General features: G+C 38.1%; 49 protein-coding genes, 2 tRNA genes, 1 pseudogene and 1 riboswitch (2 of these 53 running past the window's edge). Of the genes and pseudogenes, 20 read left to right on the forward strand and 32 right to left on the reverse strand.

Annotation, left to right across the window (positions count from 1 at the left end):
• The 5 genes from qoxA to rihC all read left to right on the forward strand — a co-directional run.
• Positions 1 to 484, forward strand: partial view of a cytochrome aa3 quinol oxidase subunit II gene (gene qoxA, locus HMPREF2802_RS05090; RefSeq protein WP_049409201.1) — the 3' portion only. Its footprint begins 641 nt before the window's first position; only the last 484 of its 1,125 coding nucleotides appear in the window; the start codon falls outside the window, past its left edge; it ends in the stop codon at positions 482 to 484.
• A complete protein-coding gene (qoxB, locus tag HMPREF2802_RS05095; RefSeq protein ID WP_070502977.1) occupies positions 484 to 2,472 on the forward strand; it encodes a cytochrome aa3 quinol oxidase subunit I in 1,989 nt (662 codons plus the stop codon). The genes qoxA and qoxB overlap by 1 nt, the downstream gene beginning before the upstream one ends.
• Positions 2,462 to 3,067, forward strand: coding sequence for a cytochrome aa3 quinol oxidase subunit III (qoxC, locus tag HMPREF2802_RS05100; protein ID WP_070502978.1), 606 nt, complete (start codon positions 2,462 to 2,464; stop codon positions 3,065 to 3,067). The genes qoxB and qoxC overlap by 11 nt, the downstream gene beginning before the upstream one ends.
• Entirely contained in the window at positions 3,064 to 3,354 is a 291-nt protein-coding gene (qoxD, locus tag HMPREF2802_RS05105) for a cytochrome aa3 quinol oxidase subunit IV (RefSeq protein WP_040806519.1), read from the forward strand. Before qoxC ends, qoxD begins: the two co-directional genes overlap by 4 nt.
• A 145-nt stretch (positions 3,355 to 3,499) precedes the next feature.
• The gene (gene rihC / locus HMPREF2802_RS05110; RefSeq protein ID WP_070503413.1) at positions 3,500 to 4,408 is read left to right on the forward strand and encodes a ribonucleoside hydrolase RihC; all 909 of its coding nucleotides are present in this window, start codon (positions 3,500 to 3,502) and stop codon (positions 4,406 to 4,408) included.
• Positions 4,409 to 4,521: 113 nt separating this feature from the next.
• On the opposite strand, the gene HMPREF2802_RS05115 is transcribed toward rihC, so the two are convergent.
• Positions 4,522 to 6,174, reverse strand: a complete 1,653-nt coding sequence (locus tag HMPREF2802_RS05115) for a phospho-sugar mutase (protein WP_070502979.1) — start codon at positions 6,172 to 6,174, stop codon at positions 4,522 to 4,524.
• 556 nt (positions 6,175 to 6,730) lie between these two features.
• Between HMPREF2802_RS05115 and HMPREF2802_RS05120 the strand changes: the two genes are divergently transcribed.
• On the forward strand, positions 6,731 to 7,996 hold the full coding sequence (locus HMPREF2802_RS05120; RefSeq protein ID WP_070502980.1) for an LCP family protein: 1,266 nt from the start codon (positions 6,731 to 6,733) through the stop codon (positions 7,994 to 7,996).
• Between the two features lie 21 nt (positions 7,997 to 8,017).
• Complete coding sequence (locus HMPREF2802_RS05125; protein ID WP_002471869.1) at positions 8,018 to 8,488, forward strand: DUF2538 family protein; 471 nt, start codon at positions 8,018 to 8,020, stop codon at positions 8,486 to 8,488.
• Between the two features lie 55 nt (positions 8,489 to 8,543).
• Here HMPREF2802_RS05125 and HMPREF2802_RS05130 read toward each other — a convergent pair whose 3' ends face one another.
• The 4 genes from HMPREF2802_RS05130 to HMPREF2802_RS05145 are packed head-to-tail and all read right to left on the reverse strand — an operon-like array spanning position 8,544 to position 11,825.
• Complete coding sequence (locus tag HMPREF2802_RS05130) at positions 8,544 to 9,146, reverse strand: response regulator transcription factor (RefSeq protein WP_070502981.1); 603 nt, start codon at positions 9,144 to 9,146, stop codon at positions 8,544 to 8,546.
• Positions 9,143 to 10,231, reverse strand: a complete 1,089-nt coding sequence (locus HMPREF2802_RS05135; RefSeq protein ID WP_070502982.1) for a sensor histidine kinase — start codon at positions 10,229 to 10,231, stop codon at positions 9,143 to 9,145. The genes HMPREF2802_RS05130 and HMPREF2802_RS05135 overlap by 4 nt, the downstream gene beginning before the upstream one ends.
• Positions 10,228 to 10,962, reverse strand: a complete 735-nt coding sequence (locus tag HMPREF2802_RS05140) for an ABC transporter permease (protein ID WP_070502983.1) — start codon at positions 10,960 to 10,962, stop codon at positions 10,228 to 10,230. The genes HMPREF2802_RS05135 and HMPREF2802_RS05140 overlap by 4 nt, the downstream gene beginning before the upstream one ends.
• A complete protein-coding gene (locus HMPREF2802_RS05145) occupies positions 10,959 to 11,825 on the reverse strand; it encodes an ABC transporter ATP-binding protein (RefSeq protein WP_070502984.1) in 867 nt (288 codons plus the stop codon). Before HMPREF2802_RS05145 ends, HMPREF2802_RS05140 begins: the two co-directional genes overlap by 4 nt.
• Before the next feature lie 171 nt (positions 11,826 to 11,996).
• Here HMPREF2802_RS05145 and HMPREF2802_RS05150 point away from each other — a divergent pair, with 171 nt between their 5' ends.
• Positions 11,997 to 12,419, forward strand: coding sequence for a GNAT family N-acetyltransferase (locus HMPREF2802_RS05150; protein WP_070502985.1), 423 nt, complete (start codon positions 11,997 to 11,999; stop codon positions 12,417 to 12,419).
• 207 nt (positions 12,420 to 12,626) lie between these two features.
• The gene (locus HMPREF2802_RS05155) at positions 12,627 to 17,045 is read left to right on the forward strand and encodes a GW dipeptide domain-containing protein (RefSeq protein WP_070502986.1); all 4,419 of its coding nucleotides are present in this window, start codon (positions 12,627 to 12,629) and stop codon (positions 17,043 to 17,045) included.
• Between the two features lie 207 nt (positions 17,046 to 17,252).
• On the opposite strand, the gene HMPREF2802_RS05160 is transcribed toward HMPREF2802_RS05155, so the two are convergent.
• On the reverse strand, positions 17,253 to 17,681 hold the full coding sequence (locus tag HMPREF2802_RS05160; RefSeq protein WP_070502987.1) for a MarR family winged helix-turn-helix transcriptional regulator: 429 nt from the start codon (positions 17,679 to 17,681) through the stop codon (positions 17,253 to 17,255).
• A 271-nt stretch (positions 17,682 to 17,952) separates the two neighbouring features.
• On the opposite strand from HMPREF2802_RS05160, the gene HMPREF2802_RS05165 reads away from it, so the two are divergent.
• Together HMPREF2802_RS05165 and HMPREF2802_RS05170 are read left to right on the forward strand one after the other, a co-directional pair.
• Positions 17,953 to 18,963, forward strand: a complete 1,011-nt coding sequence (locus HMPREF2802_RS05165; RefSeq protein ID WP_002471938.1) for an acyltransferase family protein — start codon at positions 17,953 to 17,955, stop codon at positions 18,961 to 18,963.
• 102 nt (positions 18,964 to 19,065) lie between these two features.
• Positions 19,066 to 20,229, forward strand: a complete 1,164-nt coding sequence (locus HMPREF2802_RS05170) for an aminotransferase class I/II-fold pyridoxal phosphate-dependent enzyme (RefSeq protein ID WP_070502988.1) — start codon at positions 19,066 to 19,068, stop codon at positions 20,227 to 20,229.
• Positions 20,230 to 20,279: 50 nt separating this feature from the next.
• On the opposite strand, the gene HMPREF2802_RS05175 is transcribed toward HMPREF2802_RS05170, so the two are convergent.
• The 5 genes from HMPREF2802_RS05175 to HMPREF2802_RS05195 form a co-directional block, all read right to left on the reverse strand.
• Entirely contained in the window at positions 20,280 to 20,729 is a 450-nt protein-coding gene (locus HMPREF2802_RS05175; protein ID WP_002471928.1) for a MarR family winged helix-turn-helix transcriptional regulator, read from the reverse strand.
• Positions 20,730 to 20,957: 228 nt separating this feature from the next.
• Positions 20,958 to 21,776 carry a 1,4-dihydroxy-2-naphthoyl-CoA synthase gene (menB, locus tag HMPREF2802_RS05180; protein ID WP_002471904.1) on the reverse strand — a complete coding sequence of 273 codons (819 nt, stop codon included), beginning with the start codon at positions 21,774 to 21,776 and terminating at the stop codon, positions 20,958 to 20,960.
• Positions 21,769 to 22,575: a 2-succinyl-6-hydroxy-2,4-cyclohexadiene-1-carboxylate synthase gene (menH, locus tag HMPREF2802_RS05185; protein WP_070502989.1), complete on the reverse strand. Its 807-nt coding sequence runs from the start codon at positions 22,573 to 22,575 to the stop codon at positions 21,769 to 21,771. Before menH ends, menB begins: the two co-directional genes overlap by 8 nt.
• Entirely contained in the window at positions 22,562 to 24,241 is a 1,680-nt protein-coding gene (gene menD, locus HMPREF2802_RS05190; protein ID WP_070502990.1) for a 2-succinyl-5-enolpyruvyl-6-hydroxy-3-cyclohexene-1-carboxylic-acid synthase, read from the reverse strand. Before menD ends, menH begins: the two co-directional genes overlap by 14 nt.
• Positions 24,234 to 25,586, reverse strand: a complete 1,353-nt coding sequence (locus HMPREF2802_RS05195) for an isochorismate synthase (RefSeq protein ID WP_070502991.1) — start codon at positions 25,584 to 25,586, stop codon at positions 24,234 to 24,236. Before HMPREF2802_RS05195 ends, menD begins: the two co-directional genes overlap by 8 nt.
• A gap of 183 nt (positions 25,587 to 25,769) precedes the next feature.
• On the opposite strand from HMPREF2802_RS05195, the gene HMPREF2802_RS05200 reads away from it, so the two are divergent.
• On the forward strand, positions 25,770 to 26,708 hold the full coding sequence (locus HMPREF2802_RS05200; protein ID WP_070502992.1) for a 1,4-dihydroxy-2-naphthoate polyprenyltransferase: 939 nt from the start codon (positions 25,770 to 25,772) through the stop codon (positions 26,706 to 26,708).
• 161 nt (positions 26,709 to 26,869) lie between these two features.
• On the opposite strand, the gene HMPREF2802_RS05205 is transcribed toward HMPREF2802_RS05200, so the two are convergent.
• The 3 genes and pseudogenes from HMPREF2802_RS05205 to HMPREF2802_RS05215 all read right to left on the reverse strand — a co-directional run bounded on the left by HMPREF2802_RS05205 (position 26,870) and on the right by HMPREF2802_RS05215 (position 28,519).
• Positions 26,870 to 27,457, reverse strand: coding sequence for a GNAT family N-acetyltransferase (locus tag HMPREF2802_RS05205; RefSeq protein WP_070502993.1), 588 nt, complete (start codon positions 27,455 to 27,457; stop codon positions 26,870 to 26,872).
• A 110-nt stretch (positions 27,458 to 27,567) separates the two neighbouring features.
• Positions 27,568 to 28,137: pseudogene (locus tag HMPREF2802_RS05210) on the reverse strand (N-acetylmuramoyl-L-alanine amidase family protein); the annotation flags it as partial.
• Positions 28,118 to 28,519 (reverse strand): phage holin family protein, encoded by a 402-nt coding sequence (locus tag HMPREF2802_RS05215; RefSeq protein WP_070502995.1) that lies wholly within the window; start codon positions 28,517 to 28,519, stop codon positions 28,118 to 28,120. The pseudogene HMPREF2802_RS05210 and the gene HMPREF2802_RS05215, both read right to left, overlap by 20 nt.
• Before the next feature lie 411 nt (positions 28,520 to 28,930).
• On the opposite strand from HMPREF2802_RS05215, the gene HMPREF2802_RS05220 reads away from it, so the two are divergent.
• A complete protein-coding gene (locus HMPREF2802_RS05220) occupies positions 28,931 to 29,908 on the forward strand; it encodes a phage tail tape measure protein (protein ID WP_141746380.1) in 978 nt (325 codons plus the stop codon).
• A 178-nt stretch (positions 29,909 to 30,086) separates the two neighbouring features.
• On the opposite strand, the gene HMPREF2802_RS05225 is transcribed toward HMPREF2802_RS05220, so the two are convergent.
• Entirely contained in the window at positions 30,087 to 30,689 is a 603-nt protein-coding gene (locus HMPREF2802_RS05225; protein WP_002471898.1) for a CPBP family glutamic-type intramembrane protease, read from the reverse strand.
• Between the two features lie 4 nt (positions 30,690 to 30,693).
• Positions 30,694 to 30,879: a YkvS family protein gene (locus tag HMPREF2802_RS05230; protein WP_002471890.1), complete on the reverse strand. Its 186-nt coding sequence runs from the start codon at positions 30,877 to 30,879 to the stop codon at positions 30,694 to 30,696.
• 287 nt (positions 30,880 to 31,166) lie between these two features.
• Between HMPREF2802_RS05230 and HMPREF2802_RS05235 the strand changes: the two genes are divergently transcribed.
• On the forward strand, positions 31,167 to 32,156 hold the full coding sequence (locus HMPREF2802_RS05235) for a lipoate--protein ligase (protein ID WP_070502996.1): 990 nt from the start codon (positions 31,167 to 31,169) through the stop codon (positions 32,154 to 32,156).
• A gap of 86 nt (positions 32,157 to 32,242) precedes the next feature.
• On the opposite strand, the gene HMPREF2802_RS05240 is transcribed toward HMPREF2802_RS05235, so the two are convergent.
• A complete protein-coding gene (locus tag HMPREF2802_RS05240; RefSeq protein ID WP_002471866.1) occupies positions 32,243 to 32,461 on the reverse strand; it encodes an IDEAL domain-containing protein in 219 nt (72 codons plus the stop codon).
• Positions 32,462 to 32,740: 279 nt separating this feature from the next.
• Here HMPREF2802_RS05240 and HMPREF2802_RS05245 point away from each other — a divergent pair, with 279 nt between their 5' ends.
• The 3 genes from HMPREF2802_RS05245 to HMPREF2802_RS05255 all read left to right on the forward strand — a co-directional run bounded on the left by HMPREF2802_RS05245 (position 32,741) and on the right by HMPREF2802_RS05255 (position 33,706).
• Positions 32,741 to 33,307, forward strand: coding sequence for a competence protein ComK (locus HMPREF2802_RS05245; protein WP_176744774.1), 567 nt, complete (start codon positions 32,741 to 32,743; stop codon positions 33,305 to 33,307).
• Between the two features lie 232 nt (positions 33,308 to 33,539).
• Positions 33,540 to 33,614: transfer RNA gene (locus HMPREF2802_RS05250), tRNA-Asn, on the forward strand.
• 3 nt (positions 33,615 to 33,617) lie between these two features.
• A tRNA-Ser gene (locus HMPREF2802_RS05255) sits at positions 33,618 to 33,706 on the forward strand.
• Between the two features lie 593 nt (positions 33,707 to 34,299).
• On the opposite strand, the gene HMPREF2802_RS12310 is transcribed toward HMPREF2802_RS05255, so the two are convergent.
• The 9 genes from HMPREF2802_RS12310 to HMPREF2802_RS05295 all read right to left on the reverse strand — a co-directional run bounded on the left by HMPREF2802_RS12310 (position 34,300) and on the right by HMPREF2802_RS05295 (position 45,882).
• On the reverse strand, positions 34,300 to 34,497 hold the full coding sequence (locus HMPREF2802_RS12310) for a helix-turn-helix domain-containing protein (RefSeq protein ID WP_081479397.1): 198 nt from the start codon (positions 34,495 to 34,497) through the stop codon (positions 34,300 to 34,302).
• Between the two features lie 568 nt (positions 34,498 to 35,065).
• Positions 35,066 to 35,800 carry a halocin C8 precursor-like protein gene (locus HMPREF2802_RS05260; RefSeq protein WP_070502997.1) on the reverse strand — a complete coding sequence of 245 codons (735 nt, stop codon included), beginning with the start codon at positions 35,798 to 35,800 and terminating at the stop codon, positions 35,066 to 35,068.
• 289 nt (positions 35,801 to 36,089) lie between these two features.
• A complete protein-coding gene (locus HMPREF2802_RS05265) occupies positions 36,090 to 37,601 on the reverse strand; it encodes a bifunctional metallophosphatase/5'-nucleotidase (protein ID WP_070502998.1) in 1,512 nt (503 codons plus the stop codon).
• A 175-nt stretch (positions 37,602 to 37,776) separates the two neighbouring features.
• On the reverse strand, positions 37,777 to 39,135 hold the full coding sequence (locus HMPREF2802_RS05270; protein WP_049406746.1) for a TrkH family potassium uptake protein: 1,359 nt from the start codon (positions 39,133 to 39,135) through the stop codon (positions 37,777 to 37,779).
• An 18-nt stretch (positions 39,136 to 39,153) separates the two neighbouring features.
• On the reverse strand, positions 39,154 to 41,112 hold the full coding sequence (locus tag HMPREF2802_RS05275; protein ID WP_070502999.1) for a S1C family serine protease: 1,959 nt from the start codon (positions 41,110 to 41,112) through the stop codon (positions 39,154 to 39,156).
• Between the two features lie 363 nt (positions 41,113 to 41,475).
• The gene (locus HMPREF2802_RS05280) at positions 41,476 to 42,270 is read right to left on the reverse strand and encodes a TerC family protein (RefSeq protein ID WP_070503000.1); all 795 of its coding nucleotides are present in this window, start codon (positions 42,268 to 42,270) and stop codon (positions 41,476 to 41,478) included.
• 118 nt (positions 42,271 to 42,388) lie between these two features.
• Positions 42,389 to 42,542: riboswitch (yybP-ykoY riboswitch) on the reverse strand.
• A 49-nt stretch (positions 42,543 to 42,591) separates the two neighbouring features.
• On the reverse strand, positions 42,592 to 44,154 hold the full coding sequence (locus tag HMPREF2802_RS05285) for a peptide chain release factor 3 (RefSeq protein WP_002472201.1): 1,563 nt from the start codon (positions 44,152 to 44,154) through the stop codon (positions 42,592 to 42,594).
• Positions 44,155 to 44,174: 20 nt separating this feature from the next.
• Positions 44,175 to 44,408 carry a YueH family protein gene (locus HMPREF2802_RS05290; protein ID WP_070503001.1) on the reverse strand — a complete coding sequence of 78 codons (234 nt, stop codon included), beginning with the start codon at positions 44,406 to 44,408 and terminating at the stop codon, positions 44,175 to 44,177.
• Positions 44,398 to 45,882 (reverse strand): UDP-N-acetylmuramoyl-L-alanyl-D-glutamate--L-lysine ligase, encoded by a 1,485-nt coding sequence (locus tag HMPREF2802_RS05295; protein WP_070503002.1) that lies wholly within the window; start codon positions 45,880 to 45,882, stop codon positions 44,398 to 44,400. Before HMPREF2802_RS05295 ends, HMPREF2802_RS05290 begins: the two co-directional genes overlap by 11 nt.
• A 617-nt stretch (positions 45,883 to 46,499) precedes the next feature.
• Between HMPREF2802_RS05295 and HMPREF2802_RS05300 the strand changes: the two genes are divergently transcribed.
• The gene (locus tag HMPREF2802_RS05300) at positions 46,500 to 47,675 is read left to right on the forward strand and encodes a diglucosyl diacylglycerol synthase (RefSeq protein WP_070503003.1); all 1,176 of its coding nucleotides are present in this window, start codon (positions 46,500 to 46,502) and stop codon (positions 47,673 to 47,675) included.
• The gene (ltaA, locus tag HMPREF2802_RS05305) at positions 47,653 to 48,837 is read left to right on the forward strand and encodes a lipoteichoic acid biosynthesis MFS flippase LtaA (protein WP_040806667.1); all 1,185 of its coding nucleotides are present in this window, start codon (positions 47,653 to 47,655) and stop codon (positions 48,835 to 48,837) included. The genes HMPREF2802_RS05300 and ltaA overlap by 23 nt, the downstream gene beginning before the upstream one ends.
• Positions 48,838 to 48,921: 84 nt before the next feature.
• Here ltaA and HMPREF2802_RS05310 read toward each other — a convergent pair whose 3' ends face one another.
• The 3 genes from HMPREF2802_RS05310 to HMPREF2802_RS05320 form a co-directional block, all read right to left on the reverse strand.
• Positions 48,922 to 49,434 (reverse strand): 2'-5' RNA ligase family protein, encoded by a 513-nt coding sequence (locus tag HMPREF2802_RS05310; RefSeq protein WP_002472217.1) that lies wholly within the window; start codon positions 49,432 to 49,434, stop codon positions 48,922 to 48,924.
• A gap of 91 nt (positions 49,435 to 49,525) precedes the next feature.
• On the reverse strand, positions 49,526 to 50,272 hold the full coding sequence (locus HMPREF2802_RS05315) for an esterase family protein (protein ID WP_070503004.1): 747 nt from the start codon (positions 50,270 to 50,272) through the stop codon (positions 49,526 to 49,528).
• Positions 50,273 to 50,358: 86 nt separating this feature from the next.
• Positions 50,359 to 51,951 (reverse strand): alanine/glycine:cation symporter family protein, encoded by a 1,593-nt coding sequence (locus HMPREF2802_RS05320; protein WP_070503005.1) that lies wholly within the window; start codon positions 51,949 to 51,951, stop codon positions 50,359 to 50,361.
• A 410-nt stretch (positions 51,952 to 52,361) separates the two neighbouring features.
• On the opposite strand from HMPREF2802_RS05320, the gene cozEa reads away from it, so the two are divergent.
• Positions 52,362 to 53,447 (forward strand): lipoteichoic acid biosynthesis protein CozEa, encoded by a 1,086-nt coding sequence (gene cozEa, locus HMPREF2802_RS05325; protein ID WP_002472251.1) that lies wholly within the window; start codon positions 52,362 to 52,364, stop codon positions 53,445 to 53,447.
• Between the two features lie 230 nt (positions 53,448 to 53,677).
• Here cozEa and fabI read toward each other — a convergent pair whose 3' ends face one another.
• The 3 genes from fabI to mgtE form a co-directional block, all read right to left on the reverse strand.
• Entirely contained in the window at positions 53,678 to 54,448 is a 771-nt protein-coding gene (fabI, locus tag HMPREF2802_RS05330; protein WP_070503006.1) for an enoyl-ACP reductase FabI, read from the reverse strand.
• A 299-nt stretch (positions 54,449 to 54,747) separates the two neighbouring features.
• On the reverse strand, positions 54,748 to 56,586 hold the full coding sequence (locus HMPREF2802_RS05335; protein ID WP_049406707.1) for a monovalent cation:proton antiporter family protein: 1,839 nt from the start codon (positions 56,584 to 56,586) through the stop codon (positions 54,748 to 54,750).
• A gap of 9 nt (positions 56,587 to 56,595) precedes the next feature.
• Positions 56,596 to 57,671: the 3' portion of a magnesium transporter gene (gene mgtE / locus HMPREF2802_RS05340; protein ID WP_070503007.1), read on the reverse strand. 310 nt of this gene lie beyond the right edge of the window; only the last 1,076 of its 1,386 coding nucleotides appear in the window; the start codon falls outside the window, past its right edge; its stop codon occupies positions 56,596 to 56,598.

Consider the following 57,671-nt stretch of genomic DNA (forward strand, 5'->3'; position numbering starts at 1 on the left):
ACATTCAGTAAGTCAAAGTGACTATGACAAATGGGTAAAAGATGCTAAGAAACACAAAACACTCGATCAAGATACGTTCGACAAACAACTTTTACCTACTACTGAGAACAAGAACCTAACATTCAGTGGTACACACATGGCATTTGTTGACCCAGCGGCAGATCCAGAGTACATCTTCTACGCTTACAAACGTTATCACTACGTTCAAAAAGATCCTAACTTCAACTCTGAAGAAGAGATCAAGAAAGATGTATTGGACAAACCAGATAAAGACAAACCTGCTCGTAAACATCAAATCACAAATGCTAACTACAAACGTCACGGTATGTCAGAAATGATCTTACCAAACGACAAACCATATAATAATGAGTTCAAGAAAAAAGAACATCATAATATGGATGAAATGGAAAAAATCTCTAAAGGTGCTAAAGATGACAAAGAGTCTAAGCACGACAAAGATCATGAACATGGAGGTGGACATTAATGAATTTTCCATGGGATCAATTGATAGTACAAGGTAACTGGATGATTACAGCGGCTCAAATTGCTGCGCCATTCTTAGTCATCGCGCTAATCGCTGTAATTAGTTACTTCAAATTATGGAAATATCTATTTAAAGAATGGTTCATGTCCGTTGACCATAAGAAAATTGCGATCATGTACTTAGTCTGTGCTGTATTAATGTTCGTCCGTGGTGGTATTGATGCGATGCTCATTCGTACTCAATTAGTAATGCCAGACAATAAGTTCTTGGAATCTAACCACTACAATGAAATCTTTAGTACACACGGTGTTATCATGATTATCTTTATGGCAATGCCTTTCGTATTCGGTTTATGGAACGCTGTTGTTCCACTTCAAATCGGTGCACGAGACGTTGCCTTCCCAGTACTTAACAACGTAAGTTTCTGGTTATTCTTCTCAGGTATGATTTTGTTCAACCTTTCATTTATCGTAGGTGGTTCACCTGCAGCAGGTTGGACTAACTATGCACCACTTGCAGGAGAATTCAGTCCAGGACCAGGTGTCAACTACTACTTAATTGCGATTCAGATTTCTGGTATCGGTACATTGATGACTGGTATCAACTTCTTCGTAACAATCTTAAGATGTAAGACACCTACTATGAAATTTATGGAAATGCCAATGTTCACTATCACAACGTTCATCACTACATTGATCGTTATCTTGGCGTTCCCAGTTTTAACAGTAGCATTAGCATTATTCACTATCGATAGAATCTTCGGTACTGATTTCTTCACTGTTGCTAACGGCGGTATGCCAATGCTATGGGCAAACTTCTTCTGGGTTTGGGGGCACCCCGAAGTTTATATCGTTATCTTGCCAGCATTCGGTATCTACTCAGAAATTATTCCGACATTTGCGCGTAAACGCTTATTCGGTCATAAGAGTATGATCTGGGCAACAGCAGGTATCGCATTCTTAAGTTTCTTAGTATGGGTTCACCATTTCTACACAATGGGTAATGGTGCGTTAATCAACTCATTCTTCTCAATTACAACAATGATGATCGGTATTCCTACCGGTGTTAAATTATTCAACTGGTTATTCACTTTATTCCAAGGTCGAATTACCTTTGAATCACCAATGCTATTCTCACTAGCATTTATCCCTAACTTCCTACTTGGTGGGGTTACAGGTGTAATGCTAGCGATGGCAGCAGCCGACTTCCAATATCACAACACTTACTTCCTAGTGGCACACTTCCACTACACATTAGTTACTGGTGTTGTATTCGCTTGTCTAGCTGCATTAATCTTCTGGTATCCTAAGATGATGGGATACAAACTAAACGAGACATTAAACAAATGGTGCTTCTGGTTATTCATGATCGGATTTAACGTTTGTTTCTTACCACAATTCGTTCTCGGTTTAGATGGTATGCCACGTCGTCTATACACTTATATGCCAGAAGACGGATGGACTACACTTAACGTGATTTCATCTATCGGTGCATTATTAATGGCTCTAGGTTTCTTATTCCTAGTAGCAAGCATCGTTTACAGCCATATCAAAGCACCACGTGAAGCTACTGGTGACAACTGGAATGGCTTAGGACGTACTTTAGAATGGTCAACAGCATCAGCTGTACCACCTAAATATAACTTCGCAGTTACTCCTGATTGGAATGACTACGACACATTCGTCAACATGAAAGAACACGGTCGTCACTTCTTAGACAACCGTAACTATAAAGACATTCACATGCCTAACGACACATCAGTCGGCATTTGGATGTGTCTCTGGTTCACAGTCGGAGGTTTCTTCTTAATCTTCGAAACAATCGTTCCAGCTATCATCTGTCTCTTAGGTATCTTTGGTACTATGATTTACAGAAGTTTCCAAGTCGATCATGGTTACCACATCCCTGCTTCAGAAGTAGCTGAAACTGAAGAACGTCTACGTGAAGAACGTAGAAAAGAAAAGGAGGCTGTAAGTTATGAGTCATAATACAACAACTATTGATTCACGTTCACATGAAGGTAATTTGAATAAACTTGGCTTCTGGATCTTCCTTACAGCTGAATTTGCATTGTTCGGTACCTTGTTTGCAACGTTACTTACGTTGCAACATGGTGGCGACTATGCTGGCAAAATGACTACAGACCTATTTGAATTACCATTAGTATTAATAATGACTTTCGCATTGTTAATCAGTTCTTATACTTGTGGTATTGCAATTTACTACATGCGTAAAGAACAACAAGGCAAAATGATGTTCTGGATGATTCTCACTTTACTTCTAGGTGCAGTCTTCGTAGGATTCGAGATTTACGAGTTCGCGCACTATGCATCTGAAGGTGTGAATCTGACAATCGGTTCTTATTGGTCAAGCTTCTTTATCCTATTAGGAACTCACGGTTGTCACGTAACATTAGGTATATTCTGGATCATTTGTTTATTAATCCAAATCGGTATGCGTGGATTAGACTCATACAATGCTCCAAAATTATTTATCGTAAGTTTATACTGGCACTTCTTAGATGTTGTTTGGATCTTCATCTTCACTGCCGTATATATGATAGGGATGGTGTATAGCGGATGAATACAATAGCAAAACACACAGTTGGTTTCATTGCCTCTATTGTTTTAACGATTCTCGCAGTATTTGTAACTCTATACACTTCTATGACATTAAATGCTAAGATAACTATCATCTTTGGTTTCGCCTTTATCCAAGCTGCAGTTCAATTACTCATGTTCATGCACTTAACTGAAGGTAAAGACGGTAACTTACAAAGCTTCAAAGTTATCTTCGCCATCATCATTACTCTTGCTATCGTTATCGGTACGTACTGGGTAATGCAAGGTGGTCACTCTCACCACTTATAAGATGTATAAGCTGTGAGTATAGAAGGCTTCTCTTCGGAGGAGCCTTTTTCTTATGCTCGAAAACAAATGCTCTTCTTAGCATTCATAAATCTATTCGTTGTACAATGGATATAAGTTCAACGTTTAAGGAGGATGACCTATGGAAATGAAACAACCGATTATTATAGATACAGATCCAGGTATTGATGATGCAGCGGCAATTAGTATTGCGCTCAATCACCCTCAGTTTGATTTAAAAATGATTACTACAGTAAATGGTAATGTAGGCATTGAGAAAACCACAGCTAACGCTTTAAAATTAAAGAAATTCTTTAATAGTAATGTTCCAGTTCACCGAGGTGCTTCACAACCGCTTATGGCGAATATTGTTGATGCGAGTGAAGTTCACGGCGAATCCGGGATGGCCGGTTATGAATTCGAAGAGGTAAATGAAACTGAATTATCATCTACACATGCAGTTGAAGCCATGAGAGATGCGTTACTTCAAAGCGACGAACCGATAACGCTCATCCCAATAGGTCCGCTGACGAACATTGCCCTTTTACTCAAAACCTATCCTGAAGTCACTGCACACATTAAAGAAATCGTCTTAATGGGCGGTAGCGCAAACAGAGGTAACATCACGCCTGCAGCTGAATTTAATATGTATTGTGATCCAGAAGCAGCACAAATTGTCTTTGATTCTGGATTGCCACTAACGATGGTCGGTCTTGATGTGGCACGTAGCTCAACGCTCCTACACGAACATGTCGATGAACTCAAAGACTTGAACCAAACTGGAGATATGCTACGTCAAATGTTCAAACATTATCGCGGAGATGATTTTGAAAAAGGAATTAACGTGTACGACGCTTATACGTTACTCTTCCTACTCCATCCAGAACACTTTAAAGTCGAAGAAGCACATGTTCAAATTGAAGTCCAAGGCGAGTTAACGAAAGGTATGACTGTCACAGACTTTAACTCAGAGTTCCCTAACACGAGTGTCGTAATGTCTATCGACCCAGAACGCTTCAAAGACTTGTTCTTCGATGCATTGCGTCATGCGAAGTAATCCACTTACACTATCTATGTCATAAAAATAGCCCTAAGATGATTTCGCTATGAAACCGTCTTAGGGCTATATTATGATTTAAGTTCTATTTAAAAGGTCCTTTGAATCATTGCTTATTTCACGTAAGTTTCTTTAAATTCCTCTATGATAGCGTCAAGATCTTCAACATTTAATGAGAAATAAAGTTTAATTTTAGGTTCAGTACCTGAAGGACGTACCGCTATAAAGCCTTCATCAAAAATAAAACGTACAAGATTTGCTTTAGGTAAGGATAATTCACGTTGTTCGTCCGTTTGGATATCCTTCATAACACCTTCATTATAATCTTCTATCGCGCGTACATTTAAACCACAGATACTCTGAGGCGCTTGGCCTTTAAATTGATTCATAATATTCTCGATGCGAGCTCTACCTTCTGCACCTTCGAATGTTGGTGAAACAGTTTTATCTTTAAAATGACCAATCTGTTCGTAAATATCTTCGAGTGTATCTTTAATCGTTAAACCGTTATCTGCTAGCATGTTCTTATATTTAATGAGTAATGGTACCATTTGAATCGCATCTTTATCGCGTGAGAACGGTGCCGCTAAATAACCGTGACTTTCTTCAAAGGCCAGTAATAACGTCTCTTCCTCATGCGCTTTCTGTTCAAGTAACTCAGAAATATATTTAAATCCTGTTAAGACGTTATTTACTTCAACATTCAATGCACGCGCTAAACGCTCAGCTAACTCACTTGTCACGATAGATTTCGCCATATAGAGCTGCTTACCACTTTCTAACGCTTCTTGATAGCGCAATTTCATGAGCAATAAGCCAATTTCATTCCCATTAAAGTATGTGTACGTACCATCTTCGTAGCGCTCGATAAAGCCGAAACGATCCGCATCAGGATCAGTAGCAATAATCAGCCCTGCATTTTCCTTCTTCGCAAGCTGCAGTCCTAAATCAAACGCTTCAATTTCTTCCGGATTCGCACGTTCAACAGTTGGGAAACGACCGTCTGGCGTCGACTGTTCCTTTTCAACTGCAAAATTAGAATAATTAAGTTCTGTTAAGATGTCTGACAAGATAGGTAAACTTGTGCCATGCAAACTCGTCAACACAACTTTGGTACTATCGCTCCCTATATTGCCTACTAAATCTTTAACCGCGTCTTTATAAGCTTGCGTGACTTCGCTCGGAAGATATGAAATCATATTGTCATTCAATAACTGGTCGAAGTCCCCTATTTCAATACTTAAAGGATCTTCAATCGCATTAATAAATTGACTCAAATCTTCAGAGGCTTCTGGAAGTAGCTGGCCACCATGCTGATCGTAAACTTTAATACCGTTATAATCTTTGGGGTTATGACTCGCAGTAATCATCACACCCGCATCTGTCTTTAATTGACGGACTGCGAACGATAATTCAGGTGTAGATTTGTAATCTTGTGAAATCGTCACATGAACATGTTGATGCGCAAGCACAGCTGCCATTTCTTGGGCGAAATCTTTAGAGAGAAATCTCGTATCATAATGGATGACGATGCTTGGATCTTCATGTTGTTGAGTTAAATATTGTGCTAGCCCTAGCGCGACCTTTCTCACTGTAAAGGCATTCAATCGCCCTGGTCCTATACCAAACGTACTACGTATTCCTGCTGTACCAAACGCTAAAGTTTCATGGAAGCCCTCTTCGCGTGTTGTACTATCCTGTTCTTCATAGAAATGACGTACTAAACTTTCATCTAAGTGGTCTAACCAAGCCTGTTTATTGACCATGATCTCAAGTCTCCTTTATAACTCCAATTCAACATTTAAATATTTAAGTCTAGGCTACGTATCTTTCATTTTTAATCAACATGAGTATGTTATAATGCGTAACGCTAGCCTAGTTTGATTTACAATATATGATTTGTAAGGTTCATTATAGCTTATCTGCGTTGATAATTCATGTGTTTATCCGTTCAGTAAAGATATTTTAGTCAGCAAGATTATTATTTTTTACATGTTAAAATGTCTACAGACGAAGTAGGATAAAATACGCTTAATGTTATGTAACATCTAGGATAAGACATTACTGCTAACAGTTGATATTTTTAGTTGAGAGTAATAAAATTATTATTTATAGTACAATTTCGTCTTTACAATAACTTAACATTTATTTGTGTGAGTTATTGTAAAAATGATAAAGACTGTATTTAAGTTAAAATCGATTGTATGAAGTTATGAAAACACTTGTTATCGCGTAAAGTTATGATGCTTACATAGAGAGACTGTTCATGTCTTTTCATCGCATAGCATAACAACACTAAACTAATATTTGGGAGCTTCAATCATGAATAAATTGTTTAAATATCTTCTCATACTTTTATCATTAGTATTGATTGTCATACCGATTATCTTTGCGGTAACCTTACTCAAATCTTCGCAAAACGCTTTTGAAAGTTCTCATAATGACAACGATACAGGACGTCAATCTAATTTGCGAGAAGGCAAAGTAAATGCGTCTAAAGATCCGATTTCTATCCTATTCTTAGGAATTGATGAGAACGAGAACCGTAAAAAGAGTGGTCAAAATAGCGAGAACTCACGAACAGACTCCATGATCCTTTCTACTTTTAACCAAGATAAGAAACAAATCCGTTTGCTCAGCATTCCGCGTGATACGATTAGTTATATTCCGAAAGTCAGCTACTATGATAAGATTACGCACGCCCACGCATATGGTGGCCCTACAGCCTCTATGGATGCCGTAGAAGCGACGATGAATGTACCAGTAGACTACTATGCCAGAGTAAATATGGATGCCTTTGTCGACGCTGTAGATGAGCTTGGCGGTATCGAGTACGATGTGCCTTACAATATCAACGAAGTGAATAAAAATGATGATGGTCGCACAAAAATTAAAAAAGGTCGTCATAAACTGAACGGCGAAGAAGCTTTAGCTGTAGCACGTACGCGTCATAAAGATTCTGACTTAAAACGCGGTCAAAGACAAATGGAACTATTACAGCTACTCTTTGCGAAAGCTCAAAAAGTAGATTCTTTAAATAAACTCGATAATGTGATTAAAATTGTTGGTAAAAATTCTAGTCACAACTTGAGTTACAAAGAAATTCGTGCACTTGCTTCTACGTACTTAAAGAGTGGTGTAGATATTAAGAAATCACAACTCTCTGGTGACGATGACATGCTCGATGGTATTTACTATTATAATCCAGACATAAAAAGTATAATGAAATCATCGAACCTTTTACGTAAAGATTTAGGTTTATCACCTATCAAGAATAAACGTGACTTCTTAAATCAACGTGTGATTGATCGTTATGGTGAACTCGTACCACAAACGCAACTCGACGATGATTTACTAGATAAGAATCAGAATGACACGACAAGTGACAAAGACGATGATAAAACTTTACATTCCAAATCTAATAAGGATCAAGAGGATGACCAACAAGGACAAGGCGGCAATCCAGCCAATGGTAACCAAGGTCAAGGCCAAGATCAAGCACCATCTCAAGGCGCGGATCCTAATCAATCCGGTCAGTACGGTCAAGATCCTAACAATCAACAACAAGGTGGCTATGACGTCTACTAATTTCTGAAAGGAGTGTGCGCGATGTCACGCAAAACATATGAGAAACTCTCGCACATTAACGGCATGTTCAACATACTTGAACAGCAGATGATTCATAGTAAAGATATGGCACTATTTAGAGGACAACTCTTCTATGTGAACCATGAACATCGTGAGAATTACGAAGCTTTACGTATCTACTATAAAGACAGTGAAACGAATCCTGTGGTCGACGGTGCATGTTATATAGTGGCATTACCTGAAATCTTTGACAAAGTCGATGTATTTGAGTCTGAACTTCCTTTCTCATGGGTTTATGATGAAAATGGTGTCACTGAAACGATGCAGTCGATCAGTGTGCCAATCCAATACTTGATTGCAGCCGCACTTGAAGTAACGAATGTCAATATCTTTACACCATCTGGCTTTACGATGGGCATGAATAACTGGAATATTGCTCAGATGCGCATATTCTGGCAATATACTGCCATCGTACGTCAAGAAGCACAATAAGAGATGAATAAAAGGCGTTGTTCCCCGCGAACAACGCCTTTTATAATGTATTGTTTTAAATCCACCCCTTCTCCACTGCCTTCTTCCAAGCTTCGAAGCGATTATCTACTGTTAATTTTTCAATAAGTGTAGAGGTATAATTCCGAACCGTCCCATTCGATAAATAGAGTGCTTTCGAAATTTCTTTACTTGAGCGTCCTTTACCAATTTCTTTTAACACAAGCTGTTCTTTAGCCGTGAGTGGATTTCTTTCTTTAAACACAGAAGTCATGAGTGAACTACTATACTCTTTCTCTCCATTCATCACTTTATACATCGTCTCCACTAATTCATCTACAGAACGTTCTTTCAGTACATATGCATCGACATCGTTCGCTACTGCCCTTTCAAAGTATCCAGGACGTTTAAATGTAGTAACGATAATAATATGAGTTGGGATTTCTTGTGCTCTTACTCGACTCAATACATCTAACCCAGAAAGTTGGGGCATTTCTACATCTAATATCGCGATGTCAGGTGACTGCGCTTCAATTTGTTGGAAAGCTTGTGCGCCATCGCCCGCTTCTCCCACTACAGAAATATCGTCATGCATTTCAATAAGTTGTACCATTGCTTGACGCAACATCGTCTGATCTTCAGCTATCGTGATTCGTATCATAGGCGCTCACCTCGTGGAACTGTAATTTGTACTTTCAGACCCTTGTCATTCGTCACCTTAAGTGTACCATTCACTCTATTCACACGCTGTTCAATACTGTGTAACGTAGTACCGCTATCTAGACCGCGTCCATTGTCATGCACTGTTAACGTAATTGTCTCTTGATTATCTTCCAGACTACAACATACTTTCGTCGCTCCAGAATGCTTAATCACGTTATTCAACGCTTCTCTTAAGATCATGGCTAAGATAGATTGTTTAGAAGGACTGAGTACGCGCGCTTTCTCCTTATGGGTAAAATAAAATTCGAAATTCGCATTCTCTAATAGCATTTCCATTCCCTGTACTTCTTCTTCAAAAGATTGGACCTTCAAATCATTGATAATATTTCTTACTTTATGAAGCGCTTCTTTAGAAAGTTGATTAACTGCTGCTATCTCTTCTTTCGCTTTATCTTTATCTTGATCTATCAATTTCATAGCGAGTTCTGATTTTAAACTGAGGCTCGCAAAGACATGACCTAACGTGTCATGAAGATCCTGACCAATGCGGTTCCGCTCTTGTTCTGCAATCAAAACGTTGATATGTTGATTCTTCTGTTCAAGTTCTTGTTTCAACTTGCGATTTTTAACCATTCGCTTATTACCGATCAATATCATAACGATAACGACGTAAAACAGAATAAGTGTAAACAAATGGGAGAAGTTATAAAAGATTAAAGTAACCGCTAAACAACCACACATCGCTATCAGCATCGTAAGAATAAACCACTTCTGAAATTTTTCTTTTACTATAAAAGGAATAAAGAAAGCACTGTAAAAGAAAAATAACGATACTTCAGGTGCCATGCTATATACAAAGCTTATCGTCAACATACAATAGACAAGGAAACAACTGTATAATACATAGGTATTCAATATTGGATTACAGATGATCATTAACGAATAAACGATACCGAATGTAATAACTAAGATAATATTTAGCCATATCGAGCCACGAGGATGCATGAATAGTCCGATTACGAGCATGAGAAAATATAACAACGAGGACAAATGAATGAGACTCGTATTCAGCTTTGCTTTCATTTTGACGCACCTCGTTTTCTTTTCAACAGTAAAGCCATCCCCACAAAGATAACACTATATATTAATAATACTAGCATAGACTGCCAGTTAAAGTGCTCCCCTTTTCCAATATCTAGAGCGATCTGTTTCATGTGATAAGTTGGAGATTTGTAAGCAATGACCTTTAACCATTCTGGAAATTGACTCACTGGGAACCACAGACCACCTACCATTGCTAAGACGATATATAAAATATTGCCTAGACTACTCGCTTTTTGTAAATCATTGACTTGGGCCAACAGAATACCAATAGATAAAAATAAACTAGCACAAATCCAAAGTGTCAGACCTGAAATTAGCCACTCGCTCATGGACATAGATATATTGCGCACAGTAGCAGCAACGATAAAGATCACTACGATTGATAAAGCAAATTGAATCATCGTCTTGAACACTTTCGTCATATAATAAGCAGGATAACTCATACGCGTGTTAAGTAACTGTTTCTGCCACCCTATTTGGTGCTCTTCTATTAAATCCACAGGAAAGCTCATTAAACAGAAACTGGTTAAACTGAAAGTTACCATACTATACATGTATTCTTTATAGAAAATTTCCTGTTGAGCAGAAGGTATATCAATAATTGAAGTGAAGAGTAAGTAGAATACTAATGGCAAAAGTATTGATAATGCTAAATAAACTTTCTTTCGAAATAGCATTTTAATTTCTATACTTAAATACGTTCGTATCATACGTCTTCCTCCTCTTTATCTTCGTAAAATATTGTTTCCAATAATGACGACTTCGTGATTTCTATCTCATTAAGATTAATATGATGCGTCATCAACTCTTTGAGCGTCGTTTCGACATTATCAGTAGTTATATATAGTAATTTGTCTTGCTGAATTGACTTAACCGATTGCAACTGGGTTATGTGTTTTGCCCAGCTTTTAGGTACGGATATTACAGAATAATGCTGTGTTTGTTTCAAATCTTGAGGTGTCGTTTCTATAGTTATGACGCCTTTATCTAAGACGATAATTCGGTCAGCCATGCGTTCTACTTCTTCTATATAATGCGATGTGTAAAATATCGTGGTACCTTGCTGTTTGAGTTTTTCAATAACGTTCCAAAAATGACTGCGCATTTCGACATCCATCGCACTCGTGGGTTCATCCATAATGAGCAACTTAGGACGTCCAATAATAGCAAGTGCGAAAGCTAATATGCGTTGTTGACCTCCCGAAAGCTGATTCGCAAATTGATTAAGCTGTTTTTCTGTAAAAAGAGTAATCTCTTGAAATTGCTTTAAAGAGAATGGATTTTTAACTATTTTCGCATAAAGATGATATAGTTCTTTCACTTTCATTACTTTTGGAAATTGAGAAGTTTGAAAGAGTATACCTAAATGTTCTTTATCTAGTAAATGTTGTGGATCTCGGATAGTACCTCGGTTTCGTTCCAAATCCCCTATTAGAATATCAATTAAAGTCGATTTTCCTGCTCCATTTTTGCCTATGAGCGCAGTACATTCACCGCTAGGTATGTTAAAGTTCACGCCTTTTAGCACTTGCTTTTTCTGAAAAACTTTTTCTAAATGTTTTACTTCAATCATGGTCCTACCTCCTCCACTGGTGATACTTCAATATTACAAATTCTCTGGGAATTGCAGTAGTAGAGGATGTCATCACTTCAATGTGACAAATGTCACATTCTAAGGATTCTGAAGTGAATTCTCATACATAATAAGATATAATTGCTTTTAAAACTTCAAGGTGGGGATAACATGTTCAAAAAAGTGACGACTAAAGAGGAATTATCGGATGCATTTTCAATAAGAAGAGAAGTATTTGTGCACGAGCAAGGTGTACCGATCGAAAATGAACTCGATTCATACGAAGAAGTCGCGACACATATCGTAGGTTATGCCGAGAATGGAGAACCCTTCGCAGTCGCACGCTTTCGACCTTATGAAGATGCAGCTAAAGTTGAACGTGTGGCGATTAAATCATCCTATAGACAAGGCGGTAATGGCAGACAGCTGATGCAGTTTGTAGAGGAAGTTGCGCAGAAAGAGGGTTATTCAACATTGATGCTCAATGCACAGTGTCAGGCTGAACATTTCTATCGTTCCTTAGGTTATGAGGCTGAGGGTGAAGTATTTTTAGAGGAAAATATTGAGCATATACGCATGACAAAGCATATTTAAACAGTGATTATACACTTTGTCTTCAAGTTGTAATGAAAATATAATATATCTGATATTTTAAGCGTAGGCACGCGTAATTCAATAATATTATGTGGTGACTACGCTTTTTAAGATTACTTTTATATTACAATCCAGTGAAATTCAAGATTTTACACATACTCCGTATTATAATGTATTTAAATTTTGTATACATAAAGGAGTAGTTATATGGCTAATTTAAAGTTTAAATTCAAAGTGCCTTCAATTATTGCGTTAACGTTAGCAGGTACAGCTTTGACTACACATCACGCTCATGCGGCTGAAAAAACACAAGATCAAACCTCAAATTCTAATGTTCTTGACGACCAGCACGCATTAGATCAATCAAAAGAAATTAAAGATGAAATCAGCAACCCGACGACAAATATTTCAGGGACACAAGTTTATCAAGATCCTTCTATTGTGAAAGCGCCTGAAACAGCAGATACAGAAGCGTACGACTCTCATTTAGATTCGCTTTATCAGACTGCAGATAATGAAACTGAGGCGCAAGACGTGACATCAGACGAAGTTTCACAAGGGACTGACGCTCAACAAGAAGCACAAGTTTCTCAAGATACACAAAGTGAAGATACAGATGTACAAAGTAGCGAAACTGACGCTCAAAGTGATGATGTGAATGCGCAAGATCATGAAGCGAACGCACAAGATGACACAGTAGCGACTACGGAAACGGTGGATCAAACGCCTGCCGAAGAAACAACACAAGATAATGAGACTAACACTGCAGAGACTGATCAAGCCGTGTCTAACAACGAAACTGTATCAGAAGATGCGACAACTTCAACTGATGCGGTACAAGACGAAGCTATTGAAACGCCTGTAACTACTCTTGATAACGAAGAAGTAGCTCAATCCGCAACTGATGTTCAAGGGGACCAAACATCAGCAACTACTGACGTAACCGCTTCTACTATGGAGCAAGATAGTACAGAAGCTTCTTCAAATGCTATCGAACAAGCTCAAGATATCGATAAACACTCTGCTACTGAAGATCAACAAGGTAACGCAGATTCAACAGTATCAGAAGAAAATAATCACAATATTGTTGATAAAGCGAACACTTCAAGTACGCAAGATGTTGAACAAACTCAAGCACAACACAATGTAGATAATAAAGATACTGAGACAGATGCTGACGATAAAACAGCTTCAGTTCAAGATTCAGATGTTAGACAATCAGATAGCGAGAACGCGCAAGCGAATACAGTATCTTCAAGCAATGATGCGAAATCAACAGACTCAGAAGAATCTGCTACTAGCCCATCTTCATCTGACGATAACTCAGATGTAACTAAAGCTAATGAAGACCTTACACATGCCACACCAACTGATGCGGCACATGCTAAACGTACATTAACACCAGCTCAAATTACTGCTGCACCTGACAAACAAGGCGTAGTCGAAGGTCATTACCAAGCAGATCATGCGCATTTTGTAGATGACGAGGTTACAGAAGCCACAACACCGTCCGCTGAAGACGAAAGTAATCTTGCTGATGCAACGCCAACTGATAAAGCACATGAACACCATACGTTAATAGCGGCTCAAGTGACAGCCTCACCTCATAAACAAGATGAAGTAGAACGTCATTTTGAAGAAGTTCAAGCGAAATATGTCGCTTCCGATGATGCAGAAGAAATTCCAACTAATACATCAACATTCAGAGCAGCTTCTAAAGCACCGAAGTTGAAATTGCCGAAGTATGCACCTAAAGTGAATTCTTCAATCAATAATTACATCCGTAGCAAGAACTATAAAGTACCAACGTACGAGCAAAGTATCGCGAGTTATTTACCTCAATTTAACTATCGCTATGGTAAACCTGAAGGTATCGTGATGCATGATACAGCCAACGATTCTTCTACGATTGATGGCGAAGTTAACTTCATGAAGAATAACTATAGTCTTGCGTTCGTACATGCCTATGTCGATGGTAACCGTATTATCGAAACGGCGAACACGGACTACGGCGCTTGGGGTGCAGGCCCTGTTGCTAACCAACGTTTTATCCACGTTGAGCTTGTCCACACACATGACTATGACTCATTCGCACGTTCAATCAACAACTATGCGGATTATGCAGCAACGAACCTACTCTACTATGGTTTGAAACCAGACAGTGCTGAATATGATGGTCAAGGTACAGTATGGACACACCGTTCTGTAAGTAACTACTTAGGTGGTACAGATCACGTCGATCCACATGGTTACCTTGCAATGCACAACTATTCTTATGATGAGCTTTATGATTTAATTTATGAAAAATATTTAATTAAAACGAACAAAGTCGCATCTTGGGGAACTGCAAGCTCAGGTACAACGACACAACCGTCTAAACCTTCACCAAGTCAACCTAAACCATCTACTTCAACAGGTAAACAAGGTACACTGTCAGTAAATGCTAACAGTGGTGTTGCACGTATCAATAGTTCTAATAAAGGCTTATATACTACGGTTTATGACCAAAAAGGTAAAAAAGCGACACAAACGAACCAAACATTGAAAGTGACTAAGGCCGCTTCCCTTGGTTCAGAAAAATTCTACCTCGTTTCTGATTACAACAAAGGTAATTTGATCGGTTGGATTCATCAGAACGACGTGAACTACAACAAAGCGGGCGCAACGAAATCAGTTAACCAAACATACAAAGTGAAATCTGGCGAAACACTTTATCTCGTTCCTTGGGGTACGTCAGCTCAAAAAGCAGGTACAGTATCTGGTAAAGGTCTCCAATCATTTAAAGCTACGAAACAACAAGTGATTGGTTCAACACCTTACATTTACGGTACAGTAAACAAACTTTCTGGTTGGATAAGTGCATCACATTTAACAAGTACAGCAACAGCTCAGCCTAAACCAGCACAACCGACACCGAAAGCACCTGCTGCGTCAGCGAAGCTCGTCGTTACACCATTAACGAACGCGCAAGGTACAGTAGCTAAATCTAATCATGGCCTTTACACAACTGTTTACGATCAAAGCGGTGTTCAGAAGTCATACCTTAATGGCAAGACGTATCAGTTAACGAAGAAAGCGACTTTAGGTCAGAAGTCATTCTACCTTTTAACTGATAAGAATACGAATATCGGTTGGATGTTAACAAGTGATGTGGCTTACAAAGATACAACACCTAAGAACGTGACGACTGCTGTAAGTAAGATTGGTCAAGTTAAAGCGAATAACTCAGGTATTCGTGCAACTGTCTTTGATCCAGTTGGTAAAAAAGCGAACGTTTATGGCGGCAAAACTTTTACTATTACAAAACAACGTACACAAGGCAACCAAACTTACGTCTTATTACAGAATGAACGTCAAAATACACCAATCGGTTGGCTCAACGCGAAAGATATTCAATTAAAGAATTTAAGCAAACCAACTGCTGCAAAAGGTCAATATACGATCAAACCATCAACGCAAGGTCTCTACTCTATCCCTTGGGGTACGAATAAACAGTTGTTGGATAACTTGAAACAAGCTCACAACAGTATCTTTAACGTATCGAAATCAATTAAAGTGGATAATAACGCCTACCTTTACGGTACGACGAACAATAAGACAGGTTGGATTAATAGCAAAGATTTAACACCTGTGAAAGCAACTGCACAAAGTGGTAAAGCGGTTACGAAAGAAGCTGCTGCAAGTAAGACAACGCCATTCTCATATGAATTTGTCGTAACGAATAAGAATGGTCTCTACTACAGCTCACCGACTGCGAAGAACGGCACAGCACTCACTGGCGCTTATGCAAGTATCTTTAAAGTCATCGAACAACAAACGGTGAATGGTGTGACTTGGTATCATGGTAAGCTTTCAAACGGTAAACTCGTGTGGATTAAGGCGTCTGACTTAAGTAAAGCGTTAGTGAAATACTACCGCTCTAACATGACACTTGATCAAGCTGCAAAATTACAATATAACTTGGCTTACCGTCCACAAGTGCAACATGTTCCAGGTAAATGGACGAATGCTTCACTTGCTGAAATCAAGGCAGCGATGGACTCTGATAAACTCGCTAAAGATGATACTCAGAAATATCAATTCTTAAGACTCGATATGGCTCAGAATCTATCAGTTGCTTCACTCAACAAATTACTCGCTGGTAAAGGTATTCTTGAAGGCCAAGGTGAAGCTTTCAGTGAAGCTGCGAAGATGTACAATATCAATGAAATTTATCTCATTTCACATGCCCTACTTGAAACAGGCAATGGAACTTCTACCCTCGCAAATGGTGGTAACGTGGTTAATAATAAAGTGGTCACTACAGGTAAGAAGTACTACAACATGTTCGGTATTGGTGCGGTAGACAGTGATGCACTTCGCGGAGGTTTCAATTATGCGAAACAAGCAGGTTGGGATACAGTGAAGAAAGCGATTATTGGCGGTGCGCATTTCATCGCTGGCCGTTACATTCATGAGGGTCAGAATACGTTGTATAAAATGCGTTGGAATCCTGCCAACCCAGGTACGCATCAATATGCGACTGATATTGGATGGGCTAAACAAAATGCTATCCGCATTAAGTCATTCTACGATCAAATTAAACAAACTGGTAAATACTTTGATATCAGTACGTATCAAAAATAGTATGGTCGATTGAAACCAATGAAATAAATCATAAACTTAACCCTTCAGTCATTGCTTAAACGTAATGATTGAAGGGTTTTATTAAGTGAATTTTATTTTTTGCTACAGACGCCACGTTGAGTATCATGTAAGCCTTATGTGGAAACGGCTTAGTTAACCGAGGAATGAATAGCCTTAGTGACTTACAAGATAATGAATTATCGTTTTTTATTCAGTATCATCGTCTTGATCACTATCATTCAACTTTGCTAACAATGTCGCGAATAGGGCTTGCTCATCTTCAGTTAATTTCTGAGCCCGCACTTCAAGGAGTGAGATACGTGCTTCATTAATTTGGCGTACAAGTTCTAGACCTCTTTCAGTGAGCAATAAATCTTTTCGTCGCATGTCTACTGGAGACGTCTGACTTTTCACGTAATCGAGACGACGTAGTTTCTTAATCCAACGCGACACCAACGATTGCTCTCTGTGCAACTTGTGTGTAATGGTATGTTGAGACATCATTTGTTGCGTATATAGTAATCTTAATATGACAAACTGTTCATGAGATAAATCGACTTTACTACCTATTCGCTGACTCACAAGATCCAAATCTTCATTTAAAGAAGTAATGATTGTTTCGAGTTGTTTATACATGTGTTGTCCTCTCTTATTTAAGTTCTATCTGTAGCGATGCACTGGAAGTTGGAAACGCGCGATATGGATATTATCTTAAAGGAAACGCGCGAACCGCCCCCACTTTCACTACATGATGTAATGCTACACTTATACTGAATTTAAAAATATTATACGTTTCTCGCTCATTAAATACAAACGATTTTGCCACAATAATGCGATATTGTTGCATTAGCAACACTTTGTATAATAAATTATTAGATGTTATAAATTTTTTGAAGGAGCTAAATTTATGGGTAAATCCTTACAAAGAGACTATTATTTTGATAATGCACGCGCGATATTAATATTTTTCGTAGTTTTCGGTCATCTTTTACAACCATATAAATCTGAGAGTCCGATTTTATCGGCGCTATACTTAACTATTTATAGTTTCCATATGCCAGGATTTCTCTTTATATCTGGTTATTTTGCGAAAAAAATCGGGGAACAAGGCTATTTAGAAAAGGTCTCTAGAAAGTTACTCATTCCTTACTTTATCTTCTTTGCCTTTTTCTCATTTTATTATTACTTTACAGGGCAAACCGATAAAGTGACATTTGATCCTTTCAACCCTGTATTTGCGTTATGGTTCTTGCTGACATTATTTTTATTCCATGTCATTCTCGTCATCGTTAAGGATTACAAACCCTATATCGTCTTACCCGTCGCAATTATCATATCGCTATTCGCAGGATTTTCATCGAATATCAACGAATATTTAAGTTTCTCAAGAACGATTATCTTTTTCCCAATCTTCTATATTGGTTACCTGTTCCAGAAACGACATACTGCGTTCTTGCGTGATAAACGACTCATACCGATTTCTATCGCTATACTCATCAGTTTCTTTGTGATTTATTATATCCACCCTATCAATGCAGATTGGTTGCTTGGCAGTACGCCTTACACTTCTTTAGAGGATGGCGATCAAGGTTTATACAGTCCATTGAAACGGCTTGTACTCTACGTCATCATCCTAGTCGCGATGTTCTCAGTCTTTAATCTTGTGCCCCAAGGCCAACATTGGTTCACGTACATGGGTGGTCGCACATTGCAAGTTTACCTATTACACGGCTTAGTGATTGGCGTAGTGAGAGGCTTTGAACTCTACCCATTCAAAGAACCAATCTCAATTATGACTTATATTTATCTCATCGGTTTGAGTGCATTGATTGTTTATATTTTAACAACCAACTTTGTAGTAAAATGGTCGAACCCAATCATTCATTTAAAACGACCTTCGCAATTTAACTCGAAATGATAATAAAGCCGAATTGCAATCTCTTGATTTATGTTAGAATAGACTTAATTTAATTCTTTCAACATGATAGAGTGAGCAATTCGGTTTTTTTGAGGTGAAAAAATGAAATTAGCGTTAAACCAACATTCTAAATACTTACAAGCACCAAGTATTCGACAATTCTCTAACCGTATGAAAGGCATGACGGATTGTGTCAATCTTACTATTGGTCAACCCGACTTTCCGATGCCGGATGTGGTGAAAAAAGCGTATATTGAAGCTATTGAAGAGAACCATACAAGTTATTCCCACAATAAGGGACTCATCGAAACACGTGAGGCGATTAGCGCATACTTTAAACAACGCTTTGAAGTGGATTACGATCCAGAAGAAATCATTATTACGAATGGCGCGAGTGAGGCGCTCGATACGGCGCTTCGCAGTATCATTGATGAGGGTGACGAAATTATTATTCCTGGCCCTGTATACGCAGGCTATATCCCTCTCGTGAAGACTTTAGGAGGCACGCCGGTTTATATCGATACAACTCAAACAGATTATAAAGTCACACCTGAAGCGATTAAGTCTCATATTACTGCTAGAACGCGTGCGATACTTTTAAACTATCCTACTAATCCTACAGGTGTCACACTCAGCTACGATGAAGTGGCAGCACTTGTAGAAACGTTAAAGCAACATGAAATCTTTGTCATCAGTGATGAAATCTACGCAGAGAATACCTTCAAAGGGCACCATACATCTTTCGGTCAGTTTACGGAACTACGCGACCAACTTCTACTCATTAGCGGGTTAAGTAAATCTCATTCTGCGACAGGCATCCGTATGGGCTTTCTCATGGGTCCTGCATACTTAATTGAGAAATTAACGTTTATGCATGCCTATAATTGTATTTGTGCAAATGTGCCTGCTCAAATTGCTTGTAAGGCTGCTTTGCAAGAAGGTTTAGATGCACCGCGCTATATGAACGAAGCTTATATTGAAAGACGCGATTATTTAGTCCGTCGTCTTACAGAGCTCGGTTTTGAGCTAGATGCTACGCCTGAAGGTGCTTTCTACATCTTCCCTAACATCACGCGTTTCACTGATGATGACTTTAACTTCTGCGTGGAAGTTCTCGAAGAAGCTCATGTCGCCATGGTACCAGGTTCTGCATTTACTGATTATGGACAAGGTCACGTTAGAATCTCTTACGCTTATCCATTATCACAACTCATAGAAGGTATGGCGCGCCTTGAAAGATTTTTAGAAAAGCATTATCAGTCATAAATATTGAAAAAGCGATTGTTGGTTAACAATTTCCAACAATCGCTTTTGTGCTATTTCTTGTATTTTTCAATGATGTTTCGATCAGTAAATTTACGTAGTAAGTTGTAATAAGTCACAGTGTCTTCTTCTGGCATGTCAAACTGTTGAATGACATCTTCGGAAATTTTACTGAATTGCTTCTTAAGGTCGATGCCGTCTTGTGTAAGTTCAATCTTCACACGACGCTCATCTTCAAGCGTACGAATACGATTAATAAGACCTTTCTTCTCTAGGCGCTTAATGATCGGACTAATCGTACCAGAGTCTAAATAGAGCTCTTCACAAAGTGTCTTGATATATATCGGACGATCTGTGTCGATATACAGTAACACAATGTAATTCGGAAAACTAATGTCATATCTTTTCAAATACTGATTAAATTGATTCACTATTTCTTTGTTTGTTACGTAAAATAAGAAACAAAGTTCTTTTCTTAGTTCATCACCGTATTCTTTAGTCATAATACACTCACCTCATCAACTATAATATATTCTAAATATTAATATCTGTCAAACATTAATTATCAGATGATAAGATTTTATATCTAATGTGTTAATATTTTTATACTTATCGTATATATAACAGTTAGCAATAAATACAATGCTTCTATGCATTGATTTATAAAAATAAAGCGATTGAATGTATCTTACACTCAACCGCTGTCTTCATCATTATCTTGATTCTTTGAATTAAGGGAATTTAGGGAACTGATCAAAGTCTGGTTGACGTTTTTCTTTGAATGCGTCGCGTCCTTCTTTCGCTTCATCAGTTGTGTAGTATAATAATGTAGCATCTCCGGCCATCTGTTGTAAACCTGCTAAACCATCTGTATCGGCATTCATCGCTGCTTTTAAGAAACGAAGTGCAGTCGGTGAATGTTGCATGATTTGTTGACACCATTTTACAGTTTCATCTTCCACTTCATCAAGCGGAACGACAGTGTTAACTAAGCCCATGTCTAATGCTTCTTGTGCATTGTATTGACGGCATAAGTACCAGATTTCACGTGCTTTTTTATGACCTACAATACGAGCGAGGTAACCTGAACCATAACCTGCATCGAATGAGCCCACTTTAGGACCTGTTTGTCCAAAGATAGCATTGTCTGCAGCAATCGTTAAGTCACACACTACGTTTAAGACGTTACCGCCACCGATAGCGTAACCGCGAACCATAGCAATAACTGGTTTCGGAATCACACGGATAAGGCGTTGTAAATCGAGCACGTTAAGACGAGGAATTTGATCATCGCCTACGTAACCACCATGTCCACGTTTCTTCTGATCTCCACCAGAACAGAATGCTTTGTCGCCTTCACCTGTTAAGATGATGACAGAAATACGTTCATCATCGCGAGCACGACTAAATGCATCGATCATTTGTTGAACTGTATCAGGTGTGAAAGCGTTACGTACTTCAGGACGGTTAATCGTAATCTTCGCAATACCTTCATAGAATTCATATTTAATCTCACTATATTCTTTGAGCGTTTCCCACTGTCTAGACATGTTTGTCCTCCTCATTCATAAATCTTAATACTATATTATCAAATTCCGTTATGTTTTCCACATTTACCGTATGCCCAACATCTTCTACTACATGCGTAGTTGCACTTGCAAGAGCGGGCTGCAAACGTTCTGCGATACGACAGAATTTATGATCTAAATCCCCAACGATGATGCAAGTTGGCGTAGTTATCTGTTCTACCTTAGGCCAGAGATTAGGCATTGACCCTGTACCATAATCACGTAGTGCTTTAGCAAGGCAATTCGGTGCTTGTGAGAGTCTTAACTCTCTGACCCCTCGTTGCATTTCTTTAGGGAGTTGCTTTTGCGTTTGAAAAAGAGGGAGTTTCTCCCAATCGTTAACAAACACTTCAATACCAGCAAGATTTAATACCTTCGCACGTGCATCATCTACACGCTGACGTTCAATTCTTTGTTCTTCATCTTCTATGCCTGGTGAAGTGCTTTCAAGTATTAAACCGCTAAGTGTCATTGTACCATATATTGCATAATAAAGTGCGACACGACCACCCATAGAATAACCCTGTAGATAGAGTTGATATTCTGCAAATTGCTTCAATACTTCGTCTAATGCGCTACAGAGAAATGGAAAGTCCCATGTTTCTGCTTCATTCGTCTGGTCTACCCCATGACCTGGCAAGTCAATGAGTAAGACGTTCGTCTGTTGTCGCAAAGTATCTAAATGTTGATGATAAGTTCGCTGATCACTGATAAACCCATGTAACATAATGAGCAGTTGCTTTGACTGCTTCTCTGCTGGATAAAAATTATAATTCAACATCAATCATATCACTCAATTTCTGATAGAGATTTTGGTGTTGTTGATGGTTATCATCACGTTCAGTCATCACTTCGTATATATGACCACCAAACTCAGATAACTGCATGTCTTTAAATGACTGTAAATCATCATAGCTCTCAAAGGTAAAGTTATAAAGTAAGGCAGTATGCTCGAAATTTAAACCTGTTGGCGTACCAAAGAGCTGTTCGAAATAATCACTTGCAGATTGCTTTTGAGGCAAGTAAGAGAAGATTCCACCGCCATCATTATTCAATATAACAATATTAAGATGAATATCATGCATTTTAGCCATCAATAAGCCATTCATATCATGATAGAAAGCCAGGTCACCAATCAGAAGCGTCGTCTTTCGATGTACCGCCATACCCAGTGCAGTAGAAACGACGCCATCAATACCATTTGCGCCTCTATTTGCGTAAATCATCGCTTCACAATCTGTCGCTAAGTTATCCACGTCACGAATAGGCATGCTATTACTCACAAACAATGTATCTTCAGCAGTGAGTTTCTCTAAAAGACGAGCGACATAAGCTGATTCGTCGGAAGCGTGTTCAACATAGTCTTGAAGCTCGACTCTTGCACGTTTCTCTAATGATTGCCAGTGATTTAACCAGTTATGACGCTTCCTAGGCTCTAGCTCCATGATTTGTCTAAAGAAGTCATTCGCCGACATTTCATAAGAGATATGTGGTGCAACAGGATAAGCGTCAGGCTGATCGTTATTCTGTACTAGAATTTGATATGCTTCAGTACGTCCGAGCCATTGATTAATCACTTTAGAGACGACGGGTTTGCCCACGCGAATAATAAAGTCTGGTTCTACCTTTAAACCTGCTCTAAACAGCAAGTCATACGTCGTGATGACATTAGGATGCTGACTTTGACGTAGCTGACTCAATGGATCAGCGAGGATAGGTAAATCATGTATCGTCGCAAACTTGAGTATTTGGGACACATCTTGATGTTGCATATCCCCTACCACAATCAAACCTTTGTCCTTATCTAAACTTGATTGAATATGATCCATCGAAGCCGTTTTTTGATAATGCGGAATCGCATACGTCTCTGAAGTAAGCAAATCTAAGTTACTTAAATCAGGTGTCAAAGGCTCTCTGAATGGCAAGTTAAAATGTATAGGGCCACGATGAGGACCATATAAATGCTGACTTGCTTTTTGCAACTGGAATTGAATCGTTTGCGTCATTGCGTCAGGATAATGCCCATCCGCAATTGGAAAGTCAAATTGATAATGGACATAATTCTCAAACATGCGACCTTGATTAATCGCTTGAGGCGCGCCGATACCTCTCAACTCATGAGGACGATCACTTGTCAAAACGACAAGTGGCAGTCTGCTGATCTGAGACTCTGCTATTGCAGGCGTATAGTTTGCCGCTGCAGTACCTGAAGTACACAGAATAGCAACAGGTCGTTTGCTCCCTTTCATCAACCCTAAAGCGAAGAACGCCGCACTACGCTCATCAGGGTGCACCCAAACTTTGATATCTGGATGTGCTGCAAAGGCGATTGCTAATGGCGTAGAACGAGACCCCGGACTGATGACCACCTCATGAATACCATAAGCATATAGTTCAGAGGCGAGTTGATATACTTGTTTCGTTAAAGCTTCCTTGTGTTTAGTCATTAACTTCTACTCCTAATGCTTTCATCATCGGTTTAAATTTCACAGAAGTCTCAGCTACTTCTGCATCAGGATCAGAATTACAAACAATTCCACAACCGGCAAATAGAATTGCTTGATACTGTTTAAGTAACATGGATCTTATCGCAACGATAAACTCACAGTCGTCATCCATATCGATATAGCCTACTGGAGCGCCATAGAGGCCGCGTGTTCCAAATTCATAACGTTCGATATATTCAACAGCTTCATCCTTTGGATAACCACCCAATGCAGGTGTAGGATGTAAGCGATCCAATAATTTAATATAGGCATTCTCTTTCAGTGACGCTTTAATTTGTGTATAGAGATGATATAGATGATCGTTCGTTAAGATTTCAGGCTTACGATTGTAATCCACTTCCGTCACGTAATCTTCAATATCTTGCAGGATACTATCCACTACAAATTGATGTTCATTCAAGTTCTTCTGATCATTTAAAAAGGCTTGAATATTCTCCTCATCAAGCTGTTCGTCATGTGTCCGACGTATCGTTCCAGCCACCGCTTTAGTAGAAAGCACGTTATCTTCCACTTCAATCAATTGCTCTGGTGTTTGAGAGAAGAAGATGCTCTCTTCAGACTCAAGCACAAAGAGATAGCTATTCTGTTCCCCAGTTAATGCGCGTTGCAATAGATACGGCACTGAGATTGGCTGTTCAAATTGAATCAATCTTCTACGAGCAAGCACAATCTTTTTCGTCTCATCAAGTTCTTTTACGGTTTGTGCAACGAGATCACGCCACTCATCCTTAAAAATGTCCTCTATGCGTGTGATGTCTTTCGGCGGTTCGATTGAGGATTCAGGTCGTTCTGTCAGACGTTGAACGATCGCTTTGAAACGCTCTATATCAAATTCTTCTCGTGGAACTGTATACGTGACATATGTGACACCGTCTTCCATCGTGCTCAATATTTCAGGTAAGATAAAATGATTGATGCCAAATTGACGCCATTCATCTCCTGACTTATGTGCTGAGAATTGAAATCCTCCGCATATTTTTAAGTGATGTTTAGCAGAATGAGGATGAATGCAATCAATACGTTCTTTATCTTTTTCCCATTCGCGGAAGATGGATTGTTTATTTTCAAAGTCATTTTTATATCTTTTAAGTGCGTTAAAACCAAAAAAAGACAGTTGATTATTATTCTTTTTAAAGTAGAAACGATTTCCCGCTTCATCTTCAGTCAGTTGAAAGAGTTCTACAGGATTTAATTCGCGGTTAATCTTCGCCTCTACAGAAACAAAATCATGATTGCTTTTATAAACACGTTCTATGATTTCATCTTCCCTGACCTCAACAGTCATGCATGTCACTTCTTTCAATACAAAATTTATTCATTATAATATTGTACCATCTTTCAGAAACTGTGTATTTATTATTGCTTAAATCGATACAAATGATTATCCGCCATTTGACCTCTATTAAAACTTCTATTAAAATTAATTTGATTCCTAAAAATTAATATACGAATAAGAGGTATGATATGCATGGCTTCTCAATATCAACAATATTCTACTGTCCGAAAGTATTGGCAATTAATGAGACCCCATACACTTACAGCAGCTATCGTTCCAGTATTAGTTGGAACTGCAACAGCTAAACTCTTTATGACAGGTAGCGAAGACCATCTGAAGTTCAGTCTCTTCTTGGCGATGCTCATCGCTTGTCTCTTAATACAAGCTGCTACCAACATGTTTAATGAGTATTATGACTTCAAGAAAGGTCTCGATGACCATACTTCCGTAGGGATTGGTGGCGCAATTGTACGCAATGGGATGAGCCCTAAACTTGTGCTCAACCTCGCGATTGCATTCTACATTATTGCGGCACTACTAGGTATCTTTCTTGCTGTAGCAAGCTCGTTCTGGATTCTACCAGTAGGATTAGTATGTATGGCTGTAGGTTACCTGTATACGGGCGGACCAATGCCGATTTCATGGACACCATTTGGCGAGTTATTCTCCGGCGTGTTTATGGGCATGGTGATTATACTCATCGCCTTCTTTATCCAAACAGGCAACTTACAATGGTATGCGTTCTGGATTAGTATTCCGATTGTGATTACGATTGGTTTGATCAATATGGCAAACAACATTCGAGATCGCGTGAAAGATAAAGAAAGTGGCCGTAAGACATTACCTATCTTATTAGGTAAAAATAATTCCGTTCGCTTAATGGGTCTCTTATACATTGTCGCCTATCTATTTGTGATTGGACTCATTATCTTCCATCCAGGCGCATCACTATTCTATTTACTCGTACTGCTATCATTCAATATGCCAATTAAAGCAGTTCGACGCTTCAAGAAAAATGATACACCACAAACTATGATGCCTGCAATGGCAGCTACAGGAAAAACTAATACCATCTTCGGTATCCTGTACGCTTTAGGTATTTATCTGAGTGGTCTTGCTGGTGTAATTTAAGCTATAAGGTCTCACTTAATCCAATTAATATAACAGGATTCAATATAGAGCCCCAACAAAGTATTTAAGGTGCTTTGTTGGGGTTATTCTTATGTCATTTAATGTTGTTCTGTCTTATGTTGTTGCGTTCTTTCTATCAGTTGCGTGGTTCGTCTTCCCTTTTACACATTACTAGAGCGGTAGCGTTCACGTGCATCGTCAGATAACACCATATGATAATGTTCATGACCATAAAGATCGATCGTACCTGCTGATTCGAAACCTAATTTGTGATATAAGCTTAACGCTCCTATATTATCCACATCGCAGTTCAAACTCCACTGATAGTCAGGATGTTGGCCTATCACATGTTGGAACAACGCTGTGGCGACACCACGTCCTCGATATTCAGGAAACGTAGCTACAGTTTCGATATACCATTCATCATCTTTCGCCTCTTTCGTAGGCATCGGTAAACCATATGCCCTGATATCTTCGTCTAAGTCTAATTCTAACCAAGCTTTCTCTAGCTCCAGCTCATCTTTACCTGGATAAGCAATCAAACATCCAGCTACATGGCCTTCAATTACATAAACCCATATATTATCAATGTGACCTCGATATTTCACGTCAGTCATACTACGCTCAATCACATCTAATAAACGTGTGCGTTCGATATGTTGAACTAAATCTGTTTCAAGCCCTTCCCAAATGATATAACTTAATCGTGCAAGCTGTTCAGTATCTTCAGATTGCGCTTTTCTAATCATAATTTCAAACTCCTAAATCGTTATTTGTTAGTCTTTTATATTATATAATATTTTACTAAATAAACATAATTATATACCTAAGATAAGGCGCTCGGCAGAAGTTTCGATTACAAATAACGCGCTACGAGTTGATCGATACGATTCATATCCTCACGTGCATAACCACACGCTGCCAAGAGATTACCAGGATCTCGTTTATCACTCTGTATGTCTTGATGCCCTGGCATGTGGTCCCAGTGATTAATCCCCCACGATCGACACAGCGCCGCCATAACTCGACAGGCATTATCCAAAGACTTTAAAGAGCGTTGACGGTTGGAGAAATAGCACGCTTCCAGACCAAACGCGCCGTCATTTGCATCAATCCCATACCACACATTATCCGTCACCGTGTTATACATTACGTGCCAAGCTTTTTCGTCAATCGGAATACAAACGATAGCTTCTACATCATCAACAAAGATATGTGCAGAAGAAACACTTTCCCACGGTTCGTTGTACGTCCGCGTGAAATAATCCACATTATTCTGCGCTGTACTGTCAATGTTGCCAGTATCGTGAAAGACGGCAAACACCGGTCTCCCCGTAGTTAATCTTGCCCCACAGCGCCGAGTGCCTATAGGTAAGAGTTGTCGATAAACAGGAACATTATTCCAATAATCAATGAGTGTCTTCGTCATGTGTCACTTCTCCTTTGTTGTCTATCATCAGTTTGTCGCTTAATAGTTTAGGCACAGGAATGCCCATTGCTACTGCATTCTCAAGTACACTCGTTAACTCACCTACGATGTAAAATAGAACAAAGCTATTGATAAACATCCCATGCATTTGAAAGATGACGTCTATGAGGTTGCCTGCTAAGATGACACACAAGTAACCAATCTTTCGAACATAACCATTAAGCGCACTTTTACTCCACAACTGTCCCTTACTGATAGCCTTTAACAAACCCGTAATTACATCTGTAATCATAAGTAATATCAAAGCGTTGATCAGTAACCAATTGCCTGAGTAGAATAGCGACGTGCCATGTGCAACAGGTAGCGTTAAATGATCGATCATCGTCTCAACCTCCTTTCACTGCGAATTCACACTAAATATCGAAAGAAATAACAATTGAGGTTAAAACAATGAGTATCGGTGACTTGTATTGAGATATGCGTAGTAAAATTTGATCTTTTCTCCTCTATCCACAAAATTAATTCGAATATTATTCTAATATTATATTTTAGATTGAGCAGAGGGGTGTTTTGCTATATAATAACTTTGATAATAAAAATACAGGCGCGTTCGCCGTCTTTAACCGCTTCTCAATCCTTATTTGCACCTTACACTAGACGACAACCTAAGATAAAGGAGACATCAATGAGCTCTAACCCGCATTTTTACCACCCTTCTGAACTTAAACTCATGTTAAAGCAACCTCAAGCACCGCTCACCTACCACTACAAAAGACATCTAGGAGATGAGAACATGACAAATTACTTAACTAAAGCAGAATTCTATAAACATAAACAGAAATTGGATAGGAAGCATGCTGCTCTTGAAAGCAATATCTCAACGCATCAGCAATCCCTTCAGCATTTACAAGAACATGAAGACTTTACTAAGAAGACACTCAATCAGTTGCGAGAAAGTTATCAACAAGCCTTAGAAAATGTCCAAACAGAAATGACTGGCATACGCCAAGACAACCAACACTTTTACGAAGTGCAAACCGAAGCGAATGACAAACTGAGACTCGAGTTAAAACAAGAGTATAAGGATTTCGTTAAAGATACGAAAGAGGATAATAAAGCCTTGAAAGTTGAGTTAAACTTAAATTTCGATAAGTTTAAAGAAGGAATGGAAAGTAAATATTCCGAATTTAAAAAAGAGATGAAGGATGAGTATGCTCAGTTTAAAGAGGAGAATAAGTCTGATTTCGCGTCCTTTAAAAGCTATATGGAAAATCAATTCACTCAATTTAATAATGAAAGAAAAGAAGAATATGAGCGTTTCAAAAAAGATATGGAGAAGAAATTCGAACAAACGCGTAATGAAATGAAAGATGATTTTAATTATTTTAGAAACGAGAGGAAAAATGATTTCGAAGCGCATAAAAATGAAGTGTATCAATTCAAAAGTGAGATGAAGGATGAATTCAATTTACTTCGAGAAGACATGAATGATTTCCGAAAAGAGATGAAAGCTAATTTCGATTCGCTTCGTGAAGAAATGAACGACTTCAAAAAAGAGATAAAAGCTGATTTCGACTCGCTTCGTGAAGAAATGAATGATTTCAAAAAAGAGATACGTTCAGAAATCAATGCATTTCGCGAAGAGGTGAATACAAAAATTGATAATTTATTAAAAACACTAAAACAAAGAGAGAATCGCATGCTCGTTAAGTTTGGTTTATTATTTACTGTCATAAACATTATAGCATCGATTATTTTGCACTTTATCTAATACCGTTTAAAAAGAGATTTAAAAATCTCCACCATAATTTGGCAACCTACTATTAAAGGTTAAAAAACAATTATGGTGGAGGTATTTAAAATATATAGTTGGCATTAAATAGAATCAGAACTGTCACTTATTTTAATAAACCTAAATTAAAACAGTTATGTACTTCCCTAACAATTAATCAAGCATTAAAAATCAATAATACGACAATCGCCACAATTTGCGCTACGATGGTTGTCGCAATGCGTCTTGTATATAGATAACTTGCTGATAATATGAGTTGTGCTACGAAGATAAATAGTAACAATGCCTTATTATCTAAGTAGAAGAAGAGTGAAGCTGAAGCTAACGCAGTAATGACGATACTTATCCATTTAGGTACCTTCAACTGCAGGATGCACTTCTGTAAGACGGTTCTCATATACAACTCATGACAAGGTATCACTAACAATAGTGTTACTAGCATTTGCCATTTGAAATAGACGCCCGTTCTAGAGAGCATCTTAATCAATGAAGCATACTTAATATCAGAAGTGATTGCTGCAAATATCAACTGTAAGATAATCAGTACAATAGCCGTGATAATGCCCCACCCTATGGATGTAAGCAATCGCTTCGACTCGATATCTCTCTGATAGAAGACGTAACTGATACCTGCAATCAGCATAATACCTGTATAAAGGTACCAGTATTCTTGTCTTTCTCCCCACATGATATAAAGAATGATGTGAAAAACTATAAAACTAAGGATAAACCACAATAGTGCTTTTGAAACTTTTCCCATATTCTTATCCTTCTTGATCTATGATTTTATAACGTTTGTGATTGATAACTGTTTTTTCAGGTAAATCAAGCTCTTCAAAGTTATCCATAATTGTCAAATCTACAATTACAGAATTATCATTAATTTTCTCTACACGTCCTTTTAAACCATCATAAAATTCTACAATATTTCCTACTTCTGCGACAGTCATATTAAGACCTCCTAGAATGTTAACTAGATAGTATTGTACTAAAAAAACCGCGACAAATAAACAGATAACCATTAACTCTAATAAGAATAAAGAGGAATATATTCGCTTTATCAAGCCTTTTAAGATTGTCACAGTATCGTCGTATTTCAAGCCTTCATGATGAGTAAAAGAGTAGCTTTTTACCTCAATTTAAGGCATAAATAAAGTGAGGGGGAATAGTAGCTTCAACTATGATGACATCTCATTGATGAACAATATTACCACTAGGGTATAGGAGTGAATGCACGATGAAATTTATTAGTAATAACAACATCACAGATCCAACTTTAAATCTAGCAATGGAAGAATATGTACTTAAACATATGCCGAATGACGATAGCTACTTCCTATTCTATGTCAATAGACCTTCAATCATCATAGGCAAGAACCAAAATACACATGAAGAGATTAATAAAGATTATGTGACTGAACACGGTATCGATGTCGTTCGTCGTATTTCTGGCGGTGGAGCAGTATATCATGACACAGGTAACTTGAATTTCAGCTTTATTACAGATGACGACGGCAATAGTTTCCATAACTTCAAGAAATTTACCGAGCCAATCGTTCAAGCTTTACAATCCTTAGGTGTGGAAGCTGAAATGACTGGTCGTAATGATATTCAAGTGGGTAATGCGAAGATTTCTGGTAACGCTATGGTAAAGGTTAAATCTCGTATGTTTAGTCACGGAACACTCATGCTCAATAGTGAGCTTAGTGAGGTTCAAAATGCTTTGAAAGTTAATCCTGCTAAAATTAAATCTAAAGGAATTAAATCAGTAAGAAGTCGTGTCGCAAATATTGTGGAATTTCTAGATGAACCTATTTCAATCGAAGAGTTCAAAAGTATTATATTAAAAACAATATTTGGTGAAGCAGACCATGTTGAAGAATATCACCTTACAGATGAAGACTGGAAAAATATAGAACAACTAAGTAATAAAAAATATCGCACTTGGGAATGGAATTACGGTCGTAATCCGAAGTATAATTTCGAAAGAGAAGAGAAATTTGATAAAGGATTTGTACAAGTTAAACTCGATGTACGTAGAGGCCGAATTGAAAATGCGAAAATCTTCGGTGACTTCTTCGGTGAAGGAGACGTAAGTGAGATTGAAGATGCGCTCGTCGGTACATTACACGATTTCAACAGTATTAAAGAGGCGCTTTCACACTATAGTATTTACCATTATTTCGGGGATATTAACAGAGATGAACTCATTCGTTTAATGTCTTAGAGTATAATTAAAGGACGTTGTGTTATATTAGTAATTCTAAACTTTAACACAGCGTCCTTTTGTTCATCGAGGAAGAATGACTTGAGTTATCCAACGAGACATGCCTCCAATTCATTATATTCTTTTGTATAGCGCTTGAACTCTTCTTCATTTTTATTTTTGAGTGCTTCATCGATTAAATTCTCAAGTTCTTGCTTACGTACGTTACGTAGCGCTTGATCGATGATAAGTTCAATACCCAAATCGTTGATCGTGTTGATAAAAGCTTCAAGTGTCTCATACTTCAAATTTGCTTTGTTCTGCATGTGAATGCAACTCCTTTATTTCTATTTGTTAGTATTATACATACTTTGATATTTGAAATCAATGAATTTTCAGATATTTATTAGTAGAATTTTACTCTTTGACTACCTTCAATTTTTAAGTAATTGAGAGTGATTTCGTTCATTTTTTAAGTTGTGAGAAACCGTAAAATTGAAATATATTATGAGTTGCTTTTTCGATTGGGTTAGTATATGATTATCTTACAGATTTATATAAAGTTTGAAGTAAATGTGCAATTACTTAAAGGAGGTTTCATCATTATGAAACTTGACGTTATTCAGCAAGAAGACATGGCACTTTACCCGATTAGTAACGGTAGAGGGATGCATGCAAGCACCAAAATCCTGAAAGTTAATTCACCATCACTTATTTTACCGAAAAAACCTCAAAAGGTATTAGAAGTGTCATGTAGGTTCTACGGTGCTCCCTACTTACATAAAAAGAATGAAGCGACCCGTATAACCGGAATTACTAGTAAGCCACCTATTTTATTAACGCCACTTTTTCCAACCTATTTTTTCCCTACGCATTCAGACCGTAAATCAGAGAACGCTTGGATTAACATCCACTACGTTGAAAAGATTAAAGAACTTAAAGATAAAAGATGTAAAATCTTTTTCGTGGATAATCAAACCTTAACTGTTAACGTTTCTAAACATAGCTTAGATCATCAATACAAAAATGCCATTTTATATAATTTTTTAATGGAACGATCAGTAAAAGTATTTACTAGTGATCCTAATAATCCTATAGATTATGCTAAAAAGGAACTTAACATTTACGAAGTGCTTATTAAATACGCGAAACTATTTGAACATAAGGAGTAGTATCTAACTATTCTCTGAATTACAATACTCCCGATTAACTTCCTGCAGTAGTCGGGAGTATCTATATCAAAAATCAGTCATTTCAGGCAGAGGTTTAACATTAAAGTTATTAAATAAATTTTAACTATATCTATACAGAGTGTAAATATTCTTTTATTTTTTGGGTTCAACCTCTTGAAAAAATCTGTGTACTTGCTATAATAATATTTGTGCTTGATAGAAATCACATTATTCCACAGTAGCTCAGTGGTAGAGCTATCGGCTGTTAACCGATCGGTCGTAGGTTCGAATCCTACCTGTGGAGCCATATGGAAACGTACTCAAGTTGGCTGAAGAGGCGCCCCTGCTAAGGGTGTAGGTCGCGAGAGCGGCGCGAGGGTTCGAATCCCTCCGTTTCCGTTAATATTTATCGCTCGTTATATCTCTGATATAACGAGCTTTTGTTATGTATAGAGGTCTATAGCTTTCAATAGTATTTAAACTTTTACGCCAACGGCACGCCAATTAAAATATACATAAAAAGCTACTCCCTCGGGTAGCCTTATTATTATATGCAGAAGATGTCATCTTCACTATTCAATTTTAAACCTAAATCTTCAAGTTTCCGCTAATACTTATAAATCACTTATTAATAAAGTGTAGGAGTCTAGGACATTAATGTGTATTTACTTCTGAGGTGAATAAAAAGCAAACTTAAAATAAATTCATGAGTAAATTTTCAATGTGTACTCGAGACGCTTGATGGAACTAGACCACAACGAAAATCCATTCTTCGAACTCTTTGAGCGAAAAGAATTAGTTGAGTGTGGTCCCATAAGCAAGCGAGAGTTTTAACATTGAAAATTAGATAGTTTTTACTACTTGTCCCAGTCTCTTTTATATTCATCGAAATATATATAAAGACGTATTAGAATTCTTAATTAAAAAACGGACAACTTTGATATCGGTAATTCACTTTGCCCGTTACGTTGTCCGTCTAAAATTGATAGTTACTATTTATGCTTTGAATAATAACTCCTTTGAAATTCGTATAATTTTTCTGTAGTACCAAGTGTTAAATTGTCTATTTGACGTTTCCCATTTCTAATGCCTGATATTACGTTTTGACTGATGCCTGTTGCTTTGCTTATTTGATAACCAGTAATATTACTCTTAAATAATTTCTCAATTGTCTTTTTGTATACTGACAAGTCGATCACCTTCGTATCTGTAACCTAAAGATTTCAAGTGTTTAATTCGTGCAAATTTTATAAATTCGGGTATCAGTAGAACGAAAACAACTACAATTGTTGTTAAAAAATAATACATCACTTGACCCCCCTTTTTATAAGATATATAATAAACATGTAAGGAGGAGGCACTATGCCTCCGGTTAAATTAATCTTTGCTGTTCGGCTTTCGACTAATATAGTCGATATGCCATAATCTAAGTTGCTTTAATACTCCTAGGTCAACCAGTACAATTGCGACTTGTACTGGTTGACCTAGGAGTACTTCTGGCTGTACACTTTTAACGGTTAGCGATGAAAAAATCACTAGCCGTTAATTTTTATATTGCCCGTTCCAATTAAAACTCTAAAACCTCAGCAAGTATTTAGTACTCTTACTGAGGTTTTCTTTTAAATTATGAAACTATATTATGATTAGTTTATAAATTTTTACTTTCTATTTCTTTTTATTAAAATACATCAGTGTGATTACTATAGAATACACAAATAGAAAAATTATTACAAATGTTGTCATTCTATCACCTTTTCTTTATTTACAAATATAGTTAGTTGCTCCTGTACAACCTAGTGAAGTTATAAGACCACAAATTGTTGCTAATGAGAAACCACCCCAACCAGTTGTTATACCTAAAGCTGCAGCAGCGGCCCAACATCCACCGGCTCCGCCAGTACCACATAAAGCTCCTACTGCCCATTCACACCAGCCACGTTCTTTAGGTGGTAAGTTCTTGTAAGAATCTTCTTCAATTTTGTTTTTAGTAGTAGTTTTAAAATTTTCATCATAATATTGTCCATTTTGATCTATATTAAACTCATAATAGGGTTTGTCATTTAAAACACCTTTCATATTAATAAACTTCTTATTATCATGTTTGACAAATTTAGAATACATCATATGATCATAGAAAACCTTTTTATTTGCCTCATTATACTTTAACTCTATCATTGCTAAATTTTTATTTTGTTTAGCTAATTTCTTTCCAAACACATAATTAACTGAATATACGTTTGTATTCTCACCTTTATCCAAATGAACAATGATATTATTATCTTTTATTGAATTAATTGATGTAGAATTTGCATGTTTTTGATATACATCTGATTTCTTGATTTTTTCGATTATACGTTGTTTAGTCTTACTATCAACATTACTGTCAGGTTTATTTACATCATTAGTAGAGGCACTTGCACTCTCATGATTAAGCGGGATGCATAAACTTAAAATTACAAAAAATGATAATAACAATAAAAATGACTTTTTCATAAAAATTCTCTCCTTTTTACTTTATAATTTTATAATATCATTATTTTTATTTTCTAGCTAAATATTCCCTAAGTGTTGATTATTAATTCCTAATTGTTTAGCAAAAGACTATTTATATTGAGTATTTTTATATTAGATTCAACTTTCATAACACTTCATTATTGTAAACGAGATAAATAATCTCAATTCTTTACAAAAAAGGAAGAACGCATCCACATTTTATACGTCCTTCCTCTCTCAAATATATTCGTATTACTGAAGAAAATCCCATCCACAAACCAAACGCTACCTACTTCAATTTCACTTTAAACGTCTGCTTATGCTCTAATTGATATTCATCGTCTTGTAATTGCTGAGCAATGCGTTCACCCATTGTATTTTTATCAGTATGGTGAATGATAGCCGTATCAAGAATTTGTTGGTAGTTACGATAGCAATAATCTGTCATCACGACACGATACATGTGATCTAAATTAATATTGTGTAACGTAACACGATGATTAGGCGGTTGAGTCATATCGACATCATACTCTACGCCTTGCCAGAATGTACATAATGTTTCGTCGATAATCGTTAAACTCAACTCCCCATCACTAAACTCTAAATGTCCATAACTATATTCAAGGATTTGTTTAATATCTGCACCTTTCACAGTAATATCAATGGGCACATCAGGATGCGGATAAGCTTCAAAGATATCTTGGTTAGTTACTTGACCGCTCAAACCTCGTTCGCCATTACACGGTAAATGCACACATGAAATATCAAAGGCATGTTCTCTTTGAATACTGTCATGTAAGAGTTGAATAAATAGATGTGGGCGAGTAACCACATCTTCTAAACCATCCACCGTTAAATCTCCTACTTGCTCGCTTATTATCTCATCCATCCAGTGTTCAACTGCTTTGCGATCGTAATACGTCGTAGTTAGCAGCGTGGAATCCTCTGGATATTGATTTAAATCCACAATTTCAGAATTAACGAAATCCACTTCGTAGGATGTCGTATGTTTTTTAAAATTCACATTAACATGCACGAGTTGCTCCGCATTCTGCCCCGCTTGCACATAAAGTGTTTCATTATCTCTACCGATATAAGTTTGGTGCTGGTGACCTGTAATTAACAAATCGATAACACCTAAATTTTGAATAATCTTCTCTGCTTCATTCACTTCTTGCTCATGCTCACGCGGTTTCTGACTTAATTGGTTTAAACCGCCGTGATAAATCACAATTAAAAAGTCTGGTGATTCACTTTCGTGTATATAGCGAATCCAACGTTTCGCCGTTAGCATCGTCTTGGCCATGCTCACATCTGATTCCATTTCAAAGTGTTCGCGTTTCATTAAACCATCTGAAGTTAATCCGACAATCGCAATTTTTACACCTGAAATCTTTTTAATCGTATACGGTGTAGAGAAGTACGGCTCTTTCGTACGCTGATATTCAATATTTGCTGAAAGCCATGGAAATCTGGATAAAGCGATAGAACGGGAGAAGAATGGTAAACCAAATTTAAATTCATTTGGACTAATTCCACTCGCATCGTAATGCATGGCATTCATCAACTTAATCATAGGGTGACGTTTATACGGCGCCACTATCGCGTAGTAATAAGCAGCTAGAGAGCCGGCCAGACTTCCCCCACTGTCTAACAGAATAACGTTAGGGTTATTCTCACGCACACGATTTACATACGTCCCTGCACGGTAAATATTCGATCCATCTGGTCCATTTAAGAAATAACTATGCATGTCAGAAGTCGCTATTACATCTATAGATATATTTTCACTTTTTTTCATCTTTTTCTCGCTCCTAACTATCTTCTTTAGTTTAACATGTGACCATGATGAGTGAATAGAAATATTTCATTCTCCGCTTCTCTCTGTGCATTTTACGCTATAAAAAAGGCAAGAACGAAAGCAAGAATTCCTCAGCAATGATTCTCACTTTGTCCTTACCTATTAAATCAATAAATTAACCAATTTGAATACGTTCTTTCGGATATTGATACTTATCTGGTTCGCGACGACCACCTATCATGATGATAAAGGTAATCAAGCCGACACGACCGATAAACATCAGAATCATGATGACCACTTTCGATACATCATCTAGGTTACTTGTAATGCCTAGTGATAAGCCACACGTTCCGAATGCCGACATAACTTCAAAGAAGATTTGTAAGAAAGACATCTTACCGTTCTCGACCACGAGCATAATAATGACACCTATAAACGTCAGAACACTTGCCATCGTGAAGACAGCGAAAGAACGCTGGATATCTAACCCGTGAATTTCACGGTTAAAGACTTTAATCGCTGTCCGTTCGTTATTATTATTAAAGTTAAGCAAGAAGAGGAGTAGAATCGCAAACGTGGTTGTTCGAATACCTCCCCCTACTGAACTAGGTGAAGAACCGATGAACATGAGTAATCCCATAATCAGATTCGTCGCTTGTCCAAATTGACTTACATCGATGGTCTGCAACCCAGCGCTGCGTGTAGTAGATGATTGGAACATCGCGTAGAACAATTCCTTGTGCCAGGACATCCCTTTAAATAAATGATTGTGCTCTAATAACAGGATGATCAAGAAACCGAAAATAAATAATGCAAAATAAGTCACTGTCGTTATTTTAGCAAAAAGCGAAAAACGGAAATTAGGAATACGATTCTTGATATACGCCTTCGTTTCTAACAATACTGGGAAACCAATTGACCCTAGAACGATTAAAAACATTACAATCGTTTGAACGAAGTAGTCATTCGCATAAGGCATGAGGGATTTCCCTGTGATATCAAGGCCACCATTCGTGGTAGCTGATACAGAAACGAAGACACCCTGCATCAACGCATAGTTTAAATCATGGCTGTCTCGATAGAAATAGAACGCGAGCAATAATGCACCTACGAGTTCGATAATCAGAATCGTTCTCACGATTTCTATAATCAATTTCACTGTGCCACTCATGTTGTCCTTATTGTTATCTAACATGATAAGCTGGCGTTCACGGATACCAATATGTTTACCGAGAACCACCCAGAGCAGTGTACCGATGGCCATTACACCAATTCCACCAATGTTGAGAATGATGATAATGATGATTTGGCCAAAGGTAGAATACGTTGATGCGATATCAATCGGTGATAAGCCTGTAACGCTCACTCCTGAAACAGCTACGAATAATGAGTCGATTGGATCGACATCTACACCTGGTTTATGCACAAATGGAAGGTTGAGTAATAAGAACGCGACCACTATAGCAAAGAGATAGTACATCACAATACCTTGTTGAGGGCTCGATTTTTTTAGTAATTGATTGAAAATGGACAACCTTTATTCACCTCAAGATTACTTCAATTTAATTTGAATATCTTTAACCTTTCCATTTCTGTATACTTTAGCTGTTAAAGATTTATGATCATCTTTATGATTGAAGATAATTTGTCGATATCTTAATTTGTCTTCTACTTCTTTATCATCTAACTTCACGATAACGTCATTTTTACGTAAACCTGCTTTATCTCCAAGTGAACCATCATTCACATCTTCAACGATAATACCTTTATCGACATCGTTCGGTAAGTTGAGTGATGCGCGTTCACCCTCATTTAAATCGCTTAAATTTGTCACTTTAAGGCCTGTATTTGGATATTTAACTTCACCTTTATCTTCTAACTGTTTAGCGATGGATTGTGCGTCATTAACTGGTAAAGCAAAGGCCATACCTTCAACCTTATCCATATCAATCTTGAGCGAAGCAATTCCGATAAGTTTACCACGTCGATCTACTACAGCACCGCCTGAATTACCAGGATTAATAGGCGCATCCATTTGGATGGCATTCATCAACTCATCATACTCGCCATCTTTATCAATGTCGACAGGTACGTGACGATTGAGCCCGGAAATAATCCCTTTAGAGACACTGCCTTTGAAATCTACACCTAAAGGGTTGCCGACTACAATGATAGGTTCGCCGAGCACAAGATTGCTAGAGTCGCCCATCTTAATCGGTTTAACATCACTCTGTTGCTTAACATTTGCTTTCACTACTGCAATATCAGACCATTTATCCGTACCTATCACAGTTCCAGTCGTCGAATCATTGTCACCATATGTAATCTTCTGCTTCTTCTTGTCACCTACCACATGGGCATTCGTCATGACATAAATAGCGTCGTCTACTTTCTTGTAGACGACACCTGAACCTAGTTCGTTATCTTTGCCAGATTCTTGTGTTTCTTTGTCTGCAGAAGAGCGCGACTTATCTGTATCATTTTCAACTGTAACTACAGAGTGAATCGCTGAATTTGCACTTTTCATCGTCTCTGTGTAGTGTTTATCGTCATCGTTGTTACTTTGGAAGAGATGATTCGATCCTTTCCCATTGTTATTAACGTTATTAAAAATCGCAAATATGAGTATAATCAACAGTAATATACCTAGCGCAATGAGCAATTTCGCCCAATGTTGCGTTAAGAAATTGCGCACTATTTCTAAAATGTCTCGTTGCTTGCCTTGTTTGTCAGAAGATGTCGTATTCTGATCTCTATTTGATGTATTTAAGTGATGCACTGGTTTCTCCTCATCAGAAACGTAACGCTCTACTCTAGACTGTTGCGCTTGTTCTGAGTAAAAGTTAGAACCCTCGTTCGATGCTTTATTATCTTGAGCATCTCGAAGATTATCTTTGTCAGCTACTTTCTTGTGGTTACCCGTTTCATCTTGATGGACAGTCTTTTGAGAGCGTTTAGAAGTTGGTACATGTGGCTCACTATTACGGTCACGTGCACCTTGCTCCTCTTCGTTGTTTTGACTTCCCTTTAGATGATGTCTCGACTCTTGCTTATCATTATTTAAAGAGTGCGGTTTCTGAGATTGATGGTGTGCGTCGGAAGATTCCAACTGCATCGCTTCACCAGAATCTTCTCCAATTTGAGTTTCAGCATCTACATCTTGTTGAGCGATTTCTTCATGCGAGTTGTCCGGCTCAGATAGGTGTTGATCTGTTTCATCCTCATCAGTTTGTTCAACTTGGCGATGATAGTCCTCAGCCTCTTCTTGAACTGCGCGTTCATGTTGGTGTTGTATCTCTTCTTGTGTGAGCTTCTCGATGCGTGCTTTACGCATATTGTCTTTCACACGTTCTTCGTTGTTCTTCGCCAGTTGCGCCTCTCGTTGTTGTTCCCTTTCCTGTCTTTCTTGCTCTCGTTTTACACGTGCTTCTCGTTCTTCATTGTGGAAAAATTCACGTCGTTTCCGCTTATATTTATGGCGTGGAATGACGTGCTTTTCATTCTTGTCCACACACAGCCCCTCCATTCAAATCTGAACATTTGTTTATATTATGACATATTAGAGCGGCAATTGCTTTGTAGTTAGCAGAATTTATTAACATTTCTACAACTCAATTGCTTATCTTAACTGAAAAATATTTTATCTTAATTGTAGGATAAAACCAACAGACTTATCAATTCTTATTAAAGCAGGAACTGAAGTAATGCAATTATCAGGCTCGAAGCATCGTATTGGCTCCTCATTTCTTGTCACCTTGGCAAATATTCGCTCACTTTTTTACCTCCATCATTGCGTTTCAATAAAAAAACACGCTTTAAATTACAATTTTTAGAAGTAAAATGCAATGTTAAAGCGTGTATATATATGAGAGGGTTATTTACTTTGTTTCTTGTTCATTCTTAATGACGTTAGCCAACCCACAATCACTAGGATAATCATCACAGACCAGAAGATGATTTGCCATAACGTACTATGCGGGAATGACTCTGGGAGGACACCTACATCTTTATGTGCAAGGACTAAGACGACAAGCTTAATTCCTACCCAGCCGACGATAGCAAATGCTGCGCCTTCTAATCCTGGATATTTGTTCAAGAGTTCCACAAACCAAGTGGCTGCGAAACGCATTAGAATAACGCCAATCATACCACCGAGGAACATCACGGCAAACTGGCCTAAATCCATACCGCCGAAGTGAATCCCTAACGTCGGTAACGTAAAGGCAATTGCCATTGCTGCAAGCATTGAATCAATCGCAAAGGCAATATCAGCAAACTCTACTTTAAAGACAGTAGACCAGAAATGACCTTTACTTACTTTCTGTTCTTCTTCTGATTCAGTTGATTCTAAATCATCAGGATTCTGAGGTCCCTCATCTTTGTTTTTAAAGAAATGATAAAGGTTCTTCGCAGACATGTAGAGCAAGTAAATCGCTCCAGCAGCTTGAATAAACCAGAAATTAACGATAATACTAATAAGAAATAAAGCAATAAATCTAAAGATAAAGGCACCTAACAGGCCGTAGAACAATGCTTTCTTACGCTGTTCAGGCGGAAGATGTTTGACCATTACAGCCATAACCACTGCATTGTCGGCAGCTAATAATCCTTCGAGAAAGACTAATACGACGAGCACCCATAGATAAGGTAATATTAAACTCGGATCCATCAAGGACAACTCCTTCAAATATTATTGAATACAAATAGAGACCTATGCCATCCGTCAATCGAATAACTGTCTGTACCACAAAGAAATACTTGCACTTCTAGACATTATTCATGACAGTAGCAAAGGTCTCACTTAGCAGATAATATTTGCCCACTTTACCGGAAGAAATAATCTTCGTAATGACGACAAAGTGACGCTATTCGATCGTATGCGTTGATTATCGATTGTCATCAACGACCCGAATAGTTAAGTTACTCCCCTCTGACTGTGTTAGTCATAGGTATGCTATTTGTTAAAAGTAATTATACACAACTCTAATAATTATAACAAACTATATAATTTAATTTCTGGGAATTTCTCTTCAAACCATCTTGTCGCAAACTCATTTTCGAATAAGAAGACATATTGATCATAACGGTCTTTAACTAATATTGAGCGTGAAGTATTCATCTTATCTGAGATATCTTCTTCATTCTCAATCCAGCGTGCAATCTTCTGACCTACTGGTTCCATAACTACTTCTACATTGTATTCTGTGTTGAGACGGTGCTCGAACACTTCAAATTGCAGTTGTCCCACAGCACCAAGAATAATTTGATTAGTATGCAATGTTTTGTAGTACTGGATGGCACCTTCCTGAACGAGTTGTTCAATACCTTTATGGAAGTGTTTCTGTTTCATAACGTTCTTCGGTGATACTTTCATAAAACGTTCTGGCGTAAATTGAGGTAAGTCTTCAAACTCAAACTTTTGATTACCCCCTACTAAAGTGTCACCAATTTGGTAGTTACCCGTATCATAAAGCCCGATGATATCTCCTGAAACGGCATGGTTAACAGTTTCTTTGTCGTCTGCCATAAATGATGTTGAACGTGTAATCTTCTGTTTCTTATTCGTACGTTGTAGTTTCACATCCATACCGCGTTCGAAAGCACCACTTACTACGCGCATAAACGCAATGCGATCTCTGTGTTTAGGATCCATATTTGCTTGAATCTTAAAGATAAATCCTGAGAAATCAGTATCATAAGGGCTCACTTCACTACCATCTTTCGTCTGTCTTGCATTAGGCATTGGCGCATGATCAACATAAGCATTTAAGAAGTTCTCAACACCAAAGTTTGCAAGTGCTGAACCGAAGAATACAGGCGTAAGTTCACCGCCTAATAATGCATCTTTATCGAAGTCTTCACCCGCTTCATCTACGAGCATTAATTCTTCTATTGCTTGTTCGTATGCAGAATCATTAGCAATTGGATGAGACTCTTCCAATTCGAAATCGTCATTAAGATGAAGTAAATTCTCTTCATCTCTAAATGGTTCAATTGTCTTCTCATTACGGTCGATGATACCGAAGAAGTTCTGACCCATTCCAATTGGCCAGTTCATTGGATATGTTTCAATATTAAGCGTCTCTTCGATTTCATCAAGTAATTCAAACGGTTCCTTGCCGACTCTATCGAGTTTGTTGATAAAGGTAAAGATAGGAATGCCTCTCATTTTACAAACTTTAAAAAGTTTAAGTGTTTGAGGCTCAATCCCCTTCGCACAGTCAATAACCATGACCGCACTATCGACCGCCATCAATGTGCGATACGTGTCTTCAGAGAAATCTTCGTGCCCTGGTGTATCAAGGATATTAATCTTATAGTGATCGTAGTCAAATTGCATCACTGAACTTGTAACAGAGATACCACGCTCTTGCTCAACTTTCATCCAGTCACTTGTCGCAAATTTACCCGTCTTCTTACCTTTAACAGTACCTGCTTCTCTAATCGCACCACCGAAAAGCAGTAATTTCTCAGTTAATGTTGTCTTACCAGCATCCGGGTGGGAGATGATGGCAAAGGTCTTTCTAGATTCAACTTCTTCTTTGATAGACATGCTTTAACTCCTTTAAATATTTATTGTAACCATTGAATAATTTGTCTTGCTATATGTTCGGCATCATCGTCATCCATTAAGGTGAATAAATGCATCACGAGTTCCGTTTCAAGTTCTTGTTCGTCTTGAGTATCAGGAAGTAACATTGACCATTCCAAGTCAGGTATGTCTATCAATGTCGCTCGCTCTGACTCATTTTTATAAATATAGACTTGGCGTTCTACTTCTGCTAACTGGACCTCTTTAATCTTCAATCGGTCCACCGCCGAATTTCTTATACGCAGCTTCTAAACCGATTAAGTCATCACGGTGAGGTACTTTAACATGACCTGGCATGATTTGATAAGGTTCACGACCTTTGGAAGCAAGCACAACCGTATCACCTGGTTCAGCTACCTCAATAGCATGACGAATACCTTCTGCACGGTCATCAAACTCAACGTAGTTATCATGTGTAGCACCTTTAGCAAGCTCTGCAGTCAACATCTTAGGATCGTCATTGGCTGGGTTGTCTGGCGTAAAGATGACGTAGTCTGCGCGACACGCAACGGTTCCCATTTCAGGTGTCTTGCCCATATCTCTTTCTCCAGCCATACCAACAAGGAAGATGAGTTTCTGTTTGACGAAAGGTTTCACTGCATCAATCAATTTATTCATTCCATCAGCTGTATGCGCATAATCGATAATTAAATCAATTGGCAAATCAGGATCAAGCACTTCAAGACGACCCTCCACTGGTTCTAAACGAGGCACTACTCGACTGAGTTCTTCAAGACTGATACCTGTACTCCACACCGCGATGATAGCAGCCATAATGTTAGAAATATTAAATTTACCCACATATGGGGATTGAATAGGATATGTACCGAAAGGGGTAGCTAAATCGAATGTCACACCTTGTAATGTTTCTTGAATATTGGTAGCCATGAATTGAGCTTCATTATCAATACCATATGTGAAGGCTTCAAATGGTGTAACGGTCTCTAGATATTCTGAGAAATCATCATCTTTATTAAGCACTACGAATTTGTCTTTAGAGAGGTCTTGTCCAAGTTGACTGAAAAGTAACGATTTCGCGTGTCCATATGCTTCCATTGAGCCATGGAAATCTAAATGATCCTGCGTTAAGTTCGAGAAGATCGCAACATCAAACTCCACGCCACGCAAACGTCCTAAGGCAAGCCCGTGACTTGAGACTTCTAGCGTCATTGCTTCGGCATCTTTTTCAACTGCTTCTTGAATTTTTTTAGTTAAAGAAACAGTTTCTGGAGTCGTATTCTCACCTTTAGATTTCTCTTCATTGATTTGAAAGCCGTTCGTTCCTAAATAAGCACTATTTTTGTGCAAGGCACGGTAAATATTGTGAATCATCGTAGCAATAGATGTCTTACCATTTGTGCCTGTGACACCATATGTCGTTAAATGCTTACTCGGGAAGTCGAATAATTTATTCGCCAGTAAACTTGCTACTCGTAGCGTGTCCGGAACGATGATTTGTGTGACGTCACCGTCAATTTCTTGTTCACGATTCACGACTACAACTTCACATCCTGAATCAGCGACTTGCTGACAGAAACGATGACTATCAACTGTGTAGCCTACTGATGCAACAAAGATACTTCCTGGCTTTGCAGTACGAGAATCTGTTGTAATATCGTTCACTTCTTTATCTAAACTACCGATAACTTGTTTCACTTTGATTTTTTCGAACAATGCACTCGCCTTCACGATTCTCTCTCCTTATTATATATAAATTACATTATTGCTCTTTGTAAGACTTCATTGTTTTATGCCAATAAGATATATTATACACTTTTTTACTAGTAATATATATGTATAGAGGGTCTAAAATAATCTTCGTCTTGCTTAATAAACACAATATGGCACTATACTGCTTCAATCAGAATTGATATTAAGGTAAGATTAATTTACTTTGAATATTTATATAAATAACATATAAAACAAAGAAAAATGTAAAGATTCATGATATGCTAATTGCATAATTAATCTTTATCATTAATTACATCTTTACCCTTTACGACCCTAGTATGTTAGTCACTCTCGACAATCTTTGTCGTGACCATTTTAGTCGCTATTAAACAACAGAGTCCACGGGAGATGTTTAGCATATTTGTATCGATTATAGTATGACTGATTCCACACAGGGTTGTAAAATGATATAATGTAATGAACTGTATAATTTGAAGTTTATAAAAAGAGCTGAATAAGCTTTGATTAATGATGAAACAAATAGAGCATTCACAAGGGTTTGGACTCTTTTATACGCCATGTAAATGCGTTACACTAACTTTGAGTTAAATTTGACTACTGGAGGGTGCCTCGTTATGGTGACTCAAACTAAAAAGATATTGATACTTACTGGTTCTTTTGGTAATGGTCATTTGCAAGTGACACAAAGTATAGTTAATCAGTTTCAGAAGATGGATTTAGATAATCTCGAAATTATCGAGCATGATTTATTTATGGAAGCACATCCCATCGTGACGACCATTTGTAAAAAATGGTATATTAATAGTTTCAAATACTTCCGTAATACTTATAAACAATTCTATTACAGTCGTCCGGACAAATTAGATAAATGTTTCTATAAATATTATGGATTGAATAAATTGCTCAACTTATTGATGAAAGAGAAACCTGACCTTATATTACTTACTTTCCCTACACCAGTAATGTCAGTATTAACTGAACAATTTAATATGAATATACCAGTGGCTACTGTTATGACAGATTACCGTCTACATAAGAACTGGATCACACCACATTCTGAACGTTATTACCTTGCCACTGAAGATACGAAGAAAGAGTTTGAGTCAATTGGTATCCCTAGCGACGCAATAAAAGTAACTGGTATTCCAATTGCTGACAAGTTTGAAGAAGATATTGATCAAGCACAATGGTTAGCGCACAACCAACTAGCCCCTGACAAGCCAACTATTCTGATGTCTGCGGGTGCTTTCGGAGTTTCTAAAGGCTTTGATGAAATGATCACTTCAATACTCGAGCGCAGCCCCCAATCTCAAATCGTGATGATTTGTGGTAAGAGCAAAGAGCTGAAACGTTCCTTGTCAGCCAAATTTAAGGATTACGACAATGTCTTGATTCTTGGTTATACCAACTATATGAATGAATGGATGGCTTCTAGTCAGCTCATGATAACGAAACCAGGTGGTATCACAATTTCTGAAGCATTAACTCGTAAGATTCCGATGGTCTTCTTAAATCCGGCGCCAGGTCAAGAATTAGAGAATGCGATTTATTTTCAGGACAAAGGATTCGGTCGCATTGCAAACACACCAGAAGAAGCTATTGATGTCGTTTCTAGTCTAACGAATCACCCAGAAACTTTAGCTCAGATGACTGAAGCCATGCGTAAAGCGAAAGTTCCTTATTCAACATATAAATTATGTAGAGATTTACTGGATTTACTAAATCAGTCAGCACAATATCAAGAAATGTATGGAAAGGTTCCGTTATATGCAAAGTTCCTCCTTAAATAAGCAAAGCGTCAGTAAAAACTTTATAATCATGTTGTTAATCCTATTTTTAATGGAATTTGCGCGAGGCATGTACATTCTCGGCTATCTATCGATGTTACCTACAGCGACTTCTGTTGCCGTAGGAATCACATCGTTAGCCGTCTCTGTACACTTTATTTCAGATGCCGTGACCAACTTCGTAATAGGATTTATACTCAAGCGTTTAGGTACCAAAGTTGTACTTACATTAGGCTTTCTATTAGCTTTCGGAAGTTTATTCTTAGTCATATGGTTCCCAACACACCCCGTTGTACTGATACTCAGCGCAATCTTACTTGGCGTAGCTGTAAGCCCGATTTGGGTCATCATGCTGGCTAGTGTAGACGATCGACAACGCGGTAAGCAAATGGGTTATGTGTACTTTGCTTGGTTATTAGGTTTACTCGTCGGATGGATTGGCATGAACCTTGTCTTTAAATTCAGCCCGACCCGTTTTACTTTCCTAATGGCTCTCGTGGTTCTTCTCGCGTGGATCATGTATTACTTTGTGAAAATTCGTCTAACTAACTACGATACACGTCCGGTCAAAGCACAATTAGTTCAAATAGTAGATGTGATGAAACGCCACCTTATATTATTTCCAGGGATATTATTACAAGGTACAGCAATCTCAGCATTACTCCCTATCTTACCTACATATGCAAAACAAACTGTCGGTGTTTCTACTGTAGAGTACACGTTAACCTTAATCATCGGAGGCATCGGTTGTACGATATCCATGCTTTTCTTGTCGAAGATGATTGATAATAATAGCAGACAATTTATGCATAGCATCGTCTTCGGTGGTTTCGTTCTTTACATGATACTCATCTTCTCCCTCACTTTGATTACTAACATTTACATTGTGTGGGGCTTAGCACTCATCATCGGACTGATGTACGGGGTCTTACTTCCTGCTTGGAATACATTTATGGCCGGCTATATCAATCCTAAAGAACAAGAAGAAACGTGGGGCGTGTTCAATAGTGTGCAAGGTTTCGGCGCGATGCTTGGGCCGCTCCCTGGTGGATTGATTGCTCAATTTACAGGTAGTGAAATTAATACATTCTATTTCTCAGCTGCCGTATACCTCTTCTTGGCATTATTCTACGGCATCTACTTTTTACGATTACGTAAGCATTAGAAAAAAGCGAGTGAAAGCATGGTGATTCTTCACCCTTTCACTCGCTCTTCTAATCTTTATATATGCTTAGCTTAATACTATTGATTAACCTTCTAACGGATATGTTTCAACAACTTCCCACTTATCTTCGTCATGGTTGTATTTTAATAAAGTAAGCTCATTGATTGTTTCTTTATGATCAACACCAGCTAATTTCATTTGTCCGTAAATATCTTCAAATTCTTGGCTTGTTAAGTCTTGTGCGATAGTAAAATGAGGAACAAATGGATGTTCAGCTGTTCCATAGAATTTCTCAGTGTTGAATGAATCAAATAATGATTGTAAAGCATCCGTATTTTCTACTTTAAAGTAAATGACATTTTTCGTCGGCGCAAAGCTTGAAGCTTTTGTCGCTTGAATATCCGCTGCTGGTATACCTTGAATACGTTGTTTAATTTCATCTTTAACAGAATCAAAGTCTTTATCATCAATTTCAAATGCGCTTTTAATCGTTAAATGAGGTTTAATCATTGCATAATGTGAATCATAACGTTTACGGTATGCATTCACCTCATCTTGGAAGTCTTTTGACGGAATTAATGTTAATCCTAATATCATTGAAATTCCTCCTTTGTTTCTCTTACTTTTCATTATATCAAAATTCTGAAAAAAGCGTTACTTATAACTAATGTATTTTTACTGTAATGATTTAAAATGAAATATCATCAGATAAATAATAAATTAGTAGTTCTTCTAATAAACCTTGCCATGATTTCCAGCGATGACCACCATCAAATTCCTGATATTGCGTGGTTACATTGTTTTGCACAAGCAGTTCATGAAGTTCTCTATTCGGTGTTAAAAAGTCCGCTTCTTCACCTGTAGTCGGTAGGTTGAAGCGTTCCTCTTCTAAACCAACCACGTGCCAAATATTGAGTAGTTCCTTAAATTGACAGCGTTCAATTAGTTGATCCATCGGTTGCGCAAATTGCGGACTCAAAACACCGACTTGACTAAAGATTCTCGGATAAGAGAAGGCAGTCATCAGAGCAATACTACCAGCCAAACTGTCTCCAAACAGTATGCGACTATTTCCTACTTTGAACGTCGAGAACGTTTGATCTATATATGGAAGAATTTCTTGTGTTACCGCTTTAACTGTTTGCGGTGCTTTACTTCCTTGAGGATGAAATTCTTTACGTCGTTCATCTACTGTTTCATAGTGAAAGCCAACGAAGATTGCTTTTTCTACTTTATCAGCTTCTCGCAGTTTTTCATATTTGCGATGTAATTGACCAAAGCTAAAGAAATCACGGCCATCAAAGCAAATAATCACTTTATGTTTAAATAATTCAGTATATTCTTTGGGTAAGTAAATAGATAATTTGATTGAACGTCCAAGCGCTTCACTTGGAAAGTCGATTGTCGTAATCTTACCCGGTTGAAATTCGGTCATTCTTAACACGCTCCCTCATACTCCTAACGTTATTGTACCAAGAGACGTGTGAATTTGAAATATGCACGTTTGTCATTCAAGACGCGTTACATCTTATCATAATCGTCGATGTTGATGTTCGTTTCTTTACGGATACGTTCTGGATAGTCTTTTAACCAGAAATCCGCATTAGGTACTTCGCGAGGATCAGGTCTATAAATCGCATAACGACCAGAACCTAAGCGTTTCTTCTGCATCTCGTAGTCTTTCAGTGCATTCAGTGCTTTGCGATGAAGTATCCAAATCGCCACGATATTGAGCCATGCCATCATACCTACACCTAAGTCACCCATACTCCAAGCGACGTCTGCAGTCTTGACAGCACCATAGATGGTCGCAAGTATTAAAAGTATCCGTGTGATGTTCACCCATAATTTCGTCGTGCGTGCTGAAGCGTGACGCGTTAAATATGAGATGTTGGTCTCTGTTGTATAGTAATATGACAGGATCGTTGTAAAGGCGAAGAAGAACAACGCAATGGCAATGAAGTAAGAACCAAAGCCTGAGAATAAAGGATCAAAGTGATAATGACTACCTTGGAAAGCCTTATCAATGCCGGCTTGCGCATACATTGCTGTACCAGAATAGTCTTTATCGCCATTCGCAGTCTGCACGAATATACCATGATCTTTAATTAAATGCGGTTTGCCGTGCGCGTCACTTCCTCCATCTGTTACGTTATAAGTGCCTGAAATTAGAATGATGAGCGCCGTTGCTGTACATACGAATAATGTATCTACGTAGACAGAGAACGCTTGTACAAGCCCTTGCTTAGCTGGATGAGATACTTCGGCTGCTGCAGCTGCGTGAGGTCCTGTACCTTGACCTGCTTCGTTTGAGTACAATCCTCTTTTAACACCGATATCAATCATAGCACCAAAGATACCACCAAATGCTGATTCCATACCGAAAGCTGATTTGAAGATGAGTGAGAACAAGGCAGGAACTTGATCGATATTTATGATAATAATGATGACTGCCATAATAATATAGGCAACTGCCATGAACGGCACACAAGCTGTCGCAACCTTCGCGATAGATTTAATTCCGCCAAAGATAATCAATGCAAGTAGGATTGCTAAACCTATCGCTGCTACCCATGGATTGACGTTAAAGGCATTCGTCATTGAGCTCGCAATCGCATTGGACTGAACACCAGGAAGTAACAATCCTACCGATATAACCGTCACTACCGCAAAGATGAGCCCGTAAATCTTACCTGTACGTCCTTTAATACCTCTTTCAATGTAAAAGGCCGGACCTCCTCGGTATTCCCCTTTCGTTTCTCGTTTGTAAATCTGACCTAAAGTAGATTCAATAAAGGAACTACTCGCACCTAGAAATGCTGTGACCCACATCCAGAAGACTGCACCGGGTCCACCAATAAAGATAGCGGTAGATACCCCTACGATATTCCCAGTTCCTACTCGACCTGCAAGCGATAATGCAATCGCTTGGAAACTAGAAATACCTGTAGGTGATTTCTCCCCTTGAAACATGAGTCGAATCATTTCTTTAAAATGACGTACTTGTAAAAATATTGTGAATAATGAGAATATAATACCAGTTAGTAGTAATAGAATTACTAACGGTTTACTCCACACAACATCGTTTAACCATGATACAACATGTTCTAACATATGTACCATCCCCCTTTTTTACTTGTTGCGCAAATGGTTATGTTTTTAAAGATTATACACTTTAAAAAATTACCATTCAACTTATATTCTTTTTATACTAGATGAAAAACTTCACTAAACGCTGTACCTACCCCATTTAACCAAAAATAAAATTTTTTACGCAATGGGACAATAATAGACAAATTTTCACGCAGATTGCTGAAATACAAAAAGTCTTCAGGAAAGTACAAAGAATTTTTCTCTCTCAGACTTTTAAAAGGTAAAGAAGTGGGAAATAAAGTAAATAGTTGTACCAGTATATTCAATAGCGCAAAATTTACATACATGCGTAATTTGTGCTTTAGTATCACTGGTGAATAAGCTATACTTAATAGTATCGTATTTAAAGATTAACAGGAGGAAGCTAGCCAATGTTAAACAAAGTTTGGTTTAGAACAGGGATCGCGCTGATCATCTTGTTCGTCTTAATTAAATTGGTTATGGAAGTACATCAAATATTCACTCCTTTCATAATTATTATCCAAGCCGTCTTACTTCCATTCTTACTTAGTGGCTTTCTATTCTACATATGTTTGCCATTTCAAAAGCTATTGGAAAAATACAAAGTGCCAAGATGGGGTAGCATACTGATTATCTTCATCGTCTTGATTGCACTTATCGCGTTAGTGATTGGCGTTGTAGGTCCACTCATTGTAGCTCAAGTGGAAAACCTTATTTCTCAAATTCCAACACTTCAACGTGAGGCACAAGACATCATTCACTTTGCACTTAACCAGAAAGACCGTCTACCTGACGATGTGACGAACCGTATTAATAATGTAGTCAAATCAGCGGGTGATAGTGTTACAGATATCTTATCTAACTCTATCAGCTATATTACATCATTTATCTCTACATTATTCTTACTCATCATGGTGCCGTTCTTCTTAATCTTTATGTTGAAAGACCATGAACGTTTCATCCCGTTCATTGCACGCCTGTTCAAAGGCGAAAGAAAGGTCTTTGTCGTTAACTTACTTAAAGATTTAGATCATACACTTAAATCTTACATTCAAGGACAAGTGTTAGTCAGTATCATTCTCGGTATCATGTTATATATCGGTTACACAATTATCGGCTTACGTTACACGCTTTTACTTGTCATGTTCGCCAGTGTGGCACACCTTATCCCATTCCTTGGGCCATGGATGTCATTCATTCCAGCAGCGATCATTGGTATCATCCAAAGTCCAGTAACATTCATTTGGGTCTGTGTCATTACGTTAATCGCACAACAAGTTGAAAGTAACGTTGTCACTCCAAACGTGATGGGTAAATCATTAAGCATCCATCCACTTACAATCATCGTCGTGATCTTAGCTTCAGGTGAACTTGGTGGATTTGGTCTTATCATCGTAGCGGTACCACTTTACGCAGTAATTAAGACTGTTGTTAAAAATGTCTTTAAGTACCGTCAACATATTCTTGAAAAAGCAAATAGTGATGTTAAAGACTAGCGTCAACGCGGACATCATTTTACGTCTTTAACAAGCACAATTAGGGTTCGAAGAGATACTCATCTTCGGACCCTTTCTTATGAGAATGGTTATAAATTTCTCCTAGATCCTCTACTCTCCTTCACTTGCATCAACTTTCTTTTCTCATCCATGTATACGTAACTTATTTTATTCATTGAAAAAGGCAGATGCCCTACGACACCTGCCTCTATATCATCATTCTATTTACCTTATTTGATTGCGTGGAAACCTGCATCCACGTGGATGTTCTCACCAGTCACACCGCTTGATAAATCACCGAGTAAGAATGCTGCAGTCTTACCTACTTCTTCTTGATCAACATTGCGTTGTAATGGCGCACGTTCTTCAATTTCTTTCAAGATAGCGTTGAAACCGCCCACACCTTTCGCACTTAGTGTACGGATAGGTCCTGCAGAGATTGAGTTCACTCGGATGTTATCTGCACCTAAATCAGCTGCTAAGTAGCGTACATTCGCTTCTAAGCTTGCTTTTGCAACACCCATTACGTTGTAGTTAGGAACTGCATATTCGCCACCAATGTATGTTGTAGCGACGATGCTGCCGCCTTCTGGCATTAATTTACTTGCTTCTTTAGCTACAATTGTTAAAGAATAAGAACTGATGTCTTGAGCGAGTAAGAAACCATCACGTGATGTGTCAGAGAAACGACCTCTTAATTCTTCAACATTTGCGAATGCAATAGAGTGATAAACCCCGTCAATATTTCCTACTTCTTTACCGATTTTTTCGAAACCGTTCACGACATCTTCATCTTTTTGAACATCAATTTGGTAAAAGTGTTTGTCTGATTGGTTTAAGCCCTCCACTAATTTCTCAAGTTGTTTCAAACTACGTTCTTTACGATAAGTGAATACAAGCTTTGCACCTAATTGGTCAAGCACTTTAGCTACACCAAAACCAATACTACGTTTGTTTGCAATTCCCATAATTACAAACGTCTTACCTTCTAAACTAAACATATGATTAACTCCTTTAACTTTATTCATAACGTTTCATTCGTTCAGCCAGTTACTTCGATGAGCATCATTTCTACAATTCTCATCTATTTATCGTGTAACTGTTACAATTTTTAAATTGTTAACACCTTTTATTCTAACATTGTCATCTTTAATTAAACAATTGTAAGCGCAGGTGTTTCAAATGGTCTACGCTTTTACAATCACCAATGACATTTACGAAATACACTTCATTAATGGATTCACGTCCATCATGCAAACTTTCCTAACCTCATTTTACTTAACGAAATCACGTAAAACTATTAAAACTCGAGCTCACGTTTCAACTCATCTACGTACTCTTTCGCACCAGTAACGATAACGCGGTCACGGTAACGTAATTGTGTATCACCGTGCGGCACGATTGACTCATTGTTTCTGATAATACGGACGAAAATGACATCCCCACCGAATGGGAAGTTACGCAATTGAATGCCCTCATATTTGTGATTGAGCATAGCAATCTCGTAAAGTGATGTTTCAACATTGCTGAGGAGATTAAGCATGTTCGGTGTCTCGATAAGCCCTTTGAGCAAGATCTTATTACTCGTAAAGCTACTGAAGATTTCAATACCTTCCGCACGCAATTCTTGATCATCGGAACTTGACTCTAAACGACAAATCACGCGCTTAATGCCTCGCTCTTTCGCCATCAAGGCTACCTTTCTGTTAATGTCATCGTCATTCGTTGAACAAACGATGATATCTTTCTCGAATAGACCGAGTCGTTCTAGCATCGTCGCTTCGTAATCGGCAATTTCGATAATCGTAATATCATCAGATAAGCGTCTATTGTCACTTAAATCATTGCGGTAATATAACGATACTTTATAAAGTTCTGATGATAGGTTCTGAGCGATCGGAATCGTGAGTTGGTTCTTACCTATCATGCTCACTTCTATGCGACGATTACTTTCGTCGGGCACTGGGAAGATCTTTTTAAACACAATCGGCACAAACACACAGGTGATGACGGCACTTAAGATGAGAATGCCTGATATGTCTGCCGAAATCGTACCCAACTGTTCTGCAATCTTAGCTGCGGCAATCACTAATGACAATGTCGATGTGAGTAAAAATGCTGACGCTATCGTCGTACGCTGATCAAACCATCGACGTATGTACATCACCGGGAAGATCTTCGACGCTAAAAACGCGACAATCAGTACCGGAATAATAATGAGTACTGAAGGTTCCTTGATTAAGGAAGGGATGTTCAAGTCAACCCCTACCATGATAAAGAAGATCGGGATAAAGAATCCGTAACCAAAGGAATCCAATTTCTCTACCATATCTTCGTCAGGACCAAGAAGTGAGACGATAACTCCGGCTAAAAACGCACCGAGAATGTTCTCTGCACCAACTCCTTCAGCAAGCGCGACGAGGAGTAGGATTAAGGCAAAGACAGCACGTATACCTATTTGTGTCGTTCCATCCATTAATTTGCGTAGGAAAGTCACCTTCTTGAGCTTCACACCTAGTATGTAAAAGATGATGGCAGCCACTACGAGAATCAATGTTAACCAAAGCGGCACGTTACTTTGAGAATTGAGCGCACCATACGCCGTTAACAGAATCATCGTAATCAAATCGGCCAAGACAGCAACTAATAAGATGAACTGGCCAATTGTGGTACGCATGACGTTCATTTCCTTTAACGTCGGCACGACTACGCCTAAAGAAATTGTCGAAATAATAATAACCATCAATAAGACGTCATCGATTAAGCCGAACCATTTGAACATGTATGCGAAGACGATGGAGATAATCATGATTAATGCAAACACAGTAATCGCCATCTGGAAGTGACCAGGCGTCTTATTCTCACCTTGTTCTTCCTTCGCTTTAGTTCGTGGATCCTTTCTAAATGTCTTAAAATCAATTTCCAGTCCACTTAAGAACATGAGAAAGATAAAGCCTAAAGTGGACAAAATATTAAGCATGGCATCCTTTTCTACTAAATTGAGAAAAGAATGCCCGATGATAATACCCATGAGTACTTCCGCAACTACTACAGGGATGAAATTTAAATTCAGTCTATTAACGAGTATCGGTGTGAGGAAAGCAGCAAGGACAACTACAACAAGAGATACAAATTCCATAGTTCCTCCTTAGATTAAATAGCTCATTAATGTAGTAGCTAGGCCGAAATAAATCAACATACTGATAATGTCGTTGATTGTTGTGATAAACGGACCACTTGCTACAGCTGGGTCAATATTGAGTTTATTCATAATTAATGGAATCACTGCACCCATCAATGTACCGACTGTCATCGCTGCAGTTAAACTACCGCCGACAATCGTTGCGAGAATAGGCTGACGATGTAGCACGATAATACAAATTATCAATAAGATACCACAAACGACACCACTGATTAAACCGCTTCCCGCTTCTCTCAATGCAACTAAGAACTTACTCTGTTCATTGATTTCACCTGTAGATATTTTACGCACAGATACGGCAAGGGATTGCGTTCCTGAGTTCCCGGACATCCCACTAATAATCGGGATAAAGGCACCGAGTAACGCGACTTTAGATAGCGTATCCTCAAATGAGCCAATGAGCGTAGCAGTAATCATACTTAAGAAAGTCAGTGTAATCAGCCATGGGAGCCTTTTACCTGCAGTCTTAAACACCGAATCGTGCTTAGCGTTAACGTCAGATACACCGGCTAAACGAGAGTAGTCTTCGCTTGCCTCTTCGTCCATAACGTCTAAGATATCATCGATAGTGATAATACCAAGCAAATGATCTTGGTAATCGACTACCGGCATCGCGATAAAGTCGTAGTCACGCATCTTCTGAGCGACGTCTTCTTGGTCGTCCGCGACATTCGCACTCACAACACGCTCGCTCATCACGTCTTCAATGTAAGCGTCATTCTCAGCTACGATCAAATCACGTAATGAGAGCACGCCGACCAACTGCTTGTGATCATTCACCGCAAAGATAACATAGATAGTCTCTGCATCAGGCGCTTGCTCTTTAACGTGCATCAAGGCTTCTTTCACCGGTGTGGTTACTTTCAAGGAAATGTATTCCGTAGTCATGATACCGCCGGCAGTATCTTCTTCGTAATGAAGCAAGGCTTTGATTTCTTTCGCTTCTTCTTTATTCATTAAAGTGAGCATGCTAGCGACTTTCTGTTTAGAAAGCTGATTCATGATATCGACAGCGTTGTCGG

The sequence above is a fragment of the Staphylococcus sp. HMSC071G07 genome (assembly GCF_001811435.1).
Taxonomy (GTDB): domain Bacteria; phylum Bacillota; class Bacilli; order Staphylococcales; family Staphylococcaceae; genus Staphylococcus; species Staphylococcus pettenkoferi.

Coding starts and splice junctions, on each gene's coding strand:
- qoxB (WP_070502977.1), top strand. CDS start 484: ATGAATTTTCCATGGGATCAATTGATAGTACAAGGTAACTGGATGATT.
- qoxC (WP_070502978.1), top strand. CDS start 2,462: ATGAGTCATAATACAACAACTATTGATTCACGTTCACATGAAGGTAAT.
- qoxD (WP_040806519.1), top strand. CDS start 3,064: ATGAATACAATAGCAAAACACACAGTTGGTTTCATTGCCTCTATTGTT.
- rihC (WP_070503413.1), top strand. CDS start 3,500: ATGAAACAACCGATTATTATAGATACAGATCCAGGTATTGATGATGCA.
- HMPREF2802_RS05115 (WP_070502979.1), bottom strand. CDS start 6,174: ATGGTCAATAAACAGGCTTGGTTAGACCACTTAGATGAAAGTTTAGTA.
- HMPREF2802_RS05120 (WP_070502980.1), top strand. CDS start 6,731: ATGAATAAATTGTTTAAATATCTTCTCATACTTTTATCATTAGTATTG.
- HMPREF2802_RS05125 (WP_002471869.1), top strand. CDS start 8,018: ATGTCACGCAAAACATATGAGAAACTCTCGCACATTAACGGCATGTTC.
- HMPREF2802_RS05130 (WP_070502981.1), bottom strand. CDS start 9,146: ATGATACGAATCACGATAGCTGAAGATCAGACGATGTTGCGTCAAGCA.
- HMPREF2802_RS05135 (WP_070502982.1), bottom strand. CDS start 10,231: ATGAAAGCAAAGCTGAATACGAGTCTCATTCATTTGTCCTCGTTGTTA.
- HMPREF2802_RS05140 (WP_070502983.1), bottom strand. CDS start 10,962: ATGATACGAACGTATTTAAGTATAGAAATTAAAATGCTATTTCGAAAG.
- HMPREF2802_RS05145 (WP_070502984.1), bottom strand. CDS start 11,825: ATGATTGAAGTAAAACATTTAGAAAAAGTTTTTCAGAAAAAGCAAGTG.
- HMPREF2802_RS05150 (WP_070502985.1), top strand. CDS start 11,997: ATGTTCAAAAAAGTGACGACTAAAGAGGAATTATCGGATGCATTTTCA.
- HMPREF2802_RS05155 (WP_070502986.1), top strand. CDS start 12,627: ATGGCTAATTTAAAGTTTAAATTCAAAGTGCCTTCAATTATTGCGTTA.
- HMPREF2802_RS05160 (WP_070502987.1), bottom strand. CDS start 17,681: ATGTATAAACAACTCGAAACAATCATTACTTCTTTAAATGAAGATTTG.
- HMPREF2802_RS05165 (WP_002471938.1), top strand. CDS start 17,953: ATGGGTAAATCCTTACAAAGAGACTATTATTTTGATAATGCACGCGCG.
- HMPREF2802_RS05170 (WP_070502988.1), top strand. CDS start 19,066: ATGAAATTAGCGTTAAACCAACATTCTAAATACTTACAAGCACCAAGT.
- HMPREF2802_RS05175 (WP_002471928.1), bottom strand. CDS start 20,729: ATGACTAAAGAATACGGTGATGAACTAAGAAAAGAACTTTGTTTCTTA.
- menB (WP_002471904.1), bottom strand. CDS start 21,776: ATGTCTAGACAGTGGGAAACGCTCAAAGAATATAGTGAGATTAAATAT.
- menH (WP_070502989.1), bottom strand. CDS start 22,575: ATGTTGAATTATAATTTTTATCCAGCAGAGAAGCAGTCAAAGCAACTG.
- menD (WP_070502990.1), bottom strand. CDS start 24,241: ATGACTAAACACAAGGAAGCTTTAACGAAACAAGTATATCAACTCGCC.
- HMPREF2802_RS05195 (WP_070502991.1), bottom strand. CDS start 25,586: ATGACTGTTGAGGTCAGGGAAGATGAAATCATAGAACGTGTTTATAAA.
- HMPREF2802_RS05200 (WP_070502992.1), top strand. CDS start 25,770: ATGGCTTCTCAATATCAACAATATTCTACTGTCCGAAAGTATTGGCAA.
- HMPREF2802_RS05205 (WP_070502993.1), bottom strand. CDS start 27,457: ATGATTAGAAAAGCGCAATCTGAAGATACTGAACAGCTTGCACGATTA.
- HMPREF2802_RS05215 (WP_070502995.1), bottom strand. CDS start 28,519: ATGATCGATCATTTAACGCTACCTGTTGCACATGGCACGTCGCTATTC.
- HMPREF2802_RS05220 (WP_141746380.1), top strand. CDS start 28,931: ATGACAAATTACTTAACTAAAGCAGAATTCTATAAACATAAACAGAAA.
- HMPREF2802_RS05225 (WP_002471898.1), bottom strand. CDS start 30,689: ATGGGAAAAGTTTCAAAAGCACTATTGTGGTTTATCCTTAGTTTTATA.
- HMPREF2802_RS05230 (WP_002471890.1), bottom strand. CDS start 30,879: ATGACTGTCGCAGAAGTAGGAAATATTGTAGAATTTTATGATGGTTTA.
- HMPREF2802_RS05235 (WP_070502996.1), top strand. CDS start 31,167: ATGAAATTTATTAGTAATAACAACATCACAGATCCAACTTTAAATCTA.
- HMPREF2802_RS05240 (WP_002471866.1), bottom strand. CDS start 32,461: ATGCAGAACAAAGCAAATTTGAAGTATGAGACACTTGAAGCTTTTATC.
- HMPREF2802_RS05245 (WP_176744774.1), top strand. CDS start 32,741: ATGAAACTTGACGTTATTCAGCAAGAAGACATGGCACTTTACCCGATT.
- HMPREF2802_RS05260 (WP_070502997.1), bottom strand. CDS start 35,800: ATGAAAAAGTCATTTTTATTGTTATTATCATTTTTTGTAATTTTAAGT.
- HMPREF2802_RS05265 (WP_070502998.1), bottom strand. CDS start 37,601: ATGAAAAAAAGTGAAAATATATCTATAGATGTAATAGCGACTTCTGAC.
- HMPREF2802_RS05280 (WP_070503000.1), bottom strand. CDS start 42,270: ATGGATCCGAGTTTAATATTACCTTATCTATGGGTGCTCGTCGTATTA.
- HMPREF2802_RS05285 (WP_002472201.1), bottom strand. CDS start 44,154: ATGTCTATCAAAGAAGAAGTTGAATCTAGAAAGACCTTTGCCATCATC.
- HMPREF2802_RS05300 (WP_070503003.1), top strand. CDS start 46,500: ATGGTGACTCAAACTAAAAAGATATTGATACTTACTGGTTCTTTTGGT.
- ltaA (WP_040806667.1), top strand. CDS start 47,653: ATGCAAAGTTCCTCCTTAAATAAGCAAAGCGTCAGTAAAAACTTTATA.
- HMPREF2802_RS05310 (WP_002472217.1), bottom strand. CDS start 49,434: ATGATATTAGGATTAACATTAATTCCGTCAAAAGACTTCCAAGATGAG.
- HMPREF2802_RS05315 (WP_070503004.1), bottom strand. CDS start 50,272: ATGACCGAATTTCAACCGGGTAAGATTACGACAATCGACTTTCCAAGT.
- HMPREF2802_RS05320 (WP_070503005.1), bottom strand. CDS start 51,951: ATGTTAGAACATGTTGTATCATGGTTAAACGATGTTGTGTGGAGTAAA.
- cozEa (WP_002472251.1), top strand. CDS start 52,362: ATGTTAAACAAAGTTTGGTTTAGAACAGGGATCGCGCTGATCATCTTG.
- fabI (WP_070503006.1), bottom strand. CDS start 54,448: ATGTTTAGTTTAGAAGGTAAGACGTTTGTAATTATGGGAATTGCAAAC.
- HMPREF2802_RS05335 (WP_049406707.1), bottom strand. CDS start 56,586: ATGGAATTTGTATCTCTTGTTGTAGTTGTCCTTGCTGCTTTCCTCACA.